The organism is Streptomyces sp. NPDC041713 (assembly GCF_055591085.1).
The window spans coordinates 1-54980 of record NZ_JBVIZY010000016.1; the positions used below are offsets into that span (position 1 = coordinate 1).

Consider the following 54980-nt stretch of genomic DNA (forward strand, 5'->3'; position numbering starts at 1 on the left):
CCCCCCCCCCCCCCCCCCCCCCCCCCCCCCCCCCCCCCCCCCCCCCCCCCCCCCCCCCCCCCCCCCCCCCCCCCCCCCCCCCCCCCCCCCCCCCCGCGGCCGTCCCGGGTCACTCCCTGGGCAGCAGGGGCCCCAGCGGCCCGAGGTCCAGGTTCAGGTCCTCCGGCCGCAGCCCGTACCGGTCCCGGAGTTCGGCCATCCGGTCCTCCAGGAGCATCAGCGTGAGGCCGACCCGCTCCTCCTGGTCCTCGGTCAGCTCGCCGGTGTCGAAGCGCCGCACGGCCTGGCGCTCCATCAGCTGACGCAGGAGTTCCACGACGGTCAGGACCAGTTTCACCAGGTCCCGCTCGACCGTGTCGGGGTCGAGGTCCATGCGTTTGCGGCGGTCAGGCTCCATGGGTCACTCCAACTTCGGCCACGGTGCGGGCACCTGCTCGTTCACCGAGCTGATCAATGCCTTCAGGTCGATGCGCACGAGGTCGACGTCCGCGATCCGCAGGGTGATGTCACCCGCGATGACCACGCCGCCGGCGAGCAGCCGGTCGAGCAGATCGACCAGGGCTATCTCGCGGCGCTCCACGACGGTCATGCGGGACGCTCCTCCTCGTCGCCGGTGAAGGAGTACGCGGCCCACGGCCCCGTCAGCTCCACCCGCAGCCGGCTCGTCCCCTGGTCCTCGTCCTTGGTGCGGTCCACCATCTCGACGAACTCCTCGGAGTCCGCGCGGGGCACCAGATAGGCCGCGTTGAGGACGTTGCGACCGGGTGTGCCGGCGAGCTCGGGGTTCTGCGGAGCGTGCAGCCGGGAGGCGTCGGCCCGCTGCGCGAGCCTCTCGTGCAGCCGCCGCGAGAAGGCCTCGGCCTGCTGCCAGCTCTCCTCCTGCGCCGTGCGCTGGCTGCGCCGCCTGCGCAGGTAGTCGCGCCCGCTGCCCGGCTTGCTCGGCCGCGGCGCGTCGGCCGGCGTCTGCTGCGGCGAGGCCTGCTCCTCCTCCTTCTCCAGATAGACCTTCACGCCCCACTCGACGCGCCCGTCGATCCGCTCCAGGACCCGGTGGAAGCGCTCCTCGCCCTCCTCCAGCATGGCGCGTACGCCGCTGTCGTCCCGGAAGACCGTCGCGAGGCGCAACGGCAGCGGGCAGGTGACCGACGTCAGCGCGTCGATCACCCGCTGGTGGGCGCGGGCCGTCTCGGAGAGCCAGTCCAGGTCCTCCAGGTGCCGGCGCAGCGCGTCCTCCGCGAAGTCCCGCTCCGGCACCGGGCCGACCAGCGCGATCAGGCCCGCGTGGCTGAGCTGGCGCGGCGGGACGCCGCCGACCCCGGTGAGGTCGGCGGCGAGCGGTGCGGCGAGGGGGCGGCAGACCGCGTAGACGTAGCGCAGGTCGTCATGGCGCATGTCGTCGTGGCGCGGGCTGTCGCCGTGCCGTTCATCGTTCACGGCGTTCATCTGTCTCCTTGTCGGCCGGCTCCAGGGACTGCCGCTCCTCCAGTTCCGCCAGCCGCTGTTTCAGCTCGGCGTTCTCCCGGGAGAGTTCGGAGTGGCGTGCCCCGGAGGAGAGCGCGGGATCGCCCTCCCACCAGTCGATACCCATCTCCTTGGCCTTGTCGACCGACGCGACGATGAGGCGGAGCTTGATCGTGAGCAGTTCTATGTCGAGCAGGTTGATCTTGATGTCGCCGGCGATGACGACGCCCTTGTCCAGGACGCGTTCGAGGATGTCGGCGAGGTTGGCGCCGCCACCGCTGCCGCCGTAGGGGCCGGGCAGCCCGCCGCCCTGGGAGACGGTCATCGACGGTCCCGTCCGCCGGCCGACTCGGCGTACTCGCGCTGCTTCTCGTCGTCGACGTCGGCCTCGTCCTCGGGCTCCTCGTCGTACTCAGCCTCGGGCTCGTCCTCGAGTTCCTCCTCGGGCTCGTCCTCGTCCTCGTACTCCTCGGCCGGTTCGTCCTCCCGGTCGGCCTCGTCCTCGACGTCCTCGTCGTCCTCGACGTACTCGGCCTCCGGGTCGTCCTCTTCCTCCTCGGCGGCCGGCTCGTCCTCGAACTCCTCGTCGGCCTCGGTGTCGCGGCCGTCCTCGTGCTCCTGGTCGTCCTGCTCGTCCTGGTCGTCCCGGTCCTGCGCCTCGCGCTCCTCCTCTTCCTCCGCCACCGCGTCCTCGTGGCTGCGGACGACCTCGCCGTCGCGGATCTCGCCGCGCCAGCCGTCGCTCGCCTCGCCGCGCATCGAGATGTGCCGGGCGAAGTTCTTGAGGTCGAGACGGGCCCGGCGGCCCTGGGCGCGCCAGATGTTGCCGGTCTTCTCGAACAGGCCCTTCGGGTAGTACTCGATGACCAGCAGCACCCGGGTGAGGTTCTCGCCCAGCGGGTGGAAGGTGACGACGCCCTTGGTGGTGCCCTTGGCTCCCTCCGACGTCCAGGTGATCCGCTGGTCCGGCACCTGTTCGGTGGTGTGCGCCTTCCAGCTGCGGCTGGACCAGAAGACCTTGAGCTGCCAGTCGGAGTCCGTGTCGTTGGCCACCGTGGCGCCCTTGACGCCCTTGGCGAACGTGGAGAACTCCTGGTACTGCGTCCACTGGTCGTAGGCGTCACGGACCGGCACGCCGACGTCGATGGTCTCCAGGATCACGGTGGGCTTCTGGCCCGCGCCGCCCTTCTTGCGCTTGCCGCCGAGGCTCTTGAAGGCTTCCTTGGCCTTGTCCTTCAGGTGGCTGCCGCCCAGTTCCAGCGCGCTGCGCACCGGGCCCTTGCCCTCGGCGACCTTCTTGCCGGCGTTCAGCGCCAGCTTGCCGAAGCCGGGGCTGTTGCCGTCGGCGATGTCGTTCAGCTTGCCGGTGGCGTCGCCGAGCTTGTGTCCCACGCCGACGAGCATGCGCTCGACCTGGGCCATCATGTACGCCTGCGCCTCTTCCTTCAGGCGGTCGGCGGCGGGGCTCTTCGTGATGTTGCTCAGGGGTGACTCAGCCATGATCGCGGTCTCCCTTCGACCTGCCGCCGCTCGTACGGGCCGACGAACTCGCCCTGCGAGCGGTGCCGCGCGCCGCAGACGTGGACTTCTTCTGCGCGGTCTTACGGGCCGTCTTCTGCGCGGTCTTCTTGGCCGGGGCCTTCTTCGCCGCCGCCTTCGGGGCGGACTTGGCGTCGGACTTCGCGCCCGACTTCGGCGCGGCGCGCTTCGCCGGCGCCTTCTTGCGGGGCGCGGACTCCTCGGACTCCTCGGACTCCGCGTCCTCGTCCCGGTCCTCCCGGTCCTCGGCGTCGTCGTCGCGCTCATCGCGCGCGTCGTCGTCATCGTCGTCGTCCCGGTCGACGACCTCGCCCGGCACCACACCGGAGATGCGGTCCTGGACGTCCAGGGTGCGGTCGTGCAGACGGTCGGCGAGACCCTCCAGCTGCCGGTTCAGGAGCGATCCCGTGGCCGCCTTGCCGACGCCCCGCAGGTCCTGGCGCAGCTGGTCGCCTATCTCCTTGAACTGCGGGTTGTTCTCCAGCTGCTGGGTCACCAACTGGCCCAGCGCCTTGGGGCTGAGGTTCAGCTTCTTGCCGGCCACCATGCTGCCGACGGCGAACGCGAACTTCGCCTTCTTCGTGCGTCCGAGCACGTACCCCGCGCCTACGGCGAGGCCCACTGCGAGTCGGTTCATAGTCAGAAGTCCTGTCCTGTGCTGTGCTGCAGGCGGTCGAGGAGTTCGTCCTCGCGCCGCTCGAAGTCGGCCTCGTCGATCTCTCCCGCCTCCAGGAGCTCCTCGAGGCGGGAGAGTTCACGACGGATCGCCGAAGGGTCGTAGTACTGCCGCTCCGCCTCGTCGACCACCTGCCTGAGCACCCAGAGGGAGCCGCGGGCCGGGGCGAGGGGGAGCATGAGCAGTTCGCCGATCAGTCCCATGGGGTCGTCATTCCGCCGGTTCAGCGGGCCCCGGGTCGACGAAGCTGTACGGGGGCAGCGGACCGTGCACCTTCAGCTCCAGGTGCGGCTGGGTGGCCTTCAGCTCCTCGACGGCGGAGAGCAGGCCCTCGGCGGACTTGCGGTCCACCAGGAACGAGACGTTCGCCAGCCAGCCGGTGCCTTCGGGTCCCTCGGCCACCGCTTCGACGGTCGGCTCCAGGGCGCGCCGCACCTCGATGGCGTCGCTCGCCTCGCGGGCCCGCACGCCGTTGGTGATGGCCTCACCGAGCTGCAGCTTCTGCTCGTGGGTGCCGCCGCCCTGGCGCTGGTTGGCCTCCACCATGGCGCGCAGCTCCGGGTTCTCGGCGAGAACCTGGTGCAGTACGGCCTCTTCGTTGTGGCTGGCCTTGACGTTGTACTCGACCTTGCCGTCGAGGGTGCGCAGCCGCTCCCCGTAGTGCCCGGCCCGCTCGCCGAGCACCGAGACGACCGTCTCGTCGTCCGGGGCGAGGCTGCCGAAGCGCATCGGGAGCACCGAGCCGCCGGCGCCGGCCTCCGAGAGGACGTTCTGGTGCGCGAGCAGGTCGCGCCGCTTGGGCTTCAGGTCCTCGGGGGCGTCGCTCACGATGGCGGCGAGGTCGCCGTTCTTCAGGACGCGCACGGGGCAGGCAGGACGGCCGATGCCCTCCATGCCGTCCGGCAGCGCCGGGTGGGAGCTGCTCGCGATGCCGTAGACGTACGTGGTCACTCCTTCTCCTCCTTCCGGCGCGAGGACGTGGAGCGTCGGGCCCGAGGACGGTCCTCGGTCTCGCGCTGGCTCTCCTCACGGGACTGCTTGAAAGCGTCGGATATCGTCTCGGCGGCTCCGGAGAGCGCGCCCTTCGACTTGCCCTTGGCTCCCGACTCCGTGATCTCACCCACGAGGTCGGGCAGACCGGGGTCCTTCTTCTGACCCGTCTCCAGGTCGAGGCGGTTGCACGCCTCGGCGAACCGCAGATAGGTGTCGACGCTCGCGACGACGACACGGACGTCGATCTTCAGGATCTCGATGCCGACGAGCGAAACGCGTACGAAGGCGTCGATGACGAGTCCTCGGTCGAGGATGAGCTCCACGACGTCGTACAGGCCACTCGTGCCGCCTCCGCCGCCGGACTGTTGTGCCGGGACTACGGTCATACCGACTCTGCCTCCTTGAGTCTGGGTTCTCTCGTTCTCTCGGTTCCGGTCCTCTGTCGCCCTGTCCTAATGGCCGCCGGGTTCCGCACGTCCGCGCTCGTATCGGCGCAGCCGCCGGTAGCCCGTGAGCTCGCCCTGCGCGTCCAGCTGTACCTCGTAGCTGGCGAGGAGGCTCATCGTGTCGGGGACACGGGACAGTTCGAGGACCTCGACCTCCAACAGCCAGCCGTCTTCGGCGCGTTCGAAGGACGACACCGACTCGGGCGTCATGCCGGTCAGCTCGGCGAGCTGCTCGCGTGCGCCGCCGAGGACCGTCCTGAGCCCCGGCTTGGGCTTGTCGGCACCGGCCGAGTCGTGCTGCCCGGTGTCGTCCTGGCCGGCGTCCGCGTCGCGCTTCTCCGACGTCTTCGTCTCCGGTGACTTTTCACCTGATGACTTGCTGTCTGTCGTCTTACGTGTCGTATTGGCCATGTTCACCTCCTCCTCCGAGTTACCGCTAGAGCCTTGGCCAAACGTGATCGCTGCGTATCCGGTCGGGCACCGTCGCGCCGTTCAGCCGCGCAGCGCGCGCAGCTTGTGACGGGCCGGTCCGAGCGCGCGTCCCGAGCGCAGGACGTCGGCCCACGGATCGGTCCTCGCCTGCTCCACGGCGTTGTCGATGGTCCAGCGACGGGCGTGCACGGCGGGATCGTCGAGCTGCCGCCACGCGATCGGTACGGCCACCGGTGCGCCCGGCGCGGACCGTACCGAGAAGGGGGCGACGGCGGTCTGCGCGTAGCCGTTGCGCCGCACGTCGAGGTGGAGCCGGTCGCCGCGCGCCTGTTTGCGGGCGGCCGTGGTGAACCGCTCCGGGTGGGTGTCGGCGAGGGTGTCCGCGACCTCGCGTGCGAAGTCGCGGACGTCGTCGAAGTCGTGCCGGCCGTCGAGGGGGACGACGACGTGGAGTCCGCGGGAGCCGGTCGTCATCGGCGCGGACGGGAGGCCCATGTGGTCGAGGAGTTCACCGAGCAGCCGGGCCGCGTCCCGTACGACGTCGAAGTCGCCCTGCGCGGGTTCGTCCTGCGCGGGGTCGAGGTCGAACACCATCCGGTCGGGGTGGTCGACGCGGCGCGAGCGGGAGAGCCAGCGGTGCAGGGTGAGACAGGCCTGGTCGGCGAGGAAGAGGAGGGTCGCGGTGTCGTCGCACACGGTGTGCGCGACGGTGCCGCCCTCCTTCGCGACCTCGGCGCGGGTGACCCACTCCGGATAGTGGTCCGGGGTCTCCTTCTGCAGGAACCGGGGTCCGCCGACGCCGTCCGGGTGGCGTTCCAGCGTGAGGGGGCGGCCGCGCAGGTGGGGCAGCATGTAGGGGGCGACGGCCCGGTAGTAGTCGAAGAGGTCCTCTTTGGTGTGCCCGCTCCCGCCGGGGTGGCCGTCGGTGTGACCGTCCATGTGCCTGCTGATGCGGCCATCCGTCGCGCCGGCCGGGAAGAGCACCTTGCGCGGCCGGTGCAGCTCCACGGTGCGGCGTCCGGCCCGCACCGTCCGTACGTCGTCCATGGGGCTCCTTTCGCTCGCTCCGCCGGCGGCCCGACGTCCCGGCCGGGTACCCAGGGGTGCGCCCGGTACGCGTGCCGGGGTGACCGGGCGGGGTGGGTGAGGTGGGGTCAACCCTGGTGGAGAGGGTGGCTGCCCCCACCGGGAAGTCGGGGGCGGGCGGGCGTGCCGCGGGGCCTCGCGGCCGGAAGGATCGATGCCAGGACGAGCCGCCCCCGTCCCACTCCTGTCAGTCTTGTCACTCCTGTGAGGCCCGCCATGCCGTACGACTCCGACGCGCCGTCCCCGTACCGCTCCGAGCCGACGCGTCACCCCGCCCCCGGCTGCGAACTGCCCCGCGTCCCCCGCCCACGTCCCCGCTCGCACGACCCCGGACCGCTGGCCCGCGCCCTCGCGGGCACCGACGAACCCCCGGCTCCCGGCGCCGTACGGGCGGCGGTCGCACTGTGGCTGACAGCGGTCGCCGCGGGGGTGTTCGGGACGGTGCTGGCGGCCGTCCGCCCCACGTCAGGAGCGGGCCCCGCCGCAGGCCTGGGCGCCGACGGTTTCCTGCTCCGCATGGCGGTGCTCTCGGCGACGGTCCTGCTGGCGGTGCGGATGCGGCGCGGCTCGTCCTGGGCCCGCGGAACCCTGGCCGCCGGCCTCGTCCTACTGCCCCTGGCGGCCGCGACCGCCCACCTGCCGGACGACGGCCCCACACTCGGCACCGCCATCCGGAACGCAGGCGTACTCGATGCCCTGTCAGGCGCCGCCCTGCTCATACACCTCACCGCGGCGATCGCGGCGACGACACTGATGTTCCGCCCCACGGCGAACGCGTGGTTCAGACGGACACGGACGAGCTGACGGCGCCCGCTCAGCTTGCTCCGACCCGAGCGTCGACGCTCAATCCCCGTTCGACACGCCCAGGTCGTGGCGCATGGCGGCTCGCATGGCTCCGAGCATCTTCCAGATCTCGTGCTGGGCCCGAGCCGCGGTCTCCATCGTTTCGCCCGGTTCGGGCGCACCGCGTTCCAGGGGCTTGACCTGGCCGTAGACGTTGTTCAAGGCCCGGTTGACAGCACTCGCTCGCATGAGCACTTCTTCGGGCGCGATCATCTGTGCTTCGGAGTACCGATCGCGGTGCGCGTTCTTCGCCTCCTCGAGTGCGTCACTGTCGGCCTCCTGCACGCCGCGTTCCCTCATGAGGTGGAGGTGACGGTTGAGTCCGGTGGTGAACTGCCGGGCATCACGGTTGAGTTCCACATAGCAGGTGCGTCGCAGCGAACGGTTCTCCCGGATCTCCTCGTGGTCCCGAACGAGCTCTATCTCCCGGCGTTTCGCTCGTTCGGAGCCGCGCTGGGTGAGGAGCGCCCCACCCAGGGTTTCTGCGACGCCTGCCACCGCGATGATCACTGAGCTGGAATCCACCGACGTACCCCGTGAGTCTGCTCGGCCTCGCGCCCACTGCACGCTGCCCGGGCCGTCAAGTCTCCCGCTGCTCGGTGCGCCGGACCTGCCGTTCTCGGGACAGGGATCCCGGACGCCCGCTCAGCGGACCACGCCCTCCTCCACCAGGAGGCGGGCCGCCGTTGCGATGGAGTCCGCGTCGATGCCCGCGGCGTGCAGTTGTTCCTCGGGGGACGCCGAGCCCGGCATCGAGCGGACCGCGAGTCGGACGAGGCGCGGCACCGGTCGGCCGTCGGTGAAGGCGTCGAGGACCGCGTCGCCGAGGCCGCCCTGTTCACGGTGGTCCTCGACGGTCAGCAGGCAGCCGGTGCGCTCGGCCGCCTCGCACAGGGTCTCGCGGTCGACGGGCTTGACCGAGTACAGGTCGATGACGCGCACCGGGATCCCTTCGCCGGCGAGGGCGTCGGCCGCCGCGAGCGCCTCGTGGACGGTCACGCCCGCGGCCACCACGGTGAGCCGGTCCGCGTCGCCGGAGCGCAGCACCTTGGAGCCGCCGATCGGGAACTCCTCGTCGGGGCCGTAGATGACGGGCGCGTCCCCGCGCGACGTACGCAGGTAGCGGATCCCGTCGAGCCCGGCCATCTGCGCGACGAGCTGACCCGTCTGGTGGGCGTCGCACGGGTAGAGGACCGTGGAGCCGTGCACCGCGCGGAAGAGCGCGAGGTCCTCCAGGCCCATCTGGGACGGGCCGTCCTGGCCGATCGCGACGCCCGCGTGGGAGCCGACGAGGTTGATGCCGGCGCCGCTCACCGCCGCCATCCGCACGAAGTCGTGGGCGCGGGTGAGGAACGCCGCGAACGTCGACGCGTACGGCACCCAGCCGCGCGCCGCCAACCCCACGGAGACGGCGACCAGTTGCTGCTCGGCGATGTAGCACTCGAAGTACCGGTCGGGGTGCTCCTTGGCGAAGTACTCGGTACGGGTGGAGTCGCCGACCTCGCCGTCCAGCGCCACGACGTCGCCGCGGGCGGTGCCGAGCGCGGCGAGTGCCTGTCCGAAGGCGTCGCGGGTCGCGACGGCCTCGCCCAGCTCGTAGCGGGGCAGTTCGAGGTGGCCGCTGCGCACCGCGTGCAGCGCCCGCGCCGCCGCCGGCTTCCGTACCTCCACGCGTACGTCGCGCACGCCGCCCAGCTCCTCGACGGCCGCCTCGGCATCCGGCAGCGGCTTGCCGTGCAGGCCCTCGCGGTTCTCCACGGAGGCGACGCCCTTGCCCTTGACGGTGCGGGCGAGGATCACGGTGGGCTGACCGCTGGTGGAGCGCGCCTCCTGGCAGGCCCGGTCGATGTCGTCGACGTCGTGCCCGTCGGTCTCGACCACGTGCCAGCCGAAGGCCCTGAAGCGGTCGGCGTAGGCGCTCAGCTGCCACTCGTGGCGGGTCGGGCCGCGCTGGCCGAGGCGGTTGACGTCGACGATCGCGGTGAGGTTGTCGAGGTGCTCGTACCCGGCGTGCTCGGCGGCCTCCCAGACGGAGCCCTCGGCGAGCTCGCTGTCGCCGCACAGCACCCAGACGCGGTACGGGATCCGGTCGAGCCGCTTGCCGGACAGGGCCATGCCGACGCCGACGGGCAGCCCCTGCCCGAGCGAGCCGGTGGCGACCTCCACCCAGGGCAGGGCGCGCGGCGAGGGGTGCCCCTGCAGACGGCTGCCCTGCTCGCGGAAGGTGAGCAGTTCCTCGTCGGTGAGCGCGCCGGCCGCCTTGTACGCGGCGTAGAGCAGCGGCGACGCATGGCCCTTGGAGAGGATGAAGCGGTCGTTGCCGGGGTGGTCGGGCCGCTCGAAGTCGTACTGGAGGTGGCCGCCGAGCAGCACCGCCATCAGGTCGGCGGCGGACATCGACGAGGTGGGGTGGCCGGAGCCCGCGGCGGCCGAGGCCCGTACGGAGTCGACCCGCAGCTGCCGGGCGAGGGCGTCCAGGTCTTCACGGTTGAGGGGCATGAGGGTCCTCCTTGGACTGCGGGAGTACGAGGGCGGAGTGCGGGCCGCCTTTGGGCTGCCGCCTGTGGGCTGCGGGCGGCGGACCGCCCTGGGCTTCGCGCTACGAGCTTCGGGCCTCGGGCCACCGCACGGCGCGCGACGCTCCGGCCCGGCGGGTCGGACCCCCCGCGTGCCCCTGGGCGACGGTCGCCAAACTCCCATTCCGGACAGGTCGCCCCGAACGGCGGGAACCTCACCGCGGGCAGCGGGAACCTCAGTGCGTCCGGCGTCCGGCGTAGGCGGAAAAGTGCCGCATAGCCGCCGAGCCACGGCCGTTTGCTCCCGCGTCGCGGGGTTACCCGCAGTTCTGTCCGGCAAGCATCCGGCAAGCTCCACCCGCCGCCGCGGAGGTGCACCCCCATGCCCGAGTACGGATACTTCCTGTCGACCGAGGAGTTCGGTCCCGCCGACCTCGTCGAGCAGGCCCGGATGGCCGAGCAGGCCGGGTTCCAGGCGCTGTGGATCTCCGACCACTACCACCCGTGGAACGCGGCGCAGGGCCAGAGCCCGTTCGTCTGGTCGGTGATCGGCGCGCTCACCGAGGCGGTCTCGCTGCCCGTGCAGACGGCGGTGACCTGCCCGACCGTACGCATGCACCCGGCGGTCGTGGCGCAGGCCGCGGCGACGTGCGCGGTGATGACGGGCGGCCGGTTCCGGCTCGGGGTCGGTACGGGCGAGGCGCTCAACGAGCACGTGGTCGGCGGCCCCTGGCCCCCGGTCCACCGGCGCCTGGAGATGCTGGAGGAGGCGATCCAGATCATCCGGAACCTCTTCACCGGCGAGGAGGTCAGCCACCACGGGACGCACTACACGGTCGAGAACGCCCGCCTGTACACGGTGCCGGACGAGCCCGTCCCCATCGACATCTCGGGCTTCGGCCCCAAGGCGACGGCGCTCGCGGCGCGGGTCGGGGACGGGTTCATCACGATGACGCCCGACGAGACGCTCGTCTCGCACTACCGCAAGGGCGGCGGGGGCGGGAAGCCGGTCAGTGGCGGCCTCAAGGTGTGCCACGGGCTCGACCGCGAGGAGGCGGTGCGCCGGGCCCGCGAGGTGTGGGGCAACCAGCTGCTGCCGGGCGAGCTGGGTCAACTCCTGCCCACACCACGCCACTTCGAGCAGGCGGCCCCGCTGGTCACCGACGCCATGGCCGCCTCGTCCTTCACCTGCGGCGACGACGTCGACGAGCACGTCGGGGCGCTCACCGCGTTCGCCGACGCCGGGTTCGACCGCGTGTACGTGAGCCAGATCGGTCCCGATCAGCGGGGCTTCTTCGACTTCTACCGTACGAAGGTGCTGCCGCAGGTACAGGGTGCGGCGCCCGCGTCCCCCGGCGAGGGCGCACCCCGCTGACGCGCCCCGCTCACGCACTCCGCTGACACACCCCGCGAACGCGCCCCCTAGCCGCCACCTCCCTCGCGCCCTAGCCCTAGGAAAGATCCGATGAAGCACGAAGTCCCCATTGAACGACCCTCGGTCTCCGCCTACACCGTGCCCGCGGACGGCCCCGAGGCCGACGGCACCTTCGCCTGGGACACCACGACCATCGTCATCGTCGAGATCACCGCGGGCGACGCGACGGGGACCGGCTGGACCTACGCCCCCGCCGCCGTGGCCGCCCTCGTCGACGAACAACTCACCCCGGAGATCAGGGGACTTGACGCCCTCGACATTCCCGCCGCACACGACGCGATGACGAAGACGGTGCGCAACACGGGCCGCCCCGGCGCCGCCGGCTGCGCGATCTCCGCGGTCGACATCGCCCTGTGGGACCTCAAGGCCCGGCTCCTCGAACTCCCCCTCGTCCGGCTCCTCGGGGCCGCCCGCAACGAGGTCCCCGTCTACGGCAGCGGCGGCTTCACCACGTACCACGACACGCATCTGGCGGCGCAGCTGAACGGCTGGGTGCACGGGCAGCACATCCCGCGCGTCAAGATCAAGATCGGGGAGGCGTGGGGCCGGGCGGCGGCCCGCGACGTGTCCCGCGTGCGCACCGCGCGCGACGTGATCGGCCCGCAGGCCGAGCTGTACGTCGACGCGAACGGCGGCTACACGCGCAAGCAGGCGGTACGGGTGGGCGGGGTGCTCGCCGAGTACGGCGTGGGCTGGTTCGAGGAGCCGGTCTCCTCGGCCGACCTGCGGGGGCTCGCGCAGGTCAGGGACGCGCTGGTGTGCGACGTGACGGCCGGCGAGTACGGCTACGACCTGCCGTACTTCGCCCGCATGATCCCCTCCGTGGACTGCCTCCAGGTGGACGCGACGCGCTGCGGCGGCATCACGGAGTGGCTGCGCGCGGCGGCCCTCGCGCAGTCCCACGGCCTGGAGGTGTCGGCGCACGGCGCGCCGCACGCGCATGCCGCGGTCGCCGCGTGCGTGCCGAATCTGCGGCACATCGAGTGGTTCCACGACCACGTGCGGATCGAGTCGATGTTCTTCGACGGCGCGCTCGACCCGACCGGCGGTGTGGTCCGCCCGGACGGCGGCATCGGTCACGGTCTGCAGCTGCGCATCGACGAGGTGGAGGAGTTCCGGGTGGCGTGAGGGCGGGGCGTCGGGGCGCCCCGAGACGTTCGTTCCGCGGACGGATCGGGGCCCGCCGCGACGGGGGAAACGCGGCGGGCCCCTGCGGCCCGGGTGCCCGGCATACGGGGCCTCATGCCCGGGCCGGGAGTTGTCGTCCCCGGCCGGGCTTCAGGCCTCCCTGCGCGGAGAGGCCTCCCCGTCCGGCGTGGGGGCCGGTGCGGTGGGGGGCATGGGCGGGGGTGCGGGGACCGCCGCGCCGTCCGGTGTGGTGAGTCCGCCGGGAGGGGTGGGTGTGGGCGCGGCGGCGGGGTTCGCGGGCGGGGCGGTTGCGGGCGGCGTGGTCGGGGCGGGGGTCGGGGCCGCCGCGTTCCTGCCAGGTCCGCTTCCCTGCCGGGCCGCATTGCGCAGCAGGACCGCCGCGCCGCCGAGGGCGGCCCCCATGATGAGCGCCGCTGCCCAGGACGGCAGTCCCAGGTCGATGACGAGGCCGAGGCCGAGCGCGACCGCGGCGCCCGCGTAGAGCGCGGCGGCGCCGGACGCGGCGTAGAGCGTGGCCTTGCGCCGCTGCTTCCTGGTCTGCTCGCGCAGCTCTTCCCGCAGCTCGGCGCGGATCGTCCGGACCAGTTCGTCGGTCAGGCCCTTGTCGAGGCCGGTCAGTGTCTTCTCGGGACCAGTCATGGCGGCCGGGTACCCGGAGCGACCGACGCCTAACGGCGGACAACGGCAGACGCCCACGTCGCGCCGCGGGCGCGTGCGCGTGCGCGTGCACCGGCATCCGGGTCGCCCCGCCCACGCCCGACAACGCTGGACCCACTCCCGTGACGCAGGCCACACCATGCCGAGGTGGCGACCTGGGTAGGCGGCGCATGATCGCTCGGGTTCGCACCCGGGAAGCACCATCGGAAACACGGAGGTATCCATGTCCTCGAAGCGACGTCGCAAGAAGAAGGCCCGCCGCAAGAACGGCGCGAACCACGGCAGCCGTCCCCAGTCCTGACGGCGGGCAGACCACCGGAGGGCGGCACCGAATGGTGCCGCCCTCCGACGTGCCGCCTCCCACTTGCCTGCCGCCCTCCCACTTGCCTGCCGCCGACGGGAGTTGGCGGGCGGAAGGAACCGGAGATCTTCTCGCCGGAGGCGGTGGCGGGCGAGCGGGCAATCATGAAATCGTTGCGGAGCCGGTGGCAGGTCGGAGAGGTGAGGGCGGTCCATCATGGAGATCCTGGGAACCACGCTGCGGATCTGCGTCGAGGACCTGGAGTCCTCGGTCGCGTTCTACGAACGGCTTGCGGGCGGGAAGGCCATGCGCTTCGAGCGCAGCGGCGTCTCCGTCGCGGCCGTCGGCTGCTTCCTGCTGATGAGCGGCCCGGAGCACGAGCTGGAGGTGCTCCGCAAGGTCTCCGCGACCATCGCGGTCGAGGACGTCGACGAGGCGTACTCCGTCCTCGACGCCTCCGGCGCCCGCATCATCGCAGGACCGGTGCCGACCCCCGTCGGCCGCAACCTCATCGCGATGCACCCGGACGGCGCCGTCTTCGAGTACGTGGACCGTCGCGTCGTCGACAGCTGAGCCACCCCGTTGGGCGGAGGGCGAGCGGCGCCGCGCAAGGCCCGCGCCGCCACCTGAGGTCAGGCGGCCGTCGTGACCTTCCACAGGTGGCCGTCCGGGTCGCTGAAGTACCCGTAGTAGCCACCCCACTTGGTGGCGGCCGGCTCCTTGACCACGGTGGCACCGGCGGCCCGCGCCGCACTCACGGCCTCGTCCACGTCGTCCCGTGATCCGGTGATGAAGTGGAGGGAGACACCGCGGAAGCCGGAGCCCTCCGCGGAGACACCCGCGTCCCGCGCGGCCGCCTCCCGTTCGTACAACGCGAGCATCGGGGACCCGTCCCCCAGGCTGCAACGCACGAAGCCCGCGTAGTCCTGATCGAGCCCGCACCCCATGCCCTCGACGTAGAACTTCTTGGCGCGCTCCAGGTTCTCGACGCCCAGCATGACGGCGTTCATCTGCAGTGACATGACTTCTCCCTCAGGTCGGTACCGTCACGCTATAGCCGCAGATGTCGTCGTGCTTCTCCATTCCTGACCGGTCCACGAGAGCCTCACGGTGGTCGGCCTCAGCCCTCCTGCGGCCGCATCCTGAAGTCGTACCGCGCCGGCACCTCCTCGCCGGTCGCCGCCGACCACAGCTCGCCCAGCGTCTCCGCGCCCTCGCGCAGGTCCGCCACCTCGAAACCGGACTCGAAGACGGTCCGCACGCCCGCCATGTCCCGCTCGGCATAGAGGAGTTGGGCCTCCAGGAGGCGGAAGCGGCCCTCGGCGCGGGTCGTCTCGCCGAGGCGGGACCAGACGGCGCGGGCCGCCTCCGTGCGCTCTGCGGCGAGCAGCGCCGTGAGCGCCTCCCGGGCGAGCGCGGCCGTGGCCGCCGTCCAGACGGGACCGTCGTCGCGCCGCTCCTGGCACAGGTCGTCGAAGGCCTCCGCGTACCGGTCGGCGGCCCGTTCCGTGTTGCCCTCCGCGCGGTCGGCGACGGCGAGGCAGCGCAGCAACGGCCAGCGCGACGGGGCGAGTTCGAGGCCGCGCTCCCAGCTGCGGACGGCTTGCGCACGGTCGCCCGCGTGCCACTGGGCGATGCCCAGGTGGTACTCGGCGAGCGGGCGCGCGGGCGCCGTCTCCAGCATGTCCCGCCAGTGCGGGGCGACCAGGGTCGGTCCCGGCGGGGTGACCTTGCGCGGCTCGGGGACGGCCCCGGTGCGGAGCAGCTCCAGCCACGGCGTCTGTTCGGGGCCGAGGGTGGACTCGGGGAAGGGCGTGCCGGGCAACTTGTACTCGGCGCGCAGGACTTCGAGGGCGCCCCACCCGGAGCCGGTGGCCAGCACCTCGCCCGGCTCGGTGTCCGCGGCGGCCAGCCACGCCTCGTACGCGGCGTCGACGGCCTCGCGGGGCAGCGCCTCGGCGAGCCGGGCCGCGACCTCCTCCCGCGCCCCTGCCCAGTCGCCGTGCACCCGGTCCGCGGGGGCGGACAGCGGCCCGTACGACTCCAGCCAGCTGAACTCGGCCTCGGGGTCCAGGCGTACGTGCTCCAGCTGGGTGCGGGCGAGGCCCGACTGGATCTCGGCGTAGCCGCCGGTGCCCGGCTCGGTGAGCCACTCCTGCCAGCGCCGCCCGCCGGCGGCCGTGCCCCAGAGGAAGAGCTTGCGGCCGCGCGGCAGGTCCGTCGAGGTCTGGACGAGTCCGTTCCCCTCGTCGTCGAGCGCGGCGATCCAGCGGCGGGCGTCGTCGGGCACGTCGTAGAAGTAGTCGGCGGGGTACTGGCTGCGCGCCGGGTAGGACCGGTCGACGCCCTCGAACTCCGGGACGGCCACCTTCCGCAGCCCGCCCGTGTACGCGAACCGCCAGGCCTCGTCGGCCGGGGCGAGCACCCTGCGCTCCTCGGGCACCGCGATGTTCGACCACCAGTAGACGGGCGCGGGCCTCTCGTGCGGATTGCGGACGCGGACGCCGACGTGCAGGAAGTCGGAGTCCTGCGGGAGCCACAGGTCGACCTGGAAGGGCAGGTCGCGCAGCCGCTCCCACTCCCACAGGCGCAGCATCTCGCCGCCGTCGGGCGCGGTCACGCGGGCCGCGTGGACGGGGGCGCAGGACAGTGTGGTGTGGCCGGTGGCGCCGATGTTCCACTCGATGCCGCCGGAGATCCAGGCGCCGTTGAGCGCGAAGGCGGCGGGCTGCAACACGGGGTTGCGGTAGAGGAGTTCGCGGCCGGTCGGCTTGTGCAGGAGGGAGTGGACGCGGCCGCCGTAGCCGGGCAGGACGGTGGCGCGCAGCCGGGCGTTCTCGACGACGATCACGTCGAGTGCGGTCTCGGTGCGCTCGCGTCCGTACCCGTCGAGGACCCGGGTGGGCAGCGGATCGCCCAGCGGCTCGTACCCGAGCTGGCGCGCCATGTCGCGCGGCAGCCCCTCCTTGTCGCGCGCGTCGAGGGTGGTGTGCACGTTCCGCAGCGGCAGCAGGGGCGGCAGCGGATTCTCGGGCCCCGGCTCGGCAGCGGGCAGGGTCAGGACGTCGCGTCGCACGGTGGTCTTCACGATCACCATGGAACACGCTCGTCGTGGCGTCGGCCAGAGGCCGCCCGGGTCAGGATTGGGCAAAGGCGGTGGGGGCCGTTCCGCGGCGGGTCGGACAGGCTCTCAGGACGGGGCGAGGGCCGCCACGACCACGTCGGTGAGCAGGTCGCCCGCCTTGCCGTCCGGGTCGAGGTCGGGGTCGTAGATGGTGACGTTGAGGCCGACGCAGCGCGGGGAGCGCACGAACGGCCGCAGCAGTTCCAGGAGTTCGTCGGCGAACAGCCCGCCGGGGTCGGGGCTGTCGACGGCCGGCATCACCGAGGGGTCGAGGACATCGGCGTCCAGGTGCACCCAGAAGCCGTCGAGTTCGGGCACTTCCAGGGTCTGCGTCACGGCGCGGGCGATGTTCTCGGCGCCCCACTTCCTGAGTTCGCCGACGGTGGCGTTGGCGATCTTCAGGGCGGTGAACTCGGCGCGGTCCTCGTCCCCGTCCCGCATCCCGAAGAGACACACGTCCTCGTCGCGCACATAGGGCCGCAGCCCCTCGATGTCGGTGAGGTCGTCCTGCCCCCGGCCGGTGGCGAGGGCCAGCTCCTCGCCGCCCGCGGCGCCGATGCGGTCGGAGTTGCCCGGGTGGCGGAAGTCGGCGGAGCCGTCGATGGACGCGATGCCGTAGCGTCCGATGCGGCGCAGCGCGAGGACGGCGCCCAGCTGGATCGAGCAGTCGCCGCCGAGCACGACGAGGAAGTCCTCGGCGCGCACGTGGTGTTCGATGCGGTCGGCGAGCTTGCGGGTGTACGCGGCGATGGCGGCCGCGTTGAAGACGCCGTCGCCCTCCTGCCAGTCGCCCCGGTCGTAGCGCGGCGGCACCACGACGCCGCCCTCCAGGGCGCCGATACGGCGCAGGATGCCCCGCTCCCGCAGGGCGCCGGCCAGTTTGTAGCAGCCGGGCACGGTGCCGGGGGCGGGCGGGCGCAGGCCCAGGTTGGAGGGGGCGTCGACGACCACGATATTCCGCATGCCGTCCATCCTGGGCGACGGACGCCGACGCTTTCAACACGGTCGGGGCACCGGGAGGCGGGACCGGGGCGGAACATGCGTACGGGGCACGCCCGTCGGGTGATCGTCCACGGCAGGTGGGACGCCCCGGCGGACGCGCCGGGCGCCGCTGCGCACGCCGTGGCCGGGCAACGCCTTTTGGCGCGAAAGGAGTTGGTCGGCCAGGGGCCCGGTCAGCCGGGGAGCGGGCTCCGGGGCATGTCCGCGGTGATCGCCCAGCGTTCGTGGTCGCGCCAGGCCCCGTCGATGAAGAGGAAGTCCGGCGAGAAGCCTTCGAGGCGGAAGCCGGCCCGGCGCACCAGTGCGAGGGAAGGGGCGTTGCCGGGCTGGATGTTGGCCTCCAGGCGGTGCAGGCCGAGGTCGCCGAAGGCGTACGCGAGGACCAGTTCGAGCCCCTCGCTCATCAGGCCGCGTCCGGCCGCGTGCGCGAACGCGCCGTAGCCGAGGGTGCCGCTGCGGAAGGCGCCCCGGACGATGTTGTTGATGTTGATGAACCCGCCGACGGCGCCGCTGTCGCGCTCGCACACGAGGAACCCGGTCCGGTCGGGGTCGGCGATGAGCATCCGGGCGTAGTCGCGGAAGGCGTCGTCGGTGCGGGGCGGAAAGAGCCACGGATGGTGCATCTCGCCGCTCTCCCTGGCGCGCGCGGTGAACTCGGCGGCATCCGCGAGGGTGAGGGGGCGTATGCCCACGCGGGGGCCTTCGGCGAGGGGGGCGGCGTGATCGGGCATCCGCTCACGCTACCCGCAGCCGCCGCGCACCCCCGCGCGGCCCCACATGGCGCGGTAGGCCGCCGCACGTGGCGCAACGCGCCGCCGGCCGCGCGCTCACCTGCGACGGCGCATGAAGTAGGCGCCGCACAGCGCGCCGATCAGGCCGGTGCCGAGCAGCGCCATCCACAGCGGCATCGTCACCTCGGGGATGAGCAGCCGGATCTTGGTGCTGCGGGTGTTCTCGAAGATGAAGACGAGGGTGAGGACCGCGATGACGGCGACGACGACCCTGCCGGGCGTCACCAGGCCGGTGCCCGAGCCGCCGCCCTGGGTGCCGCCCGTGGAGGTGTTGCGGCTCATGCTGTGGACCCTTCCGTCGCAGGTGCGCCTCCCCTGCTCCCCAGCATGGGCAGGCGGGGGGCGGAGCGCGCGGCGGGGGTGCCTGCGGGGCGGGCGGCTGGGCCGTACGGGTGACGTCAGGGGCGGACGACCGGCAGGTCGAGGACGCCGGTGTCGTCGGGGGCGCTGGTGACCGTCACCGGCTTGACGCCCTTGTTGGCGCCGTAGGCCCCGTCGCTCGCGGCCACCACGAACTGCAACCGGTGCCCCTTCTCGTAGCGGTGCACGAGCCCCGGCAGCGAGACGGTGAAGGGCCGGGTGACGTCCGGCACCCGCACCGGCGCGACCAGCCGGTGGACGAGGGTCTTGGTGCCGTCGGGCGCGACGTCGTACAGCTTGGCGAAGAGGACGAGTTTGTCGGCCGCGTCGCCGGAGTGCTGCACGCGCTCGGTCCTCGGCGAGATCACCTTCAGGGTCGCCTTGGGCGCGCCGACGACGTCGACGGGGTCGGTGAAGGGCTCGGTCGTCCAGTCGAGGTAGGTGCCCTTGGTGTCGTGCGGGGCCGGGTCGGGCAGGCCGAGCAGGCCGGCGAGCGAGGACTCGGAGTGGCTGGTGGGGATGAGCCAGTTGCGGTACTCGCGGCTGCCCCGGGTCACCTTCTCGCGGTGGTCGACGAGCTTCCCGTCGCCGGAGAGGTACAGCCTGCGGCTGAGGGCGGGCACCTTGTCGGCGGTGGCGTAGGTGTGGTCGGGGTCGGCGATCCAGTCGCGGTAGTAGGCGAAGTCGGGGCCGGTGTCGACGCCCTTTTTGCCGTGCAGGTAGCGGTCGAACCAGGCGAGGATCCGCTTGCCGACGTAGGAGGTCTCCAAGTTCCCCTGGCCCATGTTCAGTTCGCCGGCCGCCGGGTCGCTCACGCCGCCGCTGTGGCCCGCGGACTGCCAGATCATCTTGGCCGTGGTGCCCTGCGCCTTGAGCGTCCGGTACGTCGCGGCGGCCTCGTTGAGGTTGAAGAGGCTGTCGACCTGGCCCTGGACGAGCAGGGTCGGCGTCTTCACCTTGTTCAGGTACGAGACCGGGGAGACGCCACGCGCGAACTTCTGCAGGGCGTCGGTCTTGTCGGCCGGGTAGCGGCCGGAGTTGAGGGTGCGGATGGTCTCGCAGGCCCGGGTGACGAAGTGCAGACAGCCGAGCCGGTTGACGCGGGACGGGTCGAGGTTCGGGACGAGCAGCGGCTGGCCCTCGCCGATGAGGTAGAAGCCGTTCATCCACTGCCACTTGGCGGCGCCGGGGACGTCGCGGTCGGCGGCGTTGTTCGGGTCGAGGGAGTACGCGAGGTCGTTCCAGGTGATCATCGGGACGAGGGCGTCGACCCGGTGGTCCACGGCGGCCGTCGCCATCTGGACGGCGCCCCCGTAGCTGCCGCCGATCATGCCGACGCGGGGGTCGCCCGCGGCGTCGGCGGTGACGTAGTCCGCCTTCGTGCCGTCGTCGGCGGCCCGTTCGCCGCCGAGGAAGTCGACGAGCCCGGCCGCCGCCCTGCCGTCGATCTCCGGGTCGTCGAGGGAGATCAGGCACCCGGACTTGCCGAAGCCGAGGCCCGAGTAGACGAGCGAGACGTATCCGCGCCCCGCGAAGGCCTTGCCGATGGCCGCCGTCCCGCCGTCGGACTTGCTGCCGCCGAAGCCGTTGGTGGCGAGCACGGCGGGTGCGGGGTGGGCGGCGTCGACCCCGGCGGGCCGGTACAGGTCGGCGTCGATCGTGCAGGTCCTGCCGCCCGCCTGGACGGTGAACTTCAGCGCGGTGACGGTGTACTGGCCGCTCGCGCCGGCCGGGGCGGGGCCGGTGAGCGCGAGCGGCGCGGCGAGCGCCGCCGCGGTGGCGAGGGTCAGGGCACGGCGACGGGACAAGGGGACCTCCACGCTGAGGACGGCCGACGACCGGCGACTACCGGCCGGTAAGTACCGGCCGGACGTCATCGTGTGACACGTGTCAGGCCGGGGTCAACGTCCATGACAGCGGTTTCTGTCACGGATTTCCGTACGGGTTCCCCTTGCCGACAGTGGCGCACGCACCCCGCGCCGGCCGGGTCAGGCGAGGGCGGGCTCGTCCAGCGTCAACGTCCCCGCGTCCGCGTCCAGTTCACCTGCCACCCCGAACGGCACGGTCAGCGCCCCGTCGCAGTGTCCGAAGCCGAAGTCGTCGATCACCGGCACCTCGAGGCCGCCGAGCCGGTCCACGAAGAGCGCCCGCAGCTCCTCGCGGGGCCCACACTCCTCCCAGGAGCCGAGCGCGATGCCGGACACCCCGTCCAGCCAGCGGGCGCGCAGGAGTTGGGTGAGGATCCGGTCGAGACGGTAGGCCTCCTCGCCTACGTCCTCCAGGAGGAGCAGGCCGCCGCGCGCGGACCCGCGCGCCGCCGGGGTGCCGAACTCGGCGGCGAGCAGCGACACACAGCCGCTGAGCGTGACGCCCCGGGCCCGGCCGCCGACCAGGGCCGCCGCGTGCGGGGACCCGGCGCGGATCACCCGGGTCTCCTCGGGCGCGAACAGCGTCGTCCGCAGATGCTCCTGCGCCCGCGCGTTCTTGAGGAAGTCCGCCGCGGCCGTCATGGGCCCGTGCAGGGTGGCGAGGCCCAGGCGGACGGCGAAGGCCTCGTGCAGCGCGGTGACATCGCTGTAGCCGACGAAGACCTTGGGCCCCGCGGCCCGCAGTGCCGCCCAGTCGACGAGGTCCACCATGCGCTGGGCGCCGTATCCCCCGCGCGCGCAGAACACCGCGGCCACGTCCGGGTCGCACCAGGCGCGTTCCAGGTCGCGGGCGCGGTCGGCGTCCGCCCCCGCGAGATAGCCGAACTCGGGGTGCAGATCCCGCACATGGGGCGCGACGACCGGGTCCAGGTCCCAGCCGCGCAGGATGTCCAGGCCCGCTTCGAGGCGGTCGTCGGGGATGGGGCCGCTCGGCGCGACGACGGCGACCCGCGCGCCGGGAGCAAGACGTGCGGGCCGCAGCAGTGGTCTCACTTGGCGAGCTCCAGCGTGGGGACGCGCCCGGCGAGGTCGAGCCGGAACACCTGGGCGTACAGGGAGAGTTCGGCCTCCAAGGCGCGGACCATGGTGTCGGCGCGGCGGAAGCCGTGTCCCTCCCCCTCGAAGGCGATGTAGGCGTGCGGGATGCCGCGCCCCTCGATCCTGGCGAGGAACCGCTCCGACTGGGCGGGCGGGCAGACCACGTCGTCGAGGCCCTGGAGGAGCAGGAACGGCGCGGTGACCAGTTCGGCGTGGTCCACCGGGGAGCGCTCCGCGTACCGCCCCGGCACCTCGTCGAGCCGGCCGACGAGCGACTCCAGATACCGCGATTCCAGGTCGTGGGTCTCCCCCGAGGCGAACGCGGCGAGGTCGAGCACGGGGTAGATGACGGTCCCGCAGGCGTAGACGTCGGTGCTGGTCAGCGAGACGGCCGTGGTCCATCCTCCGGCGCTGCCGCCACGGATGGCGAGCCGGGCCCGGTCCGCGGTCCCCTCGTCGGCGAGAGCGAGGGCGACGGCCGCGCAGTCCTCGACGTCGCCGATGCCCCACTGCTCGCGCAGCCGGTTGCGGTAGTCCCGCCCGTACCCCGTGGAGCCGCCGTAGTTGACCTCGGCGACGCCGATGCCGCGCGAGGTGAAGTAGGCGATGGCCAGGTCGAGGACGAGCGGGGAGCGGCTGGTGGGGCCGCCGTGCGCCCACACCACGTACGGCGGCAGTTCGTCGTCGGGTGCCACGTGCCCGGGGTGGTGCGGCGGGTAGATGTGGGCGTGGATCTCGCGTCCCGCCGGGCCGAAGAAGGTGCGGATCTGCGGTTCCGGGTAATACGTGGGGTCCACCGGGTCGTCGTGCGCGGCGCCGACGACGCGGGCGTGGCCGGTGCAGGTGTCCAGCTCGACCACCTCGCACGCGCTGCGCGGGCTGGCCGCGACGCCGACCACGCGCGAGCCGTGCGCGGCGACGGTCGCCGACCACTCCGTCCAGGGGCCCGCCGCGTCGACGACCTCGCCCGTCTCGGGGTCGAGTATGCCGAGCGCGGTGGCGCCCTTGCCGTGCACGACGGCGATCAGTCCGCTGTCCAGCGGCGCGAACCAGTTCATGCCGGTCTGCCACAGGGGCCCGGCGAACTCCTCCTCGCGCGGACAGAGCGGGTGGACGGTGGCGGCGTCGTCCGGGTGCGCCCGGTACAGGTTCCACCAGCCGGTGCGGTCGCTGGAGAACAACAGCCGCCCGTCCGGGTCCCATTCGACCTGGGCGATCGACTCGTCGGGGCCGCCCGCGACCGTGCGGGCCGCGCCGAAGGTGCCGTCGTCGCCCACCTCGGCGAGGACCAGTTCCGTGCCGTCCCACGGCATGCGCGGGTGGTCCCAGGCGATCCAGGCGGCGCGGGTGCCGTCGGGCGACAGGCGCGCGCCGGTGACGAACCGGTGGCTGTCGTCGGACAGTTCGCGCACGGCCGTCCGGTCCTCGGCCGCCGAGCCGTCGAGCGGCACCGCGGCGATGACGCGCCGCAGGTCGGTGGGCGCCTCCCCGGTGAACTCCTCCAGGACGCACCAGACCTCGCCCCGGTCGGCGTGGATCACCGGCTCCGCCCAGCGCAGTCCGCCGCCCACCGCCGAGAGCGGGGTGAGCGGGCGCGGTGCGGCGCCGGGGGTGTCGGGCTCGTACGCGTACAGCCGCTGGTCGGCGAAGTCGGCGAAGACGATGAGCGGTCCACCGGGCCGCTCGGCGCCGGCCCAGGGGCGGCCGCCGTACTCCACGACGCGGGTGCGCGCGTTCCACGGCGCGGGCAGCACCGTGCGCTCGGTGCCGTCGGGCAGCCGCCGCACCAGCGCGCGCCGGCCCGCCTCGGTGGGCCGCGGCTCGGTCCACCAGGTCTCGGCCCCGACGAAGCCGACGTGCCCGGGGGCGCCGTCGTGGGCGGCGGCGAGCTCGGCGTCGATCGGCGACGGCCATGATCCGTACGCCCTGGTCTGCATCATGTCCTTCTCTTCCCCCATTTTTCCTAGGCCGTACGCAGAAAGCGGTCGAGTACGCGGACGCCGAAGTGCAGCGCGTCGACGGGGACGCATTCGTCGACTCCGTGGAACAGCGCCTGGTAGTCGAAGCCCTCCGGTGTCCGCAGCGGCGAGAAGCCGTAGCCGGTGATGCCCAGTCGCGAGAACTGCTTGGCGTCCGTGCCGCCGGACATGCAGTACGGCACGACGTGGCCCTCCGGCGCGAACTCCTCGACGGCCGCCCGCATCCGGGCATACGTCGGCGAGTCGACCGGCGCCTGCAGCGCCACCTCGCGGTGGTGGAACTCCCAGTCGACGTCCATCCCGGTGAGCCGGTCAAGCGTGCGGCGGAACTCTTCCTCGCCGCCCGGCAGAAAGCGGCCGTCGACGTACGCCACCGCTTCACCAGGAATCACATTGACCTTGTAACCCGACTGCAGCATCGTCGGGTTGGCGCTGTTGCGGACCGTCGGCGCGACCAGGTCGGCGGTCGGGCCGAGCTTCTCCAGGAAGGCGTCCACGTCGAAGCCGGGCGCCTCGGGGTCGGTCTCCAGGCCGTAGAGCAGGGCCAGTTCGACGAGGGAGGCGCGCACGGTCGGGGTGAGCCGGACCGGCCACCGGTGCTCGCCGATGCGGGCGATGGCGCCGGCCAGTCTGCTCACCGCGTTGGCGTGGTTGACCTTGGAGCCGTGTCCCGCCTTGCCGCGCGCGGTCAGCTTGAGCCAGCCGGTGCCGCGCTCGCCCGCCGCGATCGGGTAGATCTGGTTGCCCCGGCCGTCGTGGAAGGTGAAGGCCCCCGACTCGCTGATGCCTTCCGTGCAGCCCTCGAAGAGGTCGGCGTGCCGGTCGGCGAGGAATCCGGAGCCGTCCTCCGCGCTGGCCTCCTCGTCGGCGGTGAAGGCGATCACCAGGTCGCGCCGGGGTCGCACTCCGGCGCGCGCCCAGTGGCGTACGACGGACAGGATCATCGCGTCCATGTTCTTCATGTCGATCGCGCCGCGGCCCCAGACGACGCCGTCGCGGACCTCGCCGGAGAACGGGTCGACGCTCCAGTCGGCGGCCTCGGCGGGCACCACGTCGAGGTGGCCGTGGACGAGCAGCGCGTCGGCGCCCGGGTCGGTGCCCTCGATGCGGGCGACGACGTTGGTGCGGCCGGGGGCGCGCTCCAGGAGCGTCGGCCGCAGGCCGGCGTCGGCGAGGCGTTCGGCGGCGTACTCGGCGGCGGGCCGCTCACGGCAGTCGCCGCCGCCGCGGTTGGTGGTGTCGATGCGGATCAGCTCGGAGGTGAACGTGACGACCTCGTCGAGCGCCCGCGCGTCGACCTGGTCGCCGGGATCCTGCTCCGGTCCTTGCTGGCTAGCCATACTGCTCCTCCACGGCGGCAGAGGCGATCGTGGTAACCGCCTTGAAGGTACGGATCCCCTCGTACATGGTCTCGCTGTCATAGGCGACCTTGCGCTCCCCCGTACGGCGCACGCCCGGTACGACGGTCGCCGCCATGGACAGGTGCTCGGCGTCGAACTCGACCTCGACGGTGAACGGGCCGCCCACCACCGGCGCGTGGCGCACCGCGAGCGCCGCGGCGTCCTTCGCGGCGGCGCGGATGTCGGCGGCCGTACGGGCCGGGGTGCGGCAGACCGCCGCGTACCGCGAGACGTGGTCCTTGACGGCGACCTTGAGCGCGCCGGGCGCGTAGCCGAGGGCGTCCTCGCAGGCGACGTCGTCGCCGGTGACGAGGACCACGGGGACGCCGTACTCGGCGACGACGTGCGAGTTGAGCAGGCCCTCGCTGGCCCGTACGCCGTTGATCCACACGCCGGTGATCTGGTTGGCGAGGTAGGTGTGGGCGAGGACGCCCTCCATGCCGGCGCCCGCGTGGTAGCCGACGAACGCGATGCCGTCCACGTCGTCGTGCTGCACGCCTTCGACCATGGAGAGCGACTTGTGCCGTCCGGTGAGCATCTCGGCCCGCTCGTCCAGCTGCTCCAGGAGCAGATTGCGCATGGTCCAGTGCGCCTCGTTGATGAGCACCTCGTCGGCGCCGCCGTCGAAGAAGCCGCGCACGGCGGCGTCGACGTCCGAGGTGAACATGGCCCGGCACCGCTCCCACTGCGGGGTCCCGGGCAGCACGTCGGCCGGCCAGGTCACTCCGGTCGCGCCCTCCATGTCGGCGCTGATGAGGATCTTCATGCCGCGCCACGTTACGCGCCGGGCACCGTCGCCGGTCAAGGGCGAGCGGCGGCCCGGCCGCGTCGAAGCGGAATGATCAGATCGTGCGCAGCGCCGGGTCGCTGGTGCCGGGCTCGCCGGTCTCCACATGTCCGGCGAGCCTGCGCAGATAGCCGCTGTCGGTGTCGGAGCGGATGCTCAGGTCGTACCAGCGCCTGCTGTGGCCGAGCTCGACCCAGCGGGTCCGCCGGGCGCCGGCCGGTACGGCGACCTTGGTGCTCCTGCCGCCGTAGGCGTTGGTGACGGTGAGGTGGCAGGCGGTCTTCGTCCGGTTGGTGAGGGTGAGCCGGAGGCGGCCGGAGTCCCGGTCGTGGTGGCCGGTGATCTCCGGTCCCGGGGTGGCGGCGGTGCCCTCGAAGGTCCGCAGGTAGCCGTTCGGACCGTGCGCGGTCAGCCGGTAGGTGCCGTCGGACGAGGCGGTGCTCCAGGTGTCGGAGATTTTCTTGCCGGCCTCCGCGGTGTACGTCCAGGGGCCGTCGGTGCGGTTGCCCGAGGTGACCAGGAAGCAGGCGCCGGCCTTGTCGCCGGGGCTGAAGGTGAGCGTGACGTTCCCGTCGGCGGGCTTGACGGCGGCCGTGACGAGCGGGGTGTAGGGCAGCGGCCTGGTGGGCCTGGCGCCCTTCTCCTGCCGGGGCAGGGCGGGACTGGCCGGCGGCGCGTGCTCGTAGCTCTCGTGCCGCTTCGTGTCCGGCGGCCGGTAGCCCTTGGTGCTGGGCAGCGACGGGTGGCCGGTGTGCCGCAGGCCGAAGTCGAAGGCGGAGGTGAGGTCGCCGCAGATGGCGCGGCGCCAGGGCGAGATGTGCGGCTCGTGGACGCCGAAGCGCCGCTCCATGAACCGGATGATCGAGGTGTGGTCGAAGAGCTCGGAGCAGACGAAGCCGCCGGTCGACCACGGGGAGACGACGAGGGCGGGGACGCGCATGCCGAGCCCGTAGGGGCCCGCGCTGTAGCCGCTGTCGCCGGGGAAGAGGTCGAGCCGGGTGTCGACGGTGGAGGCGCCCCGTGAGGAGTCGGCCGGCGGGTAGGGCGGCGGGACGTGGTCGAAGTAGCCGTCGTTCTCGTCGTAGGTGACGAACAGCGCGGTCCTGCTCCACACCTCGGGGTCCGATGTGAGGGCGTCGAGGACCTGCGAGATGTACCAGGCGCCGTAGTTGGCGGGCCAGTTGGGGTGTTCGCAGTAGGCCTCGGGGGCGGCGATCCAGGAGATCTTGGGCAGCGTGCCGGCCTTGACGTCGGCCCGGAGGTCGTCGAGGAGGCGGCCGCTCTTCTTGATGTGCGTGCCCTTGCGGGCCTTCTCGTACAGCGGATCGCCGGGCTTCGACTCCCGGAACCGGTTGAAGAACATCAGGGAGTTGTCGGCGTAGTTGCCCCGGTAGGCGTCCTCCAGGGCGCCCCAGAGTCCGTCCTCGGTGAGTCCGTCGCCGATGTCCTGGTAGATCTTCCACGAGACCCCGGCCTTCTCCAGGCGCTCGGCGTACGTCGTCCAGTCGTAGCCGGCCTCTTCGTTGCCGAGGACGGGACCGCCGCCCTTGCCGTCGTTCCCCGCGTGGCCGGTGTAGAGGTAGTAGCGGTTGGGGTCGGTGGCTCCCATGAACGAGCAGTGGTAGGAGTCGCAGACCGTGAAGGCGTCCGCCAGGGCGTAGTGGAACGGGATGTCGTCCCTGGTCAGATGGGCCATGGTGCCGGGGCCCTTGGCGGTTATCCAGTCGTCGTACTTGCCCTTGTTCCACGCCTGGTGACCGGTCTCCCAGTCGTGGTCGAGTCCGGCGATGAACTGCAGGCCCAGGTCCTCGGCGGTCGGGTGGTACGGCAGGACCTCCTCGCCGCCGCCGGACTGGTGCCAGACCGACTTGCCGCTCTCCAGCACGAGCGGGCGGGGGTCGCCGAAGCCCCGTACGCCGTTGAGGGTGCCGAAGTAGTGGTCGAAGGAGCGGTTCTCCTGCATGAGCACCACGATGTGCTCGACGTCGTCGATCGACCCGGACCGGCGTGCGGCGGGGATGTCGGCGGCGCGCATGACGCTGGCGGACAGGGCCGCGACCGCGGCGGTGCCGCCCGCCGCCTGGAGGAGACGGCGGCGGTTGATCTCAGGCATGGAGCTGTACCTCTGCGACGTGGGGGGAAGAGCCGTGCGGTGCGCGGGCCGTGCGGGAGGGGGCCGTGCGGGATGGGGGCGGTCACCGTAGACCGGCGCGCCCGCGGGGCGTCAAATGGTGCGGAGGAACGGTGAAGGACCGGAGGCGTTTCACCTCCGGAGGGAACGCGGCGCGAGGCGTTTCGTCTTCAGGGGGAACGCCTCGCGCCGCCGAGGCCTCGCCTCAGCCGCCGGGTCCGACCACCAGCGCATCGGCCTCAATCCTGCCGCCGTGCCGGAAGGTCAGCACGAACGGCACCGTCTCCCCCACCTTCAGGGGCCCGCGGGTGCGCACCATGATGTCCAGGCCGCGCGGCGACATGATGAGCCCCTCGCCGGCCGGGACCGCGGCGGACCGCACCCCGCGCATGGTGGCGGCGCCCCGGCCCGTGGGCACGGTGCGGCTGAGCATCACGTCGTCGAAGACCGGGGAGTCCACCGACGTCAGCCGGTCGTCGGAGCCGCCGGAGTTGGCGATCGGGAAGAACGCGACGGTCTCCTCGGTGGCGCCGGACGGCACGAAGACGGATCCGCGGGCCACCGTCACACGGGCCGGGCTGCCCGCGGCCCCGGAGCCGGTCCACGCCGTGAGCCCGCCCAGCGCCAGGGCGCACACGGCGACGGGCGCGAGCGCGGCGAGCAGTCCGTCGCGGAGCCCGCGGCGGGTCGGCCGCCAGGGGTGTGCCGTACGCGTCGTGCCGCTCATCGCGCTCCTCCTCGCCCGGCGCCGCGCGCCGGCCGTCTCGGTACCGGGCCGCGCGGGGGCCGCCAGGTGCGCAGCCGCAGGCTGTTGCCGACCACCAGCAGGGAGCTCGCCGACATGGCCGCCGCGGCGACCATCGGGTTCAGCAGGCCCACCGCGGCGAGCGGCACGGTGACGGCGTTGTAGCCGAAGGCCCACAGGAGGTTGGCGCGGATCGTGGCCAGGGTGCGCCGGGCGAGCCGGACCGCGTCCGCGACGGCCTCGATGTCGCCGCGGACCAGCGTCACGTCGGCGGCCCCGATGGCCACGTCGGTGCCGCCGCCCATGGCGATGCCCAGGTCGGCGCCGGCCAGCGCCGCGGCGTCGTTCACGCCGTCGCCGATGACCGCGACCCGGTGGCCGCGCGCCCGCAACTCCCGTACCAGCGACGCCTTGTCCTCCGGTGTGCAGCGGGCGTGCACCTCGTCGATGCCCAGCCCCGCCGCGACGGCGCGGGCGGTCGGTTCGCGGTCGCCGGTGGCGAGTACGGGGCGCACGCCGAGGCGCCGCAGCCGGTCCACGGCGCGGTAGCTGCCGGGCCGCACCGGGTCGCCGACCGCGAGGAGCGCCTGGGGCACGCCGTCCACCCGGAGCAGGACCGGGGTGTGCGCGGCGTTCTCCGCCTCCGTCAGCGCGCGGGCCAGCGGGCCGGTCAACGCGTCGCCGGGCGCCCGGACTTCGACGTGGTGGCCGTCCACCTCGCCCACCACGCCCAGCCCCGCCGTCGCGGTGAAAGCGCGCACCGCGGGCAGCTCGCCCCCGGCCAGCGCTCCCTCGGGCAGCGTCCTCTTCGCGTACGCGGTGATCGCGCGGCCCAGCGGGTGTTCCGAGCCCTGCTCGACGGCCCCGACGAGCCGCAGCGCGGCCTCCTTGCCGATGCCGTCGGGCGCGGCGGTGACCGCGGCGACGCTCATGTGCCCGGAGGTCAGGGTGCCGGTCTTGTCCAGGACGACGGTGTCGACGTGGCGCAGGGTCTCGAGCGCCCGCGGGCCGCCGACCAGGACGCCGAGTTGCGCGCCGCGGCCGGTGGCGGCCATCAGGGCGGTGGGCGTGGCGAGGCCGAGGGCGCACGGGCAGGCGACGACGAGGACGGCCACGCAGGCGGTGACGGCCGCCTGCGGGTCGGCGCCGGCCCCGAGCCAGAAGCCCAGCACGGTCGCCGCGAGGGCGAGGACGGCCGGCACGAACACGCCCGCCACCGCGTCCGCGAGCCGCTGCGCCCGCGCCTTGCCCGCCTGCGCGTCGGCCACCAGGCGGGCGATGCGGGCGAGCCGGGTCCGGTCGCCGACGGCCGTGGCCCGGACGAGGAGGAGCCCGCCCGCGTTGACGGCCCCGCCCATCGCCTCGGATCCGGGCCCGACCTCGACCGGTTCGCTCTCGCCGGTGACCAGCGACAGATCGACGGCGGAGCTGCCCTCGACGACCACGCCGTCGGTGGCGACGCGCTCGCCGGGGCGTACGACGAAGGTCTGGCCGACCCGCAACTGCCCGATGGGGACGAGGCGTTCGGCGCCGCCCTCGCGTACCGCGACATCCTTCACGGTGAGCCCGGCGAGGGAGCGCAGGGCCGAACCGGTGCCGTGCCGGGCGCGGGCCTCCAGGAGCCGCCCGGTGAGGACGAACAGCGGTACGCCGACGGCCGCTTCGAGGTAGACGGGCGCGACGCCGTCACCGCCCGTGGGCAGCAGGCTGAACGGCATCGTCATCCCGGGCACGCCCGCGCCGCCGAGGAAGAGCGCGTACGCCGACCAGCCGAAGGACGCCGCGACGCCCAGCGAGACCAGGGTGTCCATGGTGGCGGCGGCGTGCCGGAGGCCGCGCAGCGCGCGCACGTGGAACGACCAGGCGCTCCACGTGGCGACCGGCGCGGCGAGCGCGAAACACAGCCACTGCCAGTTGCGGAACTGCCACGCGGGCACCATGGAGAGGACGAGTACGGGGAGCGCGAGCAGGGCGGTGACCAGCAGCTGCCGGCGTTCGAGGGCGTCCTGGGGCGACTCGCCCCCTCCCGGCTCGGACCCGGGCGCGGGCTCCGGTTTCCCTGCCCACCCTGCTTCCGGTTCTGGTTCCGGTGCGGGGGGCGACGGGAGTTCCGCCGTATAGCCGGCCTGCCGGACGGCGGTGACGAGGGCCTCGGGCAGGACGTCCGGCGGATGGCTCACCCGGGCGAGTCCGGTCGCGAGATTGACCGTGGCGCTCACGCCCTCCAGCCTGCCGAGCCGCTTCTCGACCCGCTTCACGCAGGCCGCGCACGTCATGCCGCCGACGGCCACATCGGTGGTCAGGACGGCGTCCGCCGCTCCGGCGCCCATCAGTGACCGCCCCCGTGCATGTCCCCCATGCCCCCGTCCCCGCTCTCGTCCCCGCCGCCATCCCCGTCGCCGCCCCCGCCGGTGGTCGTCGCGGGCCCGTGCATGCCGGGCGCGACCGGCCCGGCGGCCCTGCCCACGGCGTACGACACGGTGAAGAGCAGCACCAGCAGCACGAGGAAGCCGCAGAGCGCGGGGGGCGGCACATATCTCGGTCGTCGCTGCTCGGCCATCACCGCTCCCGGAACGCACGAAGACACGGACCGGCCGGTCCGCGCCGCATCAGGAGTCGGACGGGAGCGGCCCCGAGTTCCCGCGCGATCGGGAGTGGCCAGATCCTTGCGCCCCCTGGCTGTCTGGCCACTCGTTGGGCACGGGGGCGGCGACGCACGATCAAGGCATGAAGATTCTCTGGGTATGCGCACATCCGGAACGCCGCTCGCTGGCCGGCTCCCTGATGGCCGAGGGCCTTGGCACGCTCGACTCGCTCGGGCACGAGCACCGCGCCTCCGACCTGTACGGCATGGGGTGGAAGGCGGTGGTGGACGCCGACGACTTCGGGGGCGCGTCGGACGAGCGGCTCTTCGTCGGTCCGGAGCAGGAACGCGCGTACAAGGAGCGGGCGTTGCGCGAGGACATCCGCCGGGAGCAGGAGAAGCTCGCGTGGGCCGACACGGTCGTCTTCCAGTTCCCGCTCTGGTGGTTCGGGCCGCCCGCGATCCTCAAGGGCTGGTTCGACCGCGTCCTGGTGCAGGGCTTCGGCTTCGGCATCAAGGGCCCCGACGGCAGGACCCTGCGGTACGGGGACGGCGGCCTGGCCGGAAAGCGCGCCCTGATCGTGACGTCGGTCGGTGCCCGTCCGTCCGGCTTCGGGCCGCGCGGCATCCACGGCGAGTTGGAGCAGGTGCTGTTCCCGCTGCTGCACGGCACGTTCTGGTACACCGGCATGGCCGCGCTGCCGCCGTTCGCGGTGTACGGCGCCGACCGGCTCACGGAGGCGGGGTTCGAGCGGAGCGCGGCGGAGCTGCGCGAGCGGCTGCGCACCCTGTCCACGACCGAGCCGCTGCCCTTCCACCACGAGAACGGCGGCGCCTACGACGAGGACCTGGTGCTGCGCCCCGAACTCGCCCCGGGCCGCACGGGGTTGGGCGTGCACGGCGGGTCAGGCACCGACGGGTTCCGTCCGGTGCCGGGCACCGACGAGTCCCGCCCGGTGTCAAGCACCACCGACGCCTTCCGCCCGACTCACATGGCTCCGTCCGGCGCCGCCCGGCAGGACGCCGTCAGCGCACCGAACCGATCCTGATCTCGACCACGGCGCCCTCGCCCCGCAGGACCGGCGCCCCCGGACCCTCCTGCCGTACGCAGTCGAGGCGGCCGAGCGCGGTCTCTTGTCCGCCCGGCCCGACGAGGGTGATTCCCTCGGTGGCGGCCACGACCAGGAGCGTCTCATCGGCCGCGCACGCCACCTCCGAGCCCGGTGCGGCGGGCAGCGGGACGACCCGTACGGCTGCCGTCGCCCGGCCCCTGCGGGTCATCACGTTCGCGTTGCGCACCGGCCCCGCCGCCAGCCGGCAGTCCGTCGCCGCGTCGCCCGGGAAGGCGAAGGGTCCGAGCGGCCCGACCTTCCGCTCCGTACCGTCCACGGTCAGCACCATGCCCGCGCCCTCGACCACGGTGATCACCCGGTCGACCCCCGGGAACGAGGAGAACGCCCCATCGGCGGCCACGTCCGCGACGCTGACCCGCCAGTCGAAGCCGTCCGCGGGTTCCCCGGAGGAGGGCCCGGGGTCCGGGGGTGTCCGTTCCGGGGGCATCCCCCGCAGGACGCCCGAGGCGACCTCCCGTGTCGTCCCGCCGCCGTTCTTCCACGGCACGCTGCGGAACCCGTCCCAGCGCAGCACGTCCACACCCATCCGGTGCCGCCTCCCTCTTCCTCGCGTGGCCGGTGCGTCCTCGACCCCTGCGGCCCCGTGACCCGTCGCCCTCAGCGTACGAGGCGACGGGCCGGGCCGGACGGGGGCGGCTAGTGGTCCACGTACGACTCCCGGCGCACCGGCTCCGACGCGGCGGCGGGCACGGCCGCGGGGCCGCCCTCGCTCAGGCCGAACCTGCGGTGGAACGCGCGCAGGAATCCCGGCGCGTACCAGGCCGAGCGGCCCAGCAGCCGCATCGCGGCGGGCACGAGGATGCCGCGGACGGCGATCGCGTCGATGAGGATGGCCAGACCGCTGCCGAGGCCGAACAGCTGCATGAAGCTGATCTCGGCCGTGCCGAAGGCGAAGAAGCTGACCGCGATCAGGACGGCCGCGGCGCTGACGATGCGCCCGGTGTGACCGAGGCCGTTGGCCACGGCGGACTCGTTGTCCTCGCCCTGTTCGTGGAGTTCCTTGATGCGGCTGGTGACGAACACTTCGTAGTCCATCGAGAGGCCGAAGGCGACGCAGAACATCAGCACGGTCATCGACGTCTCCATGGGCTGCGGCGTGAAGCCCAGCAGGCCGGAGAGGTGGCCGTCCTGGAAGATCCAGGTCATGACGCCGATGGTGGCGCCGAGGCTGATCGCGTTGAGGACCAGCGCCCGCAGCGGCTGCACGACGCTGCCGGTGAAGAGGAAGAGCAGCAGGAACGTGGTGACGGCGATCAGGCCGACGGCGAGTGGGAGCCGGCCGCCGATGGAGTCACCCGAGTCGACCAGTTCGGCGTCGCCGCCGCCCACCAACGGGTGGGTACCGGCGGGCGGTTCGGCCGCCCTGACCTTCGCGACCAGCTCCTTGGCGGCGTCCGACGTGGGCGTCAAGGCGCTCACGACGTTCAGCTGCTGTGCGGCGGGGTGGGTGAGGGTCTTGTTGCCGGGTCCGGCCGGCTTTGTCCGCCCGTCGGTGTGGACGCCGGCGCCGGTCTCGACGCGGACGACGCCCGGGAGTCCGGAGAGCCGGGCCGCGTAGGCCGCGAGCGGGGTGCGGGCCACCGGCTCGTCGATGACGACGTGCAGGGCGGCCGCGTCGTTGCCGTGGAAGTTCTCCCGCAGCGTCACCGAGACCTGGCGGCTCTCGGCGTCCTCGGGCAGCACGCGTTCGTCAGCCGAGCCGAAGGTGATGCCGAGGAGCGGTCCCGCCGCGAGGAGCAGCACCGCGAGCACGGGCAGCGCGGTGAGCGCGGGCCTGCGCATGACGGTCCGGGCCAGCCGCCCCCACATGGAGGGCCGGGACGGGGTGCGGCCCGGCTTCGCCCACGGCATCCGCCCGCTGTTGACCCGGTGGCCCAGGACGGTGAGCAGGGCCGGCATCACGAACAGGGTGGCGAGGGCCGCGATGACGACGACGCCGACCCCGGAGTAGCCGAAGGAGCGGAGGAAGTACTGCGGGAAGACCATGAGCGCGGCGAGGGCGGCCGCCACGGTCGCCGCGGAGAACGCCACCGTGCGGCCCGCGGTGCTCATCGTCGTACGGACGGCGTTCTCGACGCTCGCCCCCGCGGCGAGCTGCTCGCGGAACCGGCTGATCATCAACAGGGCGTAGTCGACGCCGAGTCCGAGGCCGAGGGCGGTGGTCAGGTTGACGGCGAAGATGGAGACGTCGGTGAAGCTTCCGACGACGTAGAGCTCGGCGAACACTCCGGCGATGGCGATGAGCGCGATGGCCAGGGGCAGCAGCGCGGAGACCACGGTGCCGAAGACGACGAGGAGCAGCAGGAGGATCAGGGGCACGGCGATGGTCTCGGCGAGGACGAGGTCCTTCTCGGTCTGCGGCCCCATCTCGTGGCTGACGCCCGCGCTGCCGCCCGCCTTGACGGTGAGCGCGCCCCGGTACGGTCCCGCGTAGCGGTCGATGACCTCCTCGGCGTTGTCCTGCTGCTCCGCGTCGTGGCCCTTCACGCGGGCGAGGACGAGGGCTTCGCGGCCGTCCTTGGAGCGGAGGTCGGGGCTCTTCGTGTCCCAGTACGAGACCACGTTGGTCAGGCCCTTCTCCTTCTTGAGGTCGGCCGCCAGGGCCCGGCCGCCGTCCCGGGCCGCCGGGGCGTCGATGCGGCCGTCGGCGGCGCGGACCAGCAGCACGAGGTTCGTCTCCCCGCCGAACTTCTCGTCGATGACGTTCCTGGCCCGGGAGGACGGGGAGGCCGGGTCGTCGAAGCCGCCTCCCAGGAGCTTTCCGAACGCGCCGGCGCCCAGGGCGCCCATGAGGACCACCACGACCGCGGCGACCACAAGTACCAGCCGGGACCGCCGAATTGCCAGCTCCGCCATTCGTTCGAACACGCCGTTGCTCCTTGGGAGTTGAGGTGAAGGCCTGCGGTGAAGGGCAAGGGATGCGGCCGCGCTCCGTGTCGCCGTCACCGAAGTTAGCGGGGGACAACTTGATTTGGCAGTGTTAGATTTTCTTCACGGGTTCATCAATTTCCCTGCCGGTGGCGGGCCGACGGCCGTACCGTCGCCTCATGTCCACCGACCGAGTCCCGTCCGCCGACCGAGCCCCCACCCGGCCGTCCCTGCGCGAGCCCCGGCCGTCCCTGCGCGAGCGGCGCCGCGCCGTCGCCGTCCAGGAGATCGTGGGCGCCGCCGAGTCCCACATCGTCGAGCACGGCCCGCACGCGCTCTCCCTGCGCGCGGTGGCCCGGGACCTCGGCATGACCGTGCAGGCGCTCTACCACTACTTCCCGAGCCGCGACGACCTCGTCACCGCGCTGGTCACCAAGGCGTACGACGACCTGGCGGACGCCGTGCAGGCCGCCACCGCCGCCACGCCGGACACCTCGGAGCTGCCGGGGATGGTCGTCGCGGCCGAGGGCTACCGCCGCTGGGCCATCGACCATCCCGAGCGGTTCCAACTCCTGTACGGGGCGCCGCTGCGGCACTACCACGCCCCCGTCGACGGGCCCACCACGGAGGCGAACCGCCGGATGAGCGCGGTCTTCGAACGGGAGCTGTTCCGCGGCTTCACGCGGGACCAACTGGCCGCCGCCGACGTGCGTTCGCTCTCGCCGGAGTTCCTGGAGCGCCTGGAGCAGATGGCCCCCGCGGGCGGCGAGGCGCTGCCGCCCGCCGCGACCGCCCTGATGCTGAGCGTGTGGGGATACGTGCACGGCATGGTCGCCCTGGAGGTGTTCGGGCACACCGGGTTCCTCGGCGCCCACCAGGCGGAGCTCTACCGCATGGCGATGCGCAACCTGCTCGCCGACACCCACCGCCGCATCCCCGCCGGGAAGGCCTGAACACCCCCGCACCGGGGCACCGCGCACTCGCCGACCGGCCCGCGGGCGAGGAAAGTGGACGAGCACGCGTCCACCGCCCCTCTCGCCGAAGGACAGGACACGCATGGCGGACCAGCTTCCCACCGTCGGCCCCACCGTCGGCGTCGAGGAGGAGTACTTCCTCGTCGACGCCTCGCAGCACACCGTCGCCGCGGCGGCCTCCCGGGTCCTGCCGCGCCTGAAGCCCATGGTCGGCGACCTGGCGACGGGCGAGGCCTCCCAGTACCAGGTGGAGGGCAAGACACCGCCCTGCACGACGCTCGGCGAGCTCGAACAGGCGCTGCGGCGGGTGCGGGCGGCCGTCGCCTCCGCGGCGGCCGCCGAGGGCCTGCGCCCGGTCGCCTCCGCCACACCGCTGCTCGGCATGCGGGCCCCGGTCCCGCTCAACCCCGACCCGCACTACCGCGCGCAGGTCGACACCTTCCGGTCGCTGTACGACACGTTCGCCTTCTGCGCCCTGCACGTGCACGTCGAGGTCCCCGACCGGGACCACGCCGTCCTGGTCGGCAACCATCTGCGGCCGTGGCTCCCCACCCTCGTGGCCCTGTCGGCGAACTCGCCCTTCTGGGAGGAGCGCGACAGCGGCTACTGCAGCTGGCGGACGCTGGGCGCCACGCGCTGGCCCGTCGCGGGACCGCCGCCGTACTTCTCGTCGGCCGCCCACTACGACACGCTCGCCGCCTCCCTTCAAGTGGCCGGCGCGACCCTCGGCGAGCGCTCGCTGTACTGGGACGTGCGCCCCTGCGCGCACCTGCCCACCGTGGAGATCAGGGCGATGGACGTCACCACGGGCGTCGCGGAGGCGGCGGTCCTCGCCGTGCTGGTACGGGCGTTGGTGGTGCGGGCCCTGGAGCGGGTGCGCCGGGGCGACCCGGGCCCGGCCGTGGACGACTCCCTGCTGCGCGCCGTGTACTGGCGGTGCGCGCGCGACGGCCTGACCGGACACAGCCTCGATCCGCGGACGGGCCGGCTCGTACCCACCCGGCACCAGGTCCGCCGGCTCTTCGCGCACGCGCGGCCCGCCCTCGCACCGGACGGCGAACTCCCGCACGTCCTCGCGGTGTTGCGGCAGTTGCTCGCGCACGGCGGCGGCGCCGAGCGGCAGCGCTCCGCGCACGCGCGCACCGGCGGCCTGCACGGCGTCGTCGACGACCTGGCCGACCGCACCGCCGCACGTCCCGACACGGAGGCCCCGTCCGCCGCGCTCGGGGTGCGGGGCGGGGCGGAGTGAGGCGCCCGCCGGTCACCCCGCCGAGCCGAAGCTCAACGTCCGGTAGACCGCGACCTGGCCCGCGCCACCGGGCCCGCCGGCCGTTCGACCGGTGAGTTCCGCGCACGCCTGCGCCGCCGCCGTGACCCGGCGCGTGTACGAGGGGTCCGTGGCGTCGACGAGCACCCCCAACGTCGTACCGCTGTGCCCGACCGCCACACCGAGCCCCCCGACCTCGCGGCAGATCTCCCGCACGGGCTCCAACAGCGCCTTGTGCCGCAGCCGTTGGTTCATCAGGGCGCTGCGCGTGGCGATCCGGCCGACCTCGGCGAGGTCATGGCGGCGCACGGCACGGGTCAGCCGGCCGAGCAGGTCGGCGTAGGCGCGCCGGTCGGCCTGCGTGAACGGCTTGGGGATGCGGTTGAAGTCCACGGTGTCCACCGAGCCGCCCTCGTCGATGCCGACGACCGCCATGGCGGGCAGCGAGCCGAGGACGGAGCGCAGCCGGACGCTGCGATGGTGGAAGGCGACGATCGCCGGGTAGAGCACGCCATCGGTGGGCTCGATGCGGGACAGCAGCCGTTCGATCCTGGCGGGCGGCATGGGGACGCCGAGGGCCCGGCCGACCGCTCGCGCGGTGGCGACGAGGTCGGCGGACGAGCTGGCGAGCCCCTTGCCCTCCGGGATCACGCTGTTGACGGTGAGCAGCCCGCCTGCGACCGCGCCCCTCTCTGCCGAGCAACTCCGGTGGTGCGGTGCCGAATCGACGATCATGCGGGCCAGCCGGAGCGCCTTCGTCTTGCCGGCCGGCCGGACCTCGATCCCGCCGGACGCGGACCCCGGCCGGTACGTGGCCATCGTCCACCGCGCGACGGGCAGCGTCACGAGGAAGTCGCCGTCCTCCTCGGGTAGCACGCCTTGGAGCAGCTCGCCGAACGTGCCGAAGGCGGTCCCCACACCCACCCTCGGCGGCACGCCTCCTCGTGACAGGCCTCCGTCTCCCGGCGGCACTCCCTCTCGCGGCGGACGAGGCCGGACGGCCCCGGCCTCCTGGATCAGCTTCACGCGACTCCCCTCGATGTGGCGGTGCGCACGGGCGCGGCACCGCGTGGCCATCAGTGCGCCGAGACTACCCGCTCTTGACAATCATTTTCATCTAGTGTGATGCTCTCGACGTTCCCGGGGGTCGTCCAGCCGTCCAGCCGACCAACCGTCCGCGTGGCCCCCGGCGCCCCTCCCTGCCCACACACCCGCCCATCCCTACGGGGGAGCTCAGCCATGCACGCACACATCGCCGAAGCGGTGAAAAGACCCGATCTGATATCCCTCGCACCGGACCTGACCTGCCTCCGGTTCGAGACCATGAAGATCTACTCCGCCCTCGGCGCCGTCCGGCACCTGCTCGACACGGGCGCCGTCCGGCCCGGCGACACCCTCGTCGACAGTTCGAGCGGCATCTACGCACAGGCCCTCGCGCTCGCCTGTCACCGCCACGGCATGAAGTGCCACATCGTGGGCTCCACCACCGTGGACCGCGCGACGCGGGTGCAGCTGGAGATCCTCGGCGCCACACTGGAGCAGGTCGCTCCCTCCCAAGACCTGCGCCTCGACCAGGAGTTGCGCGTCAAGCGCATCGCCGAGATCCTCGCGGACCACCCCTCGTACCACTGGATGCGGCAGTACCACGACGACATCCACTACTACGGGTACCGCGAGGTCGCCGAGGAGATCGACCGGGAGCTGCCCGCCGGGCCGCTCGGGCTGGTCGGCGGGGTCGGTTCGGGCGCGTCGACCGGGGCCGTCGCCACGTATCTGCGCGCGGCGGGCCGGGACGTGTCGCTCGTCGGCGTGCAGCCGTTCGGCAGCGTCACCTTCGGCGCGGCACACGTCGCGGACCCGGACATGATCATCGCCGGGATCGGCAGCGCCATCGAGTTCCGCAACGTCCGGCACGAGCTGTACGACCGCGTGCACTGGGTCAACTTCGACAGTGCCCTCTCCGGAGCCGTCGCCCTGCTGCGCACCACCGGCATCTTCGCCGGCCTCTCGACGGGCGCCGCCCACCTGAGCGCGCTGTGGGAGCGGACCAGGGACACCTCGCGCCATTACGTCTTCATCGCCGCCGACACCGGCCACCGCTATGTGGAGAGCGCCTACGCGCGCCACGAACAGGCCCCGGACGTCGACGCGTTGAAGCCGCACGAGATCACCTCGCTCGACGAGCTGCGCCATCCCTGGTCCACGACGGCCTGGCCGCCCGCCGCCACCCCCTGAACCCCCGAACCCGCTCCTTCAGCCCTCAACTCCCCTCCCAACTCTCAACTCCCGCCGCAAGACCGGAGAAAGAACCCCGATGTCCCACCCCACGCCCCACACCGTCGCGGAGCTCACCGACGCCGTCCTGTCGGGCGCCCACGGTCCCGACCCCGCCGGCCTCACCGTCACCAGCGCGTTCTGGCTCTACAACACCACCCGCCTCGCCGACGGCGACGTCACGTACCACAACCACTACCTGCTGCTCCGCGTCGGCCATGCCTTCGGGGCCTGCTCGTTCGAGGCGGGTGAACTCGCCCCGGAATTCTGCGAGAACGCCTCGGGGCACTCCCTCGACAAGCTCCTGCGCGACGAGTCCGCGGTCGTGCGCACCGCCGCCCTCGACGCCTACCTCGCCCGGGTGCGCCCGCACCGCGAGGCCGCCGAAGTCGGCGAGGCCGAGCGCGTGTTGCTGCCCGTCGGCACGCCCGAGGTGCGCGCGGCGGCCCGTGACGCCGCCGTCGCCGGGCTGCTCGACATCGGGCCCGGTGCCCGGGTCGCCCTGATCGGCGTGGTCAACCCGCTCGTCGCGGCGATACGGGAGCGGGGCGGCGTCTGCCTGCCCTGTGACCTGAACCTGCGCACGACCGCGTGGGGCGAGCCCGTCACCGACGACATGACGGAGGTCCTCGCCTCCGCCGACGTCGTGGTCGCCACCGGGATGACGCTCAGCAACGGCACGTTCGACCTGATCCTGCGGCACTGTGTCACCCACGGCGTGCCGCTGGTCGTCTACGCGCAGAGCGGCAGCGCCGTCGCCCGCGCCTTCCTCGGCGCGGGCGTCACCGGGCTGAACGCGGAGCCGTTCACCTTCTCCCAGTTCAGCGCCGACCCCACGCCGATGTACCGGTACCGGGCCGCCTTCGCGAGCGGGGTGGCCGCGTGAGTGTCGACGCCACCAAGGACACCGGCGGCCCGTCGTCCGACGCTGCCGACGAGGCCGTGCCGGGCGACCTGCGGATGGCCCGCGCGCTGTGGCCGGTGCTGCTGGCCTCGGCCGTCGGACTGCTGCCGTTCACCGTCTTCAGCACGTATCTCGTGCCCATCGCCGACGAGGCGGGCAGCGGCGTCGCCGCGATGGGTGGGCTGCGCGGCCTCGGCGGTCTCGCCGCGCTCCTCGTGGGCACCGCGCTCGCCCCGCTCATCGACCGGGTGCCCAGGGAGTGGGCGGCGGCGGGCGCGCTCACCGCGCTGGCCGCGGCGGCCGCGCTCGGCGCCGCCGGCGACTTCGCTCTGCTCGCCGTGTTCTGTCTGCTGGTCGGGGCCGGCACCGCGGTGCTCAATCCGGCGCTGACCGCCGCGGCCGCCGACCGTTTCGGCGCGGGCCGGGCGGCCGGGCGCGCGGCGACCCTGGTCACCGCCGTCCAGTCGATGACCGCGATGCTCGCCGCGCCGGTCATCGCGCTGCCCGCGCTCTTCTGGGGCTGGCAGGGCGACCTGTGGGGCGTGACCGTGGTGTCGCTGCTGCTCGCCGCCGTCTTCGTGGCCCGTCGCAGGAAGACGGGGGCCGTACGGGAGGCCGGTGGCGGTCAACGTCTGGGCTATGTCGCCTCGTTCAGGGCGCTGGGCGCCGTGCGCGGTGTCGTGCCGCTCCTGGTGATCGCGCTCCTGCGCACCGCGGTGTTCATGGGATACCTCTCGTATCTGGCGGCGTTCTACGAGGAGCGCTTCGAGTTGAGCGCCGGGCTCTTCACCTTCGTGTGGACGCTCAGCGGCGCCTCGTTCTTCGTCAGCAACCTCCTCACCGGGCGGCTCACCAACGCCGACCGGCCGCGTATCGGCACCGAACGGCTGCTGGCCCTCGGCCTGTTGGCCGCGCTGGTCTCCGTCGTGGGTTTCTACTTCACGCACTGGCTGCCGCTCGCGCTCGCCCTCACCGCGCTGCACGCCGCGAGCCACGCCGTCGTCGCGGCCTGTGTGGTCAGCCTCATCGTGCGGCGCTGCGGGCCGGGGCTGCGCGGCGCCGCACTGAGCGTCAACGCGGCCGGCATGAGCCTCGGCGTCTTCGTCGGCGCCGCGCTCGGCGGCGCGGGGCTCGGCATCGCCGGATATCCGGGCGTGGCCGCCGTGTTCGGCACGCTGGTCGTCGTCGCGGGCGGCGCCGCGGCGCTCGTCCTGCGGGCGGACTCTGCACGGGCCGGGGCGGCGGGACCCTCATGACCGCGACCGTCGAGACACCCGCCGGGCCCGCCGCGCCCCGCCCGGCCCTGCGGGAACGCCTCGCCTCCCCCGGAGCGCTCGCCCTCACCTGCGTCGCCCTGTTCCTGGTCCTGGTCGCCTCGGTCGTGGTGGCGATCGGGCTCGGCGCGGCCGTGGTGACGCCCGGGGACACCGCACGCTATCTGTGGGCGGCGCTCACCGGCGGCCGGATCGGCGCCGACGAGACGACGACGTACCAGATCGTCTGGCAGATCCGGACGCCGCGCGTGCTCCTTGCGGCGCTGGTGGGGGCCGGGCTCAGCGCGGTCGGCGTGGCCATCCAGGCGATGGTGCGCAACGCCCTCGCCGACCCGTTCGTGCTGGGCGTCTCGTCGGGCGCGTCGGTGGGCGCGGTCGGCGTGACGGTCACCGGCGGTCTGGCCGCCCTCGGGGTGTACGCGGTGACGGCGGGCGCCTTCGTCGGCGCGCTGGTCGCGTCCTTCCTCGTGTACGCGGCCTCCAGTGACCGCGGCGCGCTCTCGCCGCTGCGCCTGGTCCTCACGGGCGTCGCGATGAGCCTCGGCTTCCAGGCCCTGATGAGCGTGATCATCTACTTCGCGCCGGACACCGAGGCGACCGGCATGGTCCTGTTCTGGACGATGGGCGGCTTCGGGGCCGCGGGGTGGGGCGCGCTGCCCGTCGTCTCCGCCGTCGTCCTGACCGGTCTCGTCCTGCTGCACCGGCGTGCCAGGGCCCTCGACGTGCTGGCGCTCGGCGACGAGACCGCCGCGAGCCTCGGCGTCGGCGCCGACCGGCACCGCAGGTCGCTGCTCGTCCTGGTCTCGCTGATCACCGGGGTGATGGTCGCGGTCAGCGGCGCCATCAGCTTCGTGGGACTCGTCATGCCGCATCTGGTGCGGATGGTCGTCGGGGCCGGGCACGCCCGGGTGCTCGCCGTCGCGCCGCTGGCCGGCGCGGTGTTCATGGTCTGGGTCGACCTGCTGTCCCGGACGGTGGTCGCGCCCCGGGAACTGCCGCTCGGCGCCATCACCGCGCTCGTCGGCGTCCCGGTGTTCATCACCCTGATGCGCCGCAGGGGCCATGTCTTCGGGGGGCGTTGAGATGGAACTGCGACTCGACGGGCTCGGTGTCGTCACCGACGGCAGGAGCCTGGTGCACGATCTGTCGCTGACCGTCGGCAGCGGCCGGGTCGTCGGCCTGGTCGGCCCGAACGGCAGCGGCAAGTCTACCGCGCTGCGCTGCGTGTACCGGGCGCTGCGTCCGACGGCGGGGACGGTCACGGTCGGCGGGGACGACCTCGCCGGGCTCACCCCGCGCCGCGGCGCCCAGCTGGTGGCCGCGATGACCCAGGACGGCGCCGTCGACCTGGACTTCACCGTGGAGGAGGTCGTCGCGCTCGGCCGGACCCCGCACCAGCGCGGCAACCAGGCCCTCGACGGGCGCGAACGGGAGCTGTGCGCACGGGCGTTGGAACGGCTCGGCATCCGCCATCTGGCCCGGCGCAGCGCCCTCACCCTCTCCGGCGGCGAGCGTCAGCGCATGCTGCTGGCCCGGGCCCTCGTCCAGGAGCCGGAGGTCCTGGTCCTCGACGAGCCGACCAACCACCTCGACGTACGCCACCAGGTGGAGGTCCTCTCCCACCTGCGCGGCGCGGGGCTCACCGTCCTCGTCGTCCTGCACGACCTGAACCTCGCGGCGGCGGCCTGCGACCGGATCGGCGTGCTCTGCCAGGGACGGCTGGTCGCCGCCGGCACTCCGGCGGAGGTCCTCACCGAGGAGCTGGTGGCCGACGTGTTCGGCGTCAAGGCCACCGTCGTGCCGCATCCGCTGACGGGCGACCCCCAACTGCTGTATTCGCTCGGCTCGTCCGTCTGACCACCTGGCCGCTCATCTGGCCGCTTGCCCTCCTTCCCGCTCATCCGAAAGGCCCCCATGTCCTACCCCAGATGCGTCGCGGCCGGATCCGCGCTCGCCCTCACCCTGCTCCTCGCCGGCTGCGGCGCCGACGTCACCCCGGACGGTGCGGCCGGCGCCTCGGACGAGGTCACCGTCAAACGCTGCGGCGAGCCGGTCCCGTACAAGGTCCCCGAACGCGCAGTCGCGTACGAGGGCGGCAGCGCGGACAAGCTGTTCAGCCTCGGTCTGACCGATCACGTCCGGGGCTATGTGATGCCGCCCGCCAACCCGCCGGTGAGCGAGTCGCCTTGGGCATCGGAGTACGCCAAGGTGGAGAAGCTCAGCGACGACCTGCTCAACAAGGAGTTGGTCGTCGAGGCCAAGGCGGACCTTGTCGTCGCGGGCTGGAACTCCGGCTTCAGCGACCAGCGCGGCATCACCCCGAAGATCCTCGACAAGCTCGGCATCCAGAGCTTCCTGCACACGGAGAGCTGCTTCAACTACCCCGGCCACCCGGAGAAGGTCACGCCGTTCAAGGCGCTCTACAGCGACCTGGAGCGGCTCGGCAAGATCTTCCGGGTGGAGAAGCGGGCCGACCGGGTCGTGGACGGCTTGAAGAAGCGGGTGGCGGCCGTGGAGGAGAAGGCGCCCAAGGGCGGCGAGCCGCTGCCGGTCTTCCTCTACGACTCGGGGACCGACCAGCCCTTCACCGCGGGCAGCCAGGTGCCGCCCAACGACATCATCAAAAGCGCAGGCGGCCGCAACATCTTCGACGGCCTCGACGAGCGCTGGACGCAGGTCGGCTGGGAGTCCGTGACCGCGGCACGGCCCGAGGTCGTCATCATCCTGGACTACGGCGACAAGCCCGCGAAGGAGAAGATCGAGTTCCTGAAGAAGTCCCCACGCACGCGGGAACTGTCCGCCGTCCGGAAGAACCACTTCTTCGTCCTCGACTACAACGAGGGCATCAGCGGGCCGCGCACCATCGACGGCCTGGAGAAGTTCGGGGCGTACCTGCGGAAGCTGGCGGAGCAGGACTGAGCTCGGCTCAGCCCGCGAACGCGACGCCCGGCAGGCCCCGGCCCGCATCCGGCACGACCAGGACGGACCCCGCCAGCGGGTGCGGCGGGGCGAGACCGGTGCGGGCCGTGGTGATGTACAGGTCGCGCAGGTCGGGGCCGCCGAAGACACAGGCCGTGGGGCGCCGCACCGGCAGCTCCACGGTCCGGTCGAGCCGTCCGTCGGGGGTGTAGCGGCGGACCGCCGCGCCGTCCCAGAGCGCGACCCACACGCAGCCGTCGGCGTCCACAGTGAGCCCGTCGGGGAAGCCGGCCCCCGGCTCTATGTGCGCGAACGGGCGCCTGTTCAGGGCCTGTTGGCCTTCGACGTCGAGTACATCGAAGACATCGAGTACGTCGATACGGCGCGTGGGGCTGTCGACGTAGTAGACGAGCCGTCCGTCGGGGCTCCAGCCGGTGCCGTTGCTGACGGCCACATCGCCGAGCAGTTCGGTGACGGTGCCGTCGGGGGCGACGCGGGTCAGGCTGCCGCCGCCCGGCCTCTCGTCGTAGCGCATCGTGCCCGCCCAGAGCGCGCCGTCGGGCGCGACGGCCGCGTCGTTGCCGCGCCGTCCGGGCACCGGGTCGCGCGCCAGCCAGGTGAAGGGGGCGCCGCCGGGACCGTACAGGCCGATGCCGTCCCGGAGGTTGACCACGAGACCGCCGCCCGCCCGCGGTTTGGCGGCGCCGACGTGCTGTTCGGTGGCCATGACCGTGCGGCGGCCGTCGGCGGGGTCGTAGGTGTGGATCCGGGAACCGAGGATGTCGACCCAGATGAGGCGGCCGGTGGCGGCGTCCCAGGTAGGGCCCTCGCCGAGGGAGGCCTCCGCGCGCACCGCCACCTCGTACGCACGCCTCGCCGCACGCGTCTTCGCCCGCCCCGGCAAGCGCGCCTTCTCCGCCCTCGCCCCACCCGCCTGCGCCCGCCCCATCACGCGCCCCGGTGACCCAGGCGGACGGACAGGTCGCCCGCGCCCTTGGCGGCCAGCTCGGCCAGTTCGCTCTCGCGCTCCTCGCTCCAGCGGATCATCGGCACGGAGATGGAGAGCGCCGCCACCACCTGCCCCGCGCTGTCGCGCACCGGCGCCGCCACACAGCTGACGTCGGGGTTGGACTCCCGGTGCTCGACGGCGACGCCCCGCTCGCGGATCCCGGCGAGCGCGGTCAGGAGCTCGTCGGGGTCGGTGATGCTGTCGGGCGTCATGGCGGTGAACTCCCGCCCCTGGAGCCGGGATTCGAGCTCCGTCGGAGGCAGTGAGGCGAGCAGCATCTTGCCGACCGAGGTGCAGTGGGCGGGCAGTCTGCGGCCCGCCGCGGAGACCATCCGCACGGCGTGCGTGGAGTCCACCTTGGCGATGTAGATGACGTCGGTGTCCTCCAGGACGGCGACGTGGACGGTCTCGTCGCAGGTCTCGGCGACCTCGCGGGCCACCTGCTGCCCTTCCGCGGCGAGGTCGAGCTGCTCGGCGTACCGGCTGCCGAGCTGGTAGGTGCGCACGCCGAGGCGGTAGCGGCCCGGCTGGTCGGGGAGCTGGACGAGATACGAGCGGGCGGCCAGAGTGGTCAGCAGTTCGTGCACGGTGGTGCGCGGCAGCTGGAGCCTGCGGGTCACCTCCGGCGCCGACAGCGTTCCGTCGCCGTCCAGGAAGAGTTCGAGTATGTCCAGCGACCTGGTCACCGCGGGCACCAGTCGTCCCATGAGTTCGGCCTCCCACCTTGGGCGTCCGAAATCTCGGTCGCCGATCGATATGACGAACACAGGGTAGGCACGGCGCAGTTGGTCGCGCAATGGCCTTCTTGACGTCCGACCCATTGACACGTTCCCGCCACCGTGAATACCGTCACGCCAACATTTCGAACGTGTGACGAAATATCGAACAAGTCGAGGGGCAACTGCCTTGCGGATCACGGGAATCAGCACACATGTGGTCGGAACGCCCTGGCGTAATCTCACCTATGTCCAGGTCCATACCGACGAGGGCCTGACCGGTGTCGGCGAGACCCGCATGCTGGGCCGCACCGACGCCCTCATCGGCTACCTCCGCGAGGCGGCGGCCCACCACATCGAGGGATCCGACCCGTTCGCGGCCGAGGATCTGGTGCGCCGGATGAAGCACGGCGACTACGGCCGGGCCGGCGAGATCGTCATGTCGGGCATCGCCGTCATCGAGATGGCCTGCTGGGACATCAAGGGCAAGGCGCTTGGCGTCCCCGTCTGGCAGCTCATGGGCGGCAAGGTCACCGACCGCGTCAAGGCGTACGCCAACGGCTGGTACACCACGGAGCGCACCCCGGAGGCGTATCACAAGGCGGCCCGGGGGGTCATGGAGCGCGGCTACCGCGCCCTGAAGATCGACCCGTTCGGGACCGGGCACCACGAGCTGGACCACGAACAGAGCCTGTACGCCGTCTCGTTGATCGAGGCGGTACGGGACGCGATCGGGCCCGACGCCGAGCTGATGCTGGAGATGCACGGCCGGTTCTCGCCCGCCACCGCGATCCGGCTCGCCCGCGACCTCGCGCCGTTCCGGCCCGCCTGGCTGGAGGAGCCGGTGCCGCCGGAGAACCTCAAGGCGCTGGAGAAGGTCGCGGCCAAGGTGGACATGCCGGTGGCGACCGGCGAACGCATCCACGACCGGATCGAGTTCCGCGAGCTCTTCGAGAGCCAGGCGGCCGACATCCTGCAGCCCGACGTCGGCCACATCGGCGGCATCTGGGAGACCCGCAAGCTGGCGGCCACGGCCGAGACCCACTACATGCTGGTGGCCCCGCACAACGTCGGCGGTTCGGTGCTGACCGCGGCCTCCCTCCAAGTCGGCTTCACCGCACCGAACTTCAAGATCCTTGAGCACTTCAACGACTTCGCGGACGCCGACATCAAGAAGGTGGTCAAGGGCGCGCCGCAGGTCGACCCGGAGACGGGCTGCTTCCACCTGTCGCACGCGCCGGGTCTCGGCGTCGAGCTCGACACCGACGCGGCGGCCGAGTTCCCGCAGCAGCAGGCCCGGTTCGACCTGTGGGCCGAGGGCTGGGAGAAGCGCGCGCCGGGCAAGGCCGCGGGGTGAGCAGCCGCGGGGTGAGCAGCCGCGCGCTCGTCGTCGACCGGCCGGGCGAGCACCGGATCGTCACCGGTGACGTCCCGGTGCCGGGGCCCGGCGAGGCCCTGGTCGAGGTCGCCGCCGCCGGGATCTGCATGAGCGACCGCGAGGTGTACGACGGACGGCGCGACAGCGCCTACGTCCGCTACCCGGCGGTCCCCGGCCACGAGTGGTCCGGGACCGTGGTGGCCGTCGGCACCGGCGCCGATCCCGCGCTCGTCGGGCGCCGCACGGTCGCCGAGGGGTTCCGGGCGTGCGGTGTCTGCGAGCGGTGCCGGTGCGGCGAGACGAGCCTGTGCACCGGCGGTTACGCCGAGACCGGGTTCACCGAGCCCGGCGCCTTCGCCGACCATCTCACGGTCCCCGTACGGCTGTTGCACCCGCTGCCCGACGACGCCGACCTGCGCGCCGCCGCGCTCCTCGAACCGTCCGCCGTGGTCGCGGCGGCCGTGCGCACCGGCAGGCCGCGGCCCGGCGAGCGTGTCGCGGTGGTCGGCGCGGGCACGCTCGGGCTGCTCGCCGTGCAGCTGCTCGCCGCCTCGAACCCGGCCGACCTGACCGTCGTCGACCCCCGTGCCGCCCGCGGCGAGCAGGCCAAGGAGTTCGGGGCGACCCGCGCCCTGTCCCCCGCCGACGCGGAGTCGGAGCACGGCTCCTTCGACCTGGTCGTGGAGACCGCGGGCGCGCCCACCACCGCGGCCGCGTCCTGTCTGCTCGCCCGCAGGGGCGGGCGGGCCGTCCTCACCGGCATGTTCGCGCCGGGCGCGGCCGGCATCGACCCGGTCCACCTCTCGCTCAGCCAGCTGGAGGTGCGGTCCGTGTTCGGGGCGCCGTCGTCGGCCTGGTCGGACGCGGTGCGGGCGTTCACGCTGGGCCTGCTCGATCCCGCGCCGCTGATCACCCACGAATTCCCGCTGGAGCGGTTCGGGGAGGCGATCGCCCTGGTGGGCGGGGGCGACCCGGCGACCGGGAAGGTGCTGCTGCGCCCCTGAGCAGGCCCGGGGGACGCCGCCCCGGAGGACGCCCCTGCTCTCGTACACCGCTGGCCACTGCGCATGCCCTCCTGTCCGAACTTCGTTCGACCCACCGAACATTGGAGTCCCGTGACCCCCTCATCGATCCCCCGGCGCCCCGGCGTCGACGCGCTCGCCCGGATCGGGCACGCCGTGCCCGCCCCCGATCCGGCCGACGCCTCCCCGCACACGTTCCCCGACGGCGGCACCTGGCGCACCGAGATCCCCTCCGTGGAGGGCCCCGAGGCGCTCGGCGTCGTCCTCAAGGAGAGCGCCCGCCTCGACGTGCCCGTCCACCGGATCAGCCAGGGCAGCGGCGTCTGGATGCTCACCGACGTGGAGATCACCGAGATGGTGGAGTCCTGCGCCGAACGCGACATCGAGCTCTGCCTGTTCACCGGCCCGCGCGGCACCTGGGACACCGGCGCCTCCACGCGCACCGACTCCGGCGGCGCGGGGCTGCGCGCCCGGGGCCACGACGCGCTCGCCGGATGCGTCGAGGACGCCGTGCGCGCCACCGGGCTCGGCGTGCGGTGTCTGCTCGTCGCGGACGAGGGCGTGCTGTGGGCCCTGCACCGGCTGCGCGCCGCCGGGGTGCTGCCCTCGTCCACCACCTTGAAGCTGTCCGCGCTGACCGGCCCGGTCAACCCCGCCTCGTTCGCGGTGTACGAGCGGCTCGGCGCCGACTCCCTCAACGTGCCGTCCGATCTGACCCCGGACCACCTCACCGAGATCCGCCGGGTCAGCCGGGCGCCCATGGACATGTACGTGGAGGCGCCCGACGACCTCGGTGGCTATGTACGGATGTACGAGGTCGCCGAGCTGATCCGGCGCGGCGCTCCCCTGTACGTGAAGTTCGGCCTCTCCAAGTCCCCCGGCATCTACCCGTACGGCGCCCATCTGCGCGAGCACGCCCTGGCGACCGCCCGCGAGCGGGTCAGGCGCGGGCGGCTCGCCCTCGATCTGCTCGCCCGGCACGGCGCGGACGGCGGCATGTCCCCGCTCGGTTCGCGGCTCCCCGGCGAGCTGTGCCGCTTCCCCGTCCCGGAAGGGGACTGACCATGCGCACCCGCCCCCGCCCCCTCACTCGCCCCCGCTCCGGCACCGGCGCCGGCACCCGCACGCTCGGTGTCGCCCTGACCGCCGCGCTGCTCACCGTCTCGCTCGCCGCCTGCGGCCAGGAGGCCAAGGGCGGCAGCCGCTACCAGCCGGACACCGGCAAGGGCGGCACGATCGGTCTGGCCATGCCCACCAAGGCCTCGGAGCGCTGGATAGCCGACGGCGAGAACATGGCGAAGCAGTTCCAGAAGGCCGGTTACCGGACCGACCTCCAGTACGGCGACGACAAGGTGGAGAACCAGGTCGCCCAGTTGGAGAACATGATCACCAAGGGGCGCCGGCTCCTCGTGGTGGCCGCGATCGACGGTTCCGCGCTCACCGAGGTGCTGCGGCAGGCGCACGACGCCGGGATCCCCGTGATCTCGTACGACCGGCTCATCCTCGGCACGAAGAACGTCGACTACTACGCGTCCTTCGACAACGAGCGCGTCGGCGAGCAGCAGGGCCGCTACATCGTCGACAAGCTCAAGCTGGGCAAGCCCGACGCGGACTCCGACGACTCCTACAGCATCGAGTTGTTCGCGGGCTCGCCGGACGACAACAACACCAAGTACTTCTGGAACGGCGCCCTGAAGGTGCTCCAGCCGTATCTGAAGTCCGGGCAGCTCGTCGTGCGCAGCAAGCAGACGCGGATGAACCAGGCCACCACGCTGCGCTGGGACGGCGGCACCGCGCAGAAGCGCATGGACGACCTGATCAGCAAGAGCTACGGCGACCGTCGGGTCGACGCGGTCCTCTCGCCCTACGACGGTATCTCGATCGGCGTCATCTCCGCGCTGAAGAGCGCCGGTTACGGGACGAAGAGCCAGCCGCTGCCGGTCATCACCGGGCAGGACGCGGAGCTCGCGTCGGTGAAGTCGATCATCCGGGGCGAGCAGACGCAGACCGTCTTCAAGGACACCCGCAAGTTGGCCGCGCAGACGGTGCAGATGGGCGACGCGATGCTGACCGGCAAGAAGGTGGAGGTCAACAACACCAAGGACTACGACAACGGCACGAAGACGGTGCCGGCCTTCCTCCTCAAGCCGGTCAGCATCGACAGGAAGAACACCCGGCTCCTCGTCGACGAGGGGTACTTCACGGCGGGGCAGCTCAAGTGAGCGGGGGTGAGCGGGAGTCCGGGCCGCTGCTCGAGATGCGTGGGATCACGAAGACGTTTCCCGGTGTCAAGGCGCTCTCCGACGTCCATCTGAGCGTGCGCCCCGGTGAGATCCACGCGATCTGCGGCGAGAACGGCGCGGGCAAGTCGACGCTGATGAAGGTCCTCAGCGGGGTGCACGAGCACGGCAGTTACGTCGGAGAGATCCTCTTCGACGGCGAGCGGATGGCCTTCAAGGACATCCGGGCCAGTGAGAAGCACGGCATCGTGATCATCCATCAGGAGCTGGCGCTCGTACCGTACTTGTCGATCGCGGAGAACATCTTCCTCGGCAACGAACAGTCCACGCGCGGCTTCATCGACTGGAACGACACGCTGCGCCGGGCGAGCGCCCTGCTGAAGCGGGTGGGCCTGCACGAGAAGCCGCAGACGCCGGTCTCCGACATCGGGGTGGGCAAGCAGCAACTGGTGGAGATCGCCAAGGCCCTGTCGAAGGAGGTCCGGCTGCTCATCCTGGACGAGCCGACGGCCGCTCTCAACGACGAGGACAGCGCGAAACTCCTCGACCTGATCGTGGAGCTGCGCGGTCAGGGCATCGCCTGCATCATCATCTCGCACAAGCTGGGCGAGATCCGGCAGATCACGGACGCGGTGACGATCCTCCGGGACGGTCGGACCATCGAGACCCTGACGGTACGTCAGGAGCCGGGCGCAGCCGCGGACTTGTCCGAGGACCGCATCATCCGGGGCATGGTCGGCCGCGACCTCGATCACCGCTTCCCCGACCGCACCCCGTACGAGGGCGCGGACGCGGGCGAGCTCGCGCTGGCGGTCGAGGGCTGGACGGTGCGGCACCCGGTCGACCACCAGCGCACCGTCGTCGACGACGTCTCGCTGACCGTGCGGCGCGGCGAGATCGTCGGCATCGCCGGGCTGATGGGCGCGGGCCGCACCGAACTCGCCATGTCCGTGTTCGGCCGGTCGTACGGGCAGTACGTCGCCGGGGACGTCGCGGTGAACGGCAGGCCGGTGGTCACGAAGACGGTGCCCGCCGCCGTCGACGCGGGCATCGCGTACGTCACCGAGGACCGCAAGCGGTACGGCCTGAACCTCATCGACAACATCAACCGGAACGTCTCGCTGGCCTCGCTGCCCGGCATGCGGCGGCGCGGCGTCGTCGACGAGCACCACGAGCGCCGGGTCTCCGAGCGCTACCGGAAGTCGATGAACATCAAGGCTCCCACGGTCTTCGAGCAGGTGGGCCGGCTCTCCGGCGGCAACCAGCAGAAGGTCGTCCTGAGCAAGTGGATCCACGCCGACCCCGAGGTCCTGATCCTCGACGAGCCGACGCGCGGCATCGACGTGGGCGCCAAGTACGAGATCTACACCGTCATCGACAGGCTGGCGGCGCAGGGCAAGGCGGTCCTGTTCATCTCCTCCGAGCTGCCCGAGCTGCTCGGGATGTGCGACCGGATCTACACGATGGCCGAGGGCCGCCTGACCGGTGAGGTCACGCGCGCGGAGGCCACCCAGGAAGTTCTGATGCGCCACATGACCCAGACCAGAAGCACCGGGAGCTGAGGCCCGCCATGACCACCACGACCACTCCCCCGCGGGACCCGTCCGCCGCGCCCGCGCCCGCCGCCCCGTCGGCCGGCGCGCTGCTGATCCAGAGCATGCGCTCCAACATGCGCCAGTACGGCATGCTCATCGCGCTCGCCTTCATCGTCGTGCTGTTCCAGATCTGGACCGACGGCACGCTGCTGCTGCCGAACAACGTCTCCAACCTGATCCAGCAGAACGGCTACATCCTCATCCTGGCCATCGGCATGATGATCGTCATCATCGCGGGCCACATCGACCTGTCCGTCGGCTCGCTGGTCGCCTTCGTCGGCGCCATGTCGGCGGTGATGATGGTCAAACACGACATGCCGTGGGTGCTCGCGCTCGTCCTCTCGCTCCTGATCGGTGCGGTCGCGGGCGCGTGGCAGGGCTTCTTCATCGCGTACGTCGGCATCCCGTCGTTCATCGTGACGCTGGCCGGCATGCTGCTCTTCCGGGGCCTCACCCAGATCGTCCTGGAGGGCCAGTCGCTCGCCCCCTTCCCCGAGGGCTTCCAGAACATCGCCAAGGGCTTCATCCCGGAGATGGGCCCGTACACGCAGTACCACAATCCCACGCTCGTCCTCGGCCTCGCCACCGTCGCCTTCTTGCTGTTCCGTGAATGGCGGGACCGCAAGCGGCAGTCGGCGTTCGACCTGGAGGTGCTGCCGGCCGGGCTGTGGGCGGCGAAGTGTGTGGCGATGACGGCCGCGGTGGTCGCCTTCACGCTGACGCTCGCGAGTTTCCACGGCGTCCCGGTCGTCATGCTGATCATGTGCGGGCTGCTCATCGGCCTGGGCTATGTGATGCGCAACGCCGTGGTCGGGCGGCACGTGTACGCGCTCGGCGGCAACAAGGCCGCCGCGATGCTCTCGGGCGTCAAGGACAAGCGGGTCACCTTCCTGGTCTTCGTCAACATGGGTGTCCTCGCGGCGCTCGCGGGCTGTGTGTACGCGGCCCGGCTCAACGCGGGCACCCCGCAGGCGGGCCTGAACTTCGAACTGGAGGCCATCGCGGCGTCGTTCATCGGCGGCGCGTCGATGAGCGGCGGCGTCGGCACGGTGATGGGCGCGGTCATCGGCGGCCTGGTCCTCGGTGTCCTCAACAACGGCATGTCGCTGGTCGGCATCGGCACGGACTACCAGCAGGTCATCAAGGGGCTGGTGCTGCTCGCGGCGGTCGGCTTCGACGTCTGGAACAAGCGGAAGGTCGGGCGGTAGGCGCGTCCGTGCGTCCGCCATGACGTCGGCGGTGTCGACGCTCGCCCGGCGGGCCGCGGGCACCGCTCCCTGGCCCACCGGGACTCGTAGGACCGGGACTCGGTGGGACGGGACTCAGTAGGCTGGTGTGCGTGGATGTGGTGGGGTGTCTTGGGTGTGACCTGCTGAGCGGGCGCCGGGAGTTGCCCGGGGGCGTCCTGCACGAGACCGCCTCCTGGGCGGTGAACCACGTCGTCGGCCCGCTGAATCCCGGCACCTTGGTCGTCGCGCCGCGAGCGCACGTCGTGGCCGTTGCCGAGCTCGACGACGCGGCCGCCGCGGAGCTCGGCCCGTTGTTGCGCGACACCGCGCGCGTCGTGGAGACGTTGTGCCGGCCCGAACAGACCTACGTCTGCACGTGGTCGCACGGCCGCGACGCGCGCAAGCACCTGCACGTCGTCGTCCAGCCGGTGACCGCCGAGGTGCGGGCCCGCTACGGGGGTCTGCGCTCCGAGCAGTTGCAGGCCCGGATGATGGCGGACGGCGAAGCGCCGGACAGCACGGAGGTCGAGCGGTTCTGCGCGCGGGCCCGTGAGCTGTTTCGGACCGTCGCGGGCGGCGAGGGCGGCGGGGGCGAAGGGCACCTGCCCCCGTCGGGAGCCGGCTCCGGCGACGGCTCCTGCGACGGCGGCTCCGGCGACGGCGGCTAGACGACGATCACCCGCCGCCCCCGCGTATGCCCGGCCTGGCTGTCGACGTGCGCCGCCGCGGCCTCCGCCAGCTGGTACGACTTCTCGACCGGGATGTGCAGCTCACC

55 protein-coding genes (1 of these 55 running past the window's edge) are annotated in these 54980 nt (G+C 72.6%); 21 read left to right on the top strand and 34 right to left on the bottom strand.

Annotated features, from left to right (window positions below):
* Positions 1-109: 109 nt before the first annotated feature.
* The 11 genes from ACZ6CV_RS32945 to ligD all read right to left on the bottom strand — a co-directional run bounded on the left by ACZ6CV_RS32945 (position 110) and on the right by ligD (position 6594).
* Positions 110-397, bottom strand: coding sequence for a gas vesicle protein K (locus tag ACZ6CV_RS32945; RefSeq protein ID WP_355817310.1), 288 nt, complete (start codon positions 395-397; stop codon positions 110-112).
* Between the two features lie 3 nt (positions 398-400).
* Entirely contained in the window at positions 401-589 is a 189-nt protein-coding gene (locus ACZ6CV_RS32950; RefSeq protein ID WP_362360344.1) for a gas vesicle protein, read from the bottom strand.
* Positions 586-1392 carry a GvpL/GvpF family gas vesicle protein gene (locus ACZ6CV_RS32955; RefSeq protein ID WP_469255220.1) on the bottom strand — a complete coding sequence of 269 codons (807 nt, stop codon included), beginning with the start codon at positions 1390-1392 and terminating at the stop codon, positions 586-588. Before ACZ6CV_RS32955 ends, ACZ6CV_RS32950 begins: the two co-directional genes overlap by 4 nt.
* Positions 1393-1423: 31 nt before the next feature.
* Positions 1424-1786 (bottom strand): gas vesicle protein, encoded by a 363-nt coding sequence (locus ACZ6CV_RS32960; protein ID WP_355817314.1) that lies wholly within the window; start codon positions 1784-1786, stop codon positions 1424-1426.
* Positions 1783-2961, bottom strand: coding sequence for an SRPBCC family protein (locus ACZ6CV_RS32965; RefSeq protein WP_469255009.1), 1179 nt, complete (start codon positions 2959-2961; stop codon positions 1783-1785). The genes ACZ6CV_RS32960 and ACZ6CV_RS32965 overlap by 4 nt, the downstream gene beginning before the upstream one ends.
* Positions 2954-3637, bottom strand: a complete 684-nt coding sequence (locus tag ACZ6CV_RS32970; RefSeq protein ID WP_469255011.1) for a DNA primase — start codon at positions 3635-3637, stop codon at positions 2954-2956. The genes ACZ6CV_RS32965 and ACZ6CV_RS32970 overlap by 8 nt, the downstream gene beginning before the upstream one ends.
* A 2-nt stretch (positions 3638-3639) precedes the next feature.
* Positions 3640-3879, bottom strand: coding sequence for a gas vesicle protein GvpG (locus tag ACZ6CV_RS32975; RefSeq protein WP_355817323.1), 240 nt, complete (start codon positions 3877-3879; stop codon positions 3640-3642).
* Between the two features lie 7 nt (positions 3880-3886).
* Entirely contained in the window at positions 3887-4627 is a 741-nt protein-coding gene (locus tag ACZ6CV_RS32980; protein ID WP_355817326.1) for a GvpL/GvpF family gas vesicle protein, read from the bottom strand.
* Positions 4624-5055 carry a gas vesicle structural protein GvpA gene (locus tag ACZ6CV_RS32985; protein WP_362360332.1) on the bottom strand — a complete coding sequence of 144 codons (432 nt, stop codon included), beginning with the start codon at positions 5053-5055 and terminating at the stop codon, positions 4624-4626. Before ACZ6CV_RS32985 ends, ACZ6CV_RS32980 begins: the two co-directional genes overlap by 4 nt.
* 66 nt (positions 5056-5121) lie before the next feature.
* Positions 5122-5526: a gas vesicle protein GvpO gene (locus tag ACZ6CV_RS32990; RefSeq protein ID WP_469255012.1), complete on the bottom strand. Its 405-nt coding sequence runs from the start codon at positions 5524-5526 to the stop codon at positions 5122-5124.
* Positions 5527-5607: 81 nt separating this feature from the next.
* Positions 5608-6594 (bottom strand): non-homologous end-joining DNA ligase, encoded by a 987-nt coding sequence (gene ligD / locus ACZ6CV_RS32995; RefSeq protein ID WP_469255013.1) that lies wholly within the window; start codon positions 6592-6594, stop codon positions 5608-5610.
* A 255-nt stretch (positions 6595-6849) separates the two neighbouring features.
* Here ligD and ACZ6CV_RS33000 point away from each other — a divergent pair, with 255 nt between their 5' ends.
* Positions 6850-7437: a hypothetical protein gene (locus tag ACZ6CV_RS33000; RefSeq protein WP_469255014.1), complete on the top strand. Its 588-nt coding sequence runs from the start codon at positions 6850-6852 to the stop codon at positions 7435-7437.
* 39 nt (positions 7438-7476) lie between these two features.
* Here ACZ6CV_RS33000 and ACZ6CV_RS33005 read toward each other — a convergent pair whose 3' ends face one another.
* Both ACZ6CV_RS33005 and ACZ6CV_RS33010 read right to left on the bottom strand, forming a co-directional pair.
* Positions 7477-7986 (bottom strand): hypothetical protein, encoded by a 510-nt coding sequence (locus ACZ6CV_RS33005; protein ID WP_469255015.1) that lies wholly within the window; start codon positions 7984-7986, stop codon positions 7477-7479.
* 135 nt (positions 7987-8121) lie between these two features.
* A complete protein-coding gene (locus ACZ6CV_RS33010; RefSeq protein WP_469255017.1) occupies positions 8122-9975 on the bottom strand; it encodes a transketolase in 1854 nt (617 codons plus the stop codon).
* A 399-nt stretch (positions 9976-10374) separates the two neighbouring features.
* On the opposite strand from ACZ6CV_RS33010, the gene ACZ6CV_RS33015 reads away from it, so the two are divergent.
* Both ACZ6CV_RS33015 and ACZ6CV_RS33020 read left to right on the top strand, forming a co-directional pair.
* Positions 10375-11367: a TIGR03557 family F420-dependent LLM class oxidoreductase gene (locus ACZ6CV_RS33015; RefSeq protein ID WP_469255018.1), complete on the top strand. Its 993-nt coding sequence runs from the start codon at positions 10375-10377 to the stop codon at positions 11365-11367.
* A 90-nt stretch (positions 11368-11457) separates the two neighbouring features.
* Positions 11458-12555 carry an enolase C-terminal domain-like protein gene (locus ACZ6CV_RS33020; protein WP_469255019.1) on the top strand — a complete coding sequence of 366 codons (1098 nt, stop codon included), beginning with the start codon at positions 11458-11460 and terminating at the stop codon, positions 12553-12555.
* A gap of 150 nt (positions 12556-12705) precedes the next feature.
* Here ACZ6CV_RS33020 and ACZ6CV_RS33025 read toward each other — a convergent pair whose 3' ends face one another.
* Positions 12706-13215 carry a phage holin family protein gene (locus tag ACZ6CV_RS33025; RefSeq protein WP_469255020.1) on the bottom strand — a complete coding sequence of 170 codons (510 nt, stop codon included), beginning with the start codon at positions 13213-13215 and terminating at the stop codon, positions 12706-12708.
* A 241-nt stretch (positions 13216-13456) separates the two neighbouring features.
* Between ACZ6CV_RS33025 and ACZ6CV_RS33030 the strand changes: the two genes are divergently transcribed.
* Entirely contained in the window at positions 13457-13534 is a 78-nt protein-coding gene (locus ACZ6CV_RS33030) for a 50S ribosomal protein bL37 (protein ID WP_370443954.1), read from the top strand.
* A gap of 216 nt (positions 13535-13750) precedes the next feature.
* Complete coding sequence (locus tag ACZ6CV_RS33035; protein ID WP_469255021.1) at positions 13751-14107, top strand: VOC family protein; 357 nt, start codon at positions 13751-13753, stop codon at positions 14105-14107.
* A 59-nt stretch (positions 14108-14166) separates the two neighbouring features.
* Here ACZ6CV_RS33035 and ACZ6CV_RS33040 read toward each other — a convergent pair whose 3' ends face one another.
* The 14 genes from ACZ6CV_RS33040 to ACZ6CV_RS33105 form a co-directional block, all read right to left on the bottom strand.
* Positions 14167-14556, bottom strand: coding sequence for a VOC family protein (locus ACZ6CV_RS33040; protein ID WP_469255022.1), 390 nt, complete (start codon positions 14554-14556; stop codon positions 14167-14169).
* 98 nt (positions 14557-14654) lie between these two features.
* Entirely contained in the window at positions 14655-16631 is a 1977-nt protein-coding gene (locus ACZ6CV_RS33045) for a DUF5107 domain-containing protein (RefSeq protein ID WP_469255023.1), read from the bottom strand.
* 93 nt (positions 16632-16724) lie between these two features.
* Positions 16725-17621, bottom strand: coding sequence for an arginase family protein (locus ACZ6CV_RS33050; protein WP_469255025.1), 897 nt, complete (start codon positions 17619-17621; stop codon positions 16725-16727).
* A 212-nt stretch (positions 17622-17833) separates the two neighbouring features.
* A complete protein-coding gene (locus ACZ6CV_RS33055; RefSeq protein ID WP_469255027.1) occupies positions 17834-18391 on the bottom strand; it encodes a GNAT family N-acetyltransferase in 558 nt (185 codons plus the stop codon).
* Positions 18392-18487: 96 nt separating this feature from the next.
* Positions 18488-18733, bottom strand: coding sequence for a LapA family protein (locus ACZ6CV_RS33060; RefSeq protein ID WP_469255029.1), 246 nt, complete (start codon positions 18731-18733; stop codon positions 18488-18490).
* 116 nt (positions 18734-18849) lie between these two features.
* On the bottom strand, positions 18850-20619 hold the full coding sequence (locus ACZ6CV_RS33065; protein ID WP_469255031.1) for a CocE/NonD family hydrolase: 1770 nt from the start codon (positions 20617-20619) through the stop codon (positions 18850-18852).
* Between the two features lie 180 nt (positions 20620-20799).
* The gene (locus ACZ6CV_RS33070) at positions 20800-21732 is read right to left on the bottom strand and encodes a S66 peptidase family protein (RefSeq protein WP_469255033.1); all 933 of its coding nucleotides are present in this window, start codon (positions 21730-21732) and stop codon (positions 20800-20802) included.
* The gene (locus ACZ6CV_RS33075) at positions 21729-23714 is read right to left on the bottom strand and encodes a S9 family peptidase (RefSeq protein ID WP_469255221.1); all 1986 of its coding nucleotides are present in this window, start codon (positions 23712-23714) and stop codon (positions 21729-21731) included. The genes ACZ6CV_RS33070 and ACZ6CV_RS33075 overlap by 4 nt, the downstream gene beginning before the upstream one ends.
* Positions 23715-23740: 26 nt before the next feature.
* Positions 23741-25096, bottom strand: coding sequence for a M20/M25/M40 family metallo-hydrolase (locus tag ACZ6CV_RS33080; RefSeq protein WP_355815859.1), 1356 nt, complete (start codon positions 25094-25096; stop codon positions 23741-23743).
* The gene (locus ACZ6CV_RS33085) at positions 25089-25922 is read right to left on the bottom strand and encodes a M55 family metallopeptidase (protein ID WP_362360281.1); all 834 of its coding nucleotides are present in this window, start codon (positions 25920-25922) and stop codon (positions 25089-25091) included. Before ACZ6CV_RS33085 ends, ACZ6CV_RS33080 begins: the two co-directional genes overlap by 8 nt.
* Positions 25923-25998: 76 nt before the next feature.
* Positions 25999-28056: a phosphocholine-specific phospholipase C gene (locus ACZ6CV_RS33090; protein WP_469255035.1), complete on the bottom strand. Its 2058-nt coding sequence runs from the start codon at positions 28054-28056 to the stop codon at positions 25999-26001.
* A gap of 223 nt (positions 28057-28279) precedes the next feature.
* Positions 28280-28801 carry a copper chaperone PCu(A)C gene (locus ACZ6CV_RS33095; RefSeq protein ID WP_469255037.1) on the bottom strand — a complete coding sequence of 174 codons (522 nt, stop codon included), beginning with the start codon at positions 28799-28801 and terminating at the stop codon, positions 28280-28282.
* Positions 28798-31149 carry a heavy metal translocating P-type ATPase gene (locus ACZ6CV_RS33100; RefSeq protein ID WP_469255039.1) on the bottom strand — a complete coding sequence of 784 codons (2352 nt, stop codon included), beginning with the start codon at positions 31147-31149 and terminating at the stop codon, positions 28798-28800. Before ACZ6CV_RS33100 ends, ACZ6CV_RS33095 begins: the two co-directional genes overlap by 4 nt.
* A complete protein-coding gene (locus tag ACZ6CV_RS33105) occupies positions 31149-31379 on the bottom strand; it encodes a hypothetical protein (protein WP_362360269.1) in 231 nt (76 codons plus the stop codon). Before ACZ6CV_RS33105 ends, ACZ6CV_RS33100 begins: the two co-directional genes overlap by 1 nt.
* A gap of 167 nt (positions 31380-31546) precedes the next feature.
* On the opposite strand from ACZ6CV_RS33105, the gene ACZ6CV_RS33110 reads away from it, so the two are divergent.
* Positions 31547-32452, top strand: coding sequence for an NAD(P)H-dependent oxidoreductase (locus ACZ6CV_RS33110; RefSeq protein WP_469255041.1), 906 nt, complete (start codon positions 31547-31549; stop codon positions 32450-32452).
* Here the strand turns inward: ACZ6CV_RS33110 and ACZ6CV_RS33115 are convergent.
* Together ACZ6CV_RS33115 and ACZ6CV_RS33120 are read right to left on the bottom strand one after the other, a co-directional pair.
* On the bottom strand, positions 32430-33062 hold the full coding sequence (locus ACZ6CV_RS33115; protein WP_469255043.1) for a HutD/Ves family protein: 633 nt from the start codon (positions 33060-33062) through the stop codon (positions 32430-32432). The two genes, ACZ6CV_RS33110 and ACZ6CV_RS33115, sit on opposite strands and share 23 nt — an antisense overlap.
* Before the next feature lie 110 nt (positions 33063-33172).
* Positions 33173-35404, bottom strand: coding sequence for an MMPL family transporter (locus ACZ6CV_RS33120; RefSeq protein WP_469255045.1), 2232 nt, complete (start codon positions 35402-35404; stop codon positions 33173-33175).
* A gap of 179 nt (positions 35405-35583) precedes the next feature.
* Between ACZ6CV_RS33120 and ACZ6CV_RS33125 the strand changes: the two genes are divergently transcribed.
* Together ACZ6CV_RS33125 and ACZ6CV_RS33130 are read left to right on the top strand one after the other, a co-directional pair.
* Positions 35584-36357, top strand: coding sequence for a TetR/AcrR family transcriptional regulator (locus ACZ6CV_RS33125; protein WP_469255047.1), 774 nt, complete (start codon positions 35584-35586; stop codon positions 36355-36357).
* A gap of 103 nt (positions 36358-36460) precedes the next feature.
* The gene (locus ACZ6CV_RS33130; protein ID WP_469255049.1) at positions 36461-37627 is read left to right on the top strand and encodes a carboxylate-amine ligase; all 1167 of its coding nucleotides are present in this window, start codon (positions 36461-36463) and stop codon (positions 37625-37627) included.
* 12 nt (positions 37628-37639) lie between these two features.
* On the opposite strand, the gene ACZ6CV_RS33135 is transcribed toward ACZ6CV_RS33130, so the two are convergent.
* A complete protein-coding gene (locus tag ACZ6CV_RS33135) occupies positions 37640-38581 on the bottom strand; it encodes a GHMP family kinase ATP-binding protein (protein ID WP_469255051.1) in 942 nt (313 codons plus the stop codon).
* 303 nt (positions 38582-38884) lie between these two features.
* Here ACZ6CV_RS33135 and ACZ6CV_RS33140 point away from each other — a divergent pair, with 303 nt between their 5' ends.
* The 6 genes from ACZ6CV_RS33140 (at position 38885) to ACZ6CV_RS33165 (ending at position 45016) form a co-directional block, all read left to right on the top strand.
* The gene (locus ACZ6CV_RS33140) at positions 38885-39880 is read left to right on the top strand and encodes a pyridoxal-phosphate dependent enzyme (protein WP_469255053.1); all 996 of its coding nucleotides are present in this window, start codon (positions 38885-38887) and stop codon (positions 39878-39880) included.
* A 79-nt stretch (positions 39881-39959) separates the two neighbouring features.
* On the top strand, positions 39960-40805 hold the full coding sequence (locus tag ACZ6CV_RS33145) for a Rossmann-like domain-containing protein (protein WP_469255054.1): 846 nt from the start codon (positions 39960-39962) through the stop codon (positions 40803-40805).
* On the top strand, positions 40802-42079 hold the full coding sequence (locus ACZ6CV_RS33150) for an MFS transporter (RefSeq protein ID WP_469255056.1): 1278 nt from the start codon (positions 40802-40804) through the stop codon (positions 42077-42079). Before ACZ6CV_RS33145 ends, ACZ6CV_RS33150 begins: the two co-directional genes overlap by 4 nt.
* Positions 42076-43179: a FecCD family ABC transporter permease gene (locus tag ACZ6CV_RS33155; protein WP_469255057.1), complete on the top strand. Its 1104-nt coding sequence runs from the start codon at positions 42076-42078 to the stop codon at positions 43177-43179. Before ACZ6CV_RS33150 ends, ACZ6CV_RS33155 begins: the two co-directional genes overlap by 4 nt.
* Position 43180: 1 nt before the next feature.
* Entirely contained in the window at positions 43181-43954 is a 774-nt protein-coding gene (locus tag ACZ6CV_RS33160; protein WP_469255059.1) for an ABC transporter ATP-binding protein, read from the top strand.
* Between the two features lie 57 nt (positions 43955-44011).
* On the top strand, positions 44012-45016 hold the full coding sequence (locus ACZ6CV_RS33165; RefSeq protein WP_469255061.1) for an ABC transporter substrate-binding protein: 1005 nt from the start codon (positions 44012-44014) through the stop codon (positions 45014-45016).
* A 7-nt stretch (positions 45017-45023) separates the two neighbouring features.
* Here the strand turns inward: ACZ6CV_RS33165 and ACZ6CV_RS33170 are convergent, their stop codons facing one another.
* Together ACZ6CV_RS33170 and ACZ6CV_RS33175 are read right to left on the bottom strand one after the other, a co-directional pair.
* Positions 45024-45920: an SMP-30/gluconolactonase/LRE family protein gene (locus ACZ6CV_RS33170; protein WP_469255063.1), complete on the bottom strand. Its 897-nt coding sequence runs from the start codon at positions 45918-45920 to the stop codon at positions 45024-45026.
* Between the two features lie 44 nt (positions 45921-45964).
* On the bottom strand, positions 45965-46732 hold the full coding sequence (locus ACZ6CV_RS33175; RefSeq protein WP_469255065.1) for an IclR family transcriptional regulator: 768 nt from the start codon (positions 46730-46732) through the stop codon (positions 45965-45967).
* Between the two features lie 199 nt (positions 46733-46931).
* Between ACZ6CV_RS33175 and ACZ6CV_RS33180 the strand changes: the two genes are divergently transcribed.
* The 7 genes from ACZ6CV_RS33180 (at position 46932) to ACZ6CV_RS33210 (ending at position 54873) form a co-directional block, all read left to right on the top strand.
* Positions 46932-48098, top strand: a complete 1167-nt coding sequence (locus ACZ6CV_RS33180) for a mandelate racemase/muconate lactonizing enzyme family protein (protein ID WP_469255067.1) — start codon at positions 46932-46934, stop codon at positions 48096-48098.
* An 11-nt stretch (positions 48099-48109) separates the two neighbouring features.
* Complete coding sequence (locus tag ACZ6CV_RS33185) at positions 48110-49123, top strand: zinc-dependent alcohol dehydrogenase (RefSeq protein ID WP_469255069.1); 1014 nt, start codon at positions 48110-48112, stop codon at positions 49121-49123.
* 111 nt (positions 49124-49234) lie between these two features.
* Positions 49235-50203 carry a hypothetical protein gene (locus tag ACZ6CV_RS33190; RefSeq protein WP_469255071.1) on the top strand — a complete coding sequence of 323 codons (969 nt, stop codon included), beginning with the start codon at positions 49235-49237 and terminating at the stop codon, positions 50201-50203.
* A gap of 2 nt (positions 50204-50205) precedes the next feature.
* The gene (chvE, locus tag ACZ6CV_RS33195) at positions 50206-51363 is read left to right on the top strand and encodes a multiple monosaccharide ABC transporter substrate-binding protein (protein WP_469255072.1); all 1158 of its coding nucleotides are present in this window, start codon (positions 50206-50208) and stop codon (positions 51361-51363) included.
* Positions 51364-51398: 35 nt separating this feature from the next.
* Positions 51399-52943: a multiple monosaccharide ABC transporter ATP-binding protein gene (mmsA, locus tag ACZ6CV_RS33200; protein WP_469255073.1), complete on the top strand. Its 1545-nt coding sequence runs from the start codon at positions 51399-51401 to the stop codon at positions 52941-52943.
* Between the two features lie 8 nt (positions 52944-52951).
* A complete protein-coding gene (gene mmsB / locus ACZ6CV_RS33205) occupies positions 52952-54184 on the top strand; it encodes a multiple monosaccharide ABC transporter permease (RefSeq protein ID WP_469255075.1) in 1233 nt (410 codons plus the stop codon).
* 131 nt (positions 54185-54315) lie between these two features.
* Positions 54316-54873, top strand: coding sequence for a hypothetical protein (locus tag ACZ6CV_RS33210; RefSeq protein ID WP_469255077.1), 558 nt, complete (start codon positions 54316-54318; stop codon positions 54871-54873).
* On the opposite strand, the gene ACZ6CV_RS33215 is transcribed toward ACZ6CV_RS33210, so the two are convergent.
* Positions 54870-54980 carry the final stretch of an NADP-dependent oxidoreductase gene (locus tag ACZ6CV_RS33215; protein WP_469255078.1) on the bottom strand. It continues 783 nt past the right edge of the window, so 111 of the gene's 894 nt are visible here — the last part of the coding sequence; its start codon lies off the right edge, out of view; it ends in the stop codon at positions 54870-54872. The two genes, ACZ6CV_RS33210 and ACZ6CV_RS33215, sit on opposite strands and share 4 nt — an antisense overlap.

Coding starts and splice junctions, on each gene's coding strand:
- ACZ6CV_RS32945 (WP_355817310.1), bottom strand. CDS start 397: ATGGAGCCTGACCGCCGCAAACGCATGGACCTCGACCCCGACACGGTC.
- ACZ6CV_RS32950 (WP_362360344.1), bottom strand. CDS start 589: ATGACCGTCGTGGAGCGCCGCGAGATAGCCCTGGTCGATCTGCTCGAC.
- ACZ6CV_RS32955 (WP_469255220.1), bottom strand. CDS start 1,392: ATGCGCCATGACGACCTGCGCTACGTCTACGCGGTCTGCCGCCCCCTC.
- ACZ6CV_RS32960 (WP_355817314.1), bottom strand. CDS start 1,786: ATGACCGTCTCCCAGGGCGGCGGGCTGCCCGGCCCCTACGGCGGCAGC.
- ACZ6CV_RS32965 (WP_469255009.1), bottom strand. CDS start 2,961: ATGGCTGAGTCACCCCTGAGCAACATCACGAAGAGCCCCGCCGCCGAC.
- ACZ6CV_RS32970 (WP_469255011.1), bottom strand. CDS start 3,637: ATGAACCGACTCGCAGTGGGCCTCGCCGTAGGCGCGGGGTACGTGCTC.
- ACZ6CV_RS32975 (WP_355817323.1), bottom strand. CDS start 3,879: ATGGGACTGATCGGCGAACTGCTCATGCTCCCCCTCGCCCCGGCCCGC.
- ACZ6CV_RS32985 (WP_362360332.1), bottom strand. CDS start 5,055: ATGACCGTAGTCCCGGCACAACAGTCCGGCGGCGGAGGCGGCACGAGT.
- ACZ6CV_RS32990 (WP_469255012.1), bottom strand. CDS start 5,526: ATGGCCAATACGACACGTAAGACGACAGACAGCAAGTCATCAGGTGAA.
- ligD (WP_469255013.1), bottom strand. CDS start 6,594: ATGGACGACGTACGGACGGTGCGGGCCGGACGCCGCACCGTGGAGCTG.
- ACZ6CV_RS33000 (WP_469255014.1), top strand. CDS start 6,850: ATGCCGTACGACTCCGACGCGCCGTCCCCGTACCGCTCCGAGCCGACG.
- ACZ6CV_RS33010 (WP_469255017.1), bottom strand. CDS start 9,975: ATGCCCCTCAACCGTGAAGACCTGGACGCCCTCGCCCGGCAGCTGCGG.
- ACZ6CV_RS33015 (WP_469255018.1), top strand. CDS start 10,375: ATGCCCGAGTACGGATACTTCCTGTCGACCGAGGAGTTCGGTCCCGCC.
- ACZ6CV_RS33020 (WP_469255019.1), top strand. CDS start 11,458: ATGAAGCACGAAGTCCCCATTGAACGACCCTCGGTCTCCGCCTACACC.
- ACZ6CV_RS33025 (WP_469255020.1), bottom strand. CDS start 13,215: ATGACTGGTCCCGAGAAGACACTGACCGGCCTCGACAAGGGCCTGACC.
- ACZ6CV_RS33030 (WP_370443954.1), top strand. CDS start 13,457: ATGTCCTCGAAGCGACGTCGCAAGAAGAAGGCCCGCCGCAAGAACGGC.
- ACZ6CV_RS33035 (WP_469255021.1), top strand. CDS start 13,751: ATGGAGATCCTGGGAACCACGCTGCGGATCTGCGTCGAGGACCTGGAG.
- ACZ6CV_RS33040 (WP_469255022.1), bottom strand. CDS start 14,556: ATGTCACTGCAGATGAACGCCGTCATGCTGGGCGTCGAGAACCTGGAG.
- ACZ6CV_RS33045 (WP_469255023.1), bottom strand. CDS start 16,631: ATGGTGATCGTGAAGACCACCGTGCGACGCGACGTCCTGACCCTGCCC.
- ACZ6CV_RS33050 (WP_469255025.1), bottom strand. CDS start 17,621: ATGCGGAATATCGTGGTCGTCGACGCCCCCTCCAACCTGGGCCTGCGC.
- ACZ6CV_RS33055 (WP_469255027.1), bottom strand. CDS start 18,391: ATGCCCGATCACGCCGCCCCCCTCGCCGAAGGCCCCCGCGTGGGCATA.
- ACZ6CV_RS33060 (WP_469255029.1), bottom strand. CDS start 18,733: ATGAGCCGCAACACCTCCACGGGCGGCACCCAGGGCGGCGGCTCGGGC.
- ACZ6CV_RS33075 (WP_469255221.1), bottom strand. CDS start 23,714: ATGCAGACCAGGGCGTACGGATCATGGCCGTCGCCGATCGACGCCGAG.
- ACZ6CV_RS33080 (WP_355815859.1), bottom strand. CDS start 25,096: ATGGCTAGCCAGCAAGGACCGGAGCAGGATCCCGGCGACCAGGTCGAC.
- ACZ6CV_RS33085 (WP_362360281.1), bottom strand. CDS start 25,922: ATGAAGATCCTCATCAGCGCCGACATGGAGGGCGCGACCGGAGTGACC.
- ACZ6CV_RS33090 (WP_469255035.1), bottom strand. CDS start 28,056: ATGCCTGAGATCAACCGCCGCCGTCTCCTCCAGGCGGCGGGCGGCACC.
- ACZ6CV_RS33095 (WP_469255037.1), bottom strand. CDS start 28,801: ATGAGCGGCACGACGCGTACGGCACACCCCTGGCGGCCGACCCGCCGC.
- ACZ6CV_RS33100 (WP_469255039.1), bottom strand. CDS start 31,149: ATGGGCGCCGGAGCGGCGGACGCCGTCCTGACCACCGATGTGGCCGTC.
- ACZ6CV_RS33105 (WP_362360269.1), bottom strand. CDS start 31,379: ATGGCCGAGCAGCGACGACCGAGATATGTGCCGCCCCCCGCGCTCTGC.
- ACZ6CV_RS33110 (WP_469255041.1), top strand. CDS start 31,547: ATGAAGATTCTCTGGGTATGCGCACATCCGGAACGCCGCTCGCTGGCC.
- ACZ6CV_RS33115 (WP_469255043.1), bottom strand. CDS start 33,062: ATGGGTGTGGACGTGCTGCGCTGGGACGGGTTCCGCAGCGTGCCGTGG.
- ACZ6CV_RS33125 (WP_469255047.1), top strand. CDS start 35,584: ATGTCCACCGACCGAGTCCCGTCCGCCGACCGAGCCCCCACCCGGCCG.
- ACZ6CV_RS33130 (WP_469255049.1), top strand. CDS start 36,461: ATGGCGGACCAGCTTCCCACCGTCGGCCCCACCGTCGGCGTCGAGGAG.
- ACZ6CV_RS33140 (WP_469255053.1), top strand. CDS start 38,885: ATGCACGCACACATCGCCGAAGCGGTGAAAAGACCCGATCTGATATCC.
- ACZ6CV_RS33145 (WP_469255054.1), top strand. CDS start 39,960: ATGTCCCACCCCACGCCCCACACCGTCGCGGAGCTCACCGACGCCGTC.
- ACZ6CV_RS33155 (WP_469255057.1), top strand. CDS start 42,076: ATGACCGCGACCGTCGAGACACCCGCCGGGCCCGCCGCGCCCCGCCCG.
- ACZ6CV_RS33160 (WP_469255059.1), top strand. CDS start 43,181: ATGGAACTGCGACTCGACGGGCTCGGTGTCGTCACCGACGGCAGGAGC.
- ACZ6CV_RS33165 (WP_469255061.1), top strand. CDS start 44,012: ATGTCCTACCCCAGATGCGTCGCGGCCGGATCCGCGCTCGCCCTCACC.
- ACZ6CV_RS33175 (WP_469255065.1), bottom strand. CDS start 46,732: ATGGGACGACTGGTGCCCGCGGTGACCAGGTCGCTGGACATACTCGAA.
- chvE (WP_469255072.1), top strand. CDS start 50,206: ATGCGCACCCGCCCCCGCCCCCTCACTCGCCCCCGCTCCGGCACCGGC.
- mmsA (WP_469255073.1), top strand. CDS start 51,399: ATGCGTGGGATCACGAAGACGTTTCCCGGTGTCAAGGCGCTCTCCGAC.
- mmsB (WP_469255075.1), top strand. CDS start 52,952: ATGACCACCACGACCACTCCCCCGCGGGACCCGTCCGCCGCGCCCGCG.